Raw genomic sequence first — 56,951 nt, 5'->3', positions numbered from 1 at the left:
TACTTGACCGCTGCTAATCTCTCAAATTCTCCCGGAAGGTGTTGTACTTGTAGTCCTTCCGATAGACTCCGCGCCGCTGCAGCTCCGGCACAACGGTTTTTACGAATTGCTGGGAGGTGCCCGGGCTGAAGACGGGCACAGCATGAAGCCGTCGCAGCACTCGGTCTCGAACAGGTCCTGCAGCTTGTCGGCGATCATGGAGGGGGTTCCGACGATCTGGGGCGTCATTTGATTGACAGCCCAGGCCTTGCCCGCCTCGCCAAGAGTGAGGTTCGCCAACTTCACGCCTTGCAACATTACGTCGAGGATGCCGCGACAGCCCTGTGTAAGCTCCATATCCTCGAGGCGGCTGTCCAACGGCGTGTTCGACATGTCCATGCCAAGCGCGTTCGATATTTCCGCAACGCCCAGGGGAGCGCTAGCATAGGAGTTTATGGCCTCGGCCCGCTCCTTTGCGATGGACTCCGTCTCACCGATAACAACGTCAATTGCGGGCAGGATTGCGCATTCGTTTTCCGCGCGGCCATTGTTCACAAGGCGCGTTTTGATGTCCTTGTAAAACTCCTGCATGTGCTGCTTCGTATTCTGCAGCGTGAATATGATTTCAGCCCATTGTCCGGCAAACTGCCTTCCCCTCGGGGAAGATCCTGCCTGCATGATAACGGGCCTGTCTTGGGGAGAATGCGGCGTCGTGAGGGGGCCGGACGTACGGACATATTTGCCCTGGTAATTCACGTAATGAACTTTGTCCGGGTCGGCGTAGACATTGTTCTCGCGGTCACCAACGATCGCGTCTTTCTCCCAGCTATTCCAAAGTTCGAAACACGCCTCCATGACCTCATCGGCCTGGTCATATCTGATGGATTTGTCCGGGAGGCGGTCCAAGCCAAAGTTCTTGGCTTCTCTCTCCATTGACGACGTCACCACATTCCACCCTGCCCGGCCGCGGCTGATGTGGTCGAGCGTGGCAAAGGTCCGCGCTATATGGAATGGGTGATAGAAGGTGGTCGACATTGTTGCGGCAAGGCCGATTTTGCTCGTTACCCGCGCCATGGCCGCGAGCAGCTGCGTCGGCTCAAGCATGCACTGCTGTCCAGCCTCTCGTAAGTTCGTCCTGAAGCCACCGCCAAACGTGTCAAAGAGCATCATGTAGTCGACGAAAAACAAGCCGTCGAACTTTCCACGCTCGAGAGTCTTTGCGATCTCCTCGTATCGAGCCGGATCCAGAGCGTCCAATCCATCGCTTTCGGGGTGCCTCCAGCTGCCATAATGGTGCCAGGTCGGGCCGGCGATAACGAACCCAACAAAATGCATGTTGCGTGCGGCCATTTCCAATGCTGCTCCTCAGATCAAGTTTGGCGCTGCCGCCAGCTGAAGGCGGAACTACCGCAACTTGGATTTCATTTAACGATAATTTTATCTGCTATTCAATTCACTTTTTAGCAAGCCGTGAATTTTGCGTTCTCGCCCTTTGATGTAGCTTTGACGTCTCTTCCTCATGTCGAAATCCGCGATTCTTGGCGTATTTGACGGTATTTAGGCTGGAAGCGCAGCCATCGATCATCGTAAGCGGCCCGCCCTCGTTACACCCAAGCTCGCAAACTCATTTTGACCGCAATGTGAATTTTATCGATTTTATACGACTCAAGTTGCGTTGAGCGTTACCCGGCATGGTGCTGTTGGCACTGCCTCCCGGATGCTGAACTGGACGTCGTGCGCGAATTCGGTTGACAGCCTCTCACATAGCCGCTCACGGGAACCGGCAGGCGAACAAAGATAGAGATTGCCGTGGCAGCGCGTACCAACACGGCCAGCATCCATTTGCGTGCGATTTTCGAATTCCGGACAGTCCGCTCAGCCAGGCTGTATTGAGTGGAACGATCTCTTGAAATGGACGAGCGGTTCGCCGCCAAAATGCTTGATGTCGCTTACGTCGCCAATCATGATCTCGTGGTCGCCGCTCGGAATAATTCTGCTCACATCGCAGCTGACGCAGGAAACCGCCCCCTCAATTATGGGCAGCCCCGTATCGGAGAACCGATGACTGACGGAGGCGAACTTATCGGCGGCCTTGCTGGCGAACAGCATACAGATGTCGCGTTGATCCCTGCTGAGGAAGTTGATGCAGAAACGCTTTGTCGCCTTGAGTACCGGCAGCGTGTTGGATGTCCGGTCCAGCGAGATCAGGAACTGCATCGGATCCAGAGACAGAGCAATGACGGCACTCATGGTCAAGCCATGCAGACTGCCATCGCCGGCGGTTGAGGTGATGACGGCTACGCCGGATGGCCAATGGCTGGAAACCGTCTTGAACAGATCCGGTGTGACGAGGACGGGGGCGTTCATGCTGGGCATGTCCTGTGATCGTGCTTTCGGTCCATCAAACATGCAGTCGGCGACCGAGTGCGTAAACCGCGAAAATTCTCACGGACCCATAACAATTCCATATGTCAGCGAAGGATAGCTTCTCTGACGAGCTAGGAAAGCTGTGGCTCTGCCGTTCACGAAAGGCTTTGCAGAAAGGCGCGCCAGACGCATTCGAACGTCGGATGGCCCCGGCAACGACCAGGCGGCTTGCGAATTTTGTCCGTTGGGCATTAAAATTCGTTATGTCCCTGCTGCGCAAAAGTATGCCGTCTCTGGTGTCGCTTATTTCGTTTGAAGCGGCAGCGCGGCTGCTGAGCTTCACCAAGGCGGCCGATGAACTCAACATCACACAGGCCGCCATCAGCCGGCAGATCCGGGAACTGGAGACCTTTCTCCAGATCCCTCTTTTCGAAAGAGGGCACCGGGCTGTCGAGCTAACTCCTGCCGGCGCGATGCTGAATTCGTCACTGCCAGGTCATCTAACGGCGATCGCTTCGCTTGCGAACCGGGTGCGGGAATTGAGCGACCCGCAAGCAATTGTCGTGGGCACGACACACGCCTTCGGCACCTACTGGCTGGCGCCTCGGCTTGCCGAGTTCAGCAAGACCAATCCGGAAGTCGATCTGCGTCTTGCGGTGAATGACGATTTGGTCGACATTTCCAAACAGCGGATAGATATGACAATTCGTTTCGGCGGAGGCTCATGGCCGTCCATGTCCGCGACATTCCTGGTGGGTTGCGAGGTGGCCCCTGTCTGCCACCCGACCTACTGGGAAGGCCGCAAACGCCCCGCTCAGCCAGCCGACCTGTTGGGCGAGATGCTGCTTGGGATCGAGGGGCGTTCGGCACAAGGCAGCGGCTGGAGCGACTGGTTTCATGCCCACGGCGTCGAAGTCGCCAGAGGCAAGCACCAAATCATGGTCAATACCTTCTCGGTTCTCATGCAGGCGGCGCTTAGCGGCCAGGGAATCGCATTGGGCGGCAGCCCGTTGGTCGACGATCTTTTCACGAGCGGTGTCCTGGTACCAGCCATGGATCTCCCGCCGTACAGGGTGCGGTCGTCCGATTACTATGTCGTCGAGCCGAGTGGACAGGTGCGCAAACAAGGCTGCGAAAAGTTCCGGACATGGCTCTACGAGAGGATGCGCCGAGATGCGGCGCTGACAAACAGCGAACACCTCCTGTCGGAAATTCAAAGTCCGCAGACATGAAGGCCAACCTTGTCCGATGACACGCGTCCCGTACCTCAATGAGCATATGGACGCGATCAACGTCATGGCCCCACCAGCGTGATGGGCCTCTAGACGCGTTTTGGCTCCGCTCGAAGCCAAACCCAGCACTGCGTCGTCATCGAGCTCCGTTAGCGCGCGGCATCGAAACGGATAAATAGCGCAAAATCAGTCGACTAAAATCGGCGATCGCATGGCCACTTGCGCAGCCATGAATCAAAACCTAGTTCTAAAAATAACGAAAACTTGGCGATTTTGCATCCCTTTGAGACGAAGAAAGAAAAATCGCAGCGTCTCTGAAAAAGATTGAAACTCGATTTTATTACCATTATTGTGGCTCCCACATTCACCTGCGCCAGCACCCATCGGGGCGCTCCAGAACCAATCTGAGAGGGAACGACTTTGGCTTCACCGGCTGGAACGAGCGAGATCGACATCGCATTTCATCTGCACTCGCAGACGAATCCTCAAACCCACGTCAAAGCAGGGCCTTATATCGCGTCCCGCGGTGACGGCTGCCACATTATAGACGAGCACGGGAACCGCTATGTCGACGCAATGGGCGGGCTGTGGTGCGCATCGCTTGGCTTTAACAACAAACGGCTCGCCGATACCGCATTCCGACAGTATAATGAACTTGGATACTACCACTCGTTCTATGGTCGAACGAACGACAAGATCTCACTTTTGGCAAAGAAGCTTATTGAATTGACTAACTTCAGTGGCGGTAAGGTTTATTTTGCCACCTCCGGGTCCGAAGCAAACGAAACAATGGTAAAATTTTCATGGCTATACCATGCGGCGCGAGGCAAGCCAACAAAGAGAAAAATTATCGCTCGCGACAGGGCGTTTCACGGGTCCACTATTGTGGCCAGCTCGATGTGCGGACTGGAGTTTATGCACCGCGAGTTTGGTTTGCCGCTGCCGGGGTTTCTTCACACTCTGTGCCCAAATAGTTTCCGCGTTCGCCTCGAGAGTGAGAGCGACGACGATTTCGTGAAGCGGCTGGCCACTGAGTTGGAGCGCCTGATCCTGCGCGAGGGTCCCGACACGATTGCCGCTTTCATCGCCGAACCGGTAAATGCCGGCGGCGGCATTATCGTCCCACCGGACGGATATTTCCCTGCTGTGAAGGCTGTTCTCGACAAGTATGACATCCTGCTCCTGGACGACGAAGTCGTTTGCGGCTTCGGCCGCACGGGGAACTGGTTCGGGGCTGAGACCGTGGGGATGAAGCCCCACATGATGTCGTTCGCCAAGGGCATAACATCGTCGTATTTCCCGATGTCCGCGGTTGTGATTTCTCCCGAAATTTACGAGGCGATCGAGAGCTTCAACAAAAATGGTGGTTCGCTTGGACACGGCTTCACCAACGGTGGCCATCCCGTGGGCGCGGCAATAGCTCTGGAGACGATAGCGATCTACGAGGAAATGGACGTCGTCTCGCATGTGCGGGCGATGAGCGGCATCTTTGACGGCATGCTACGGGAAGCATGCAAGGGCTCCCCTATCGTGGGCGATATTCGCGGCAGCGGCCTTATGCGCGCGGTCGAGCTAGTCGAGAACCCGCAGACAAACGCAGCGTTCAGTCAGCAGCGCATGGTCGGCCCTTATGTCCAGCAGACGGCCTACGAACACGGCCTGATTATCAGGATGATGCGTGAGATCGTGGGATTCTGCCCGCCGCTGATCGCGAACGAGATCCGTAATCGAGGAAATCGTCGAAAAATTCGAAAAGACCCTGCGCATAGCCGAAAGCAAGTTCGGTCCCCATCGCGGATTGGCAGCATAGCGACGTTTCGAGCCACGGTCCGGTTAACCCAGTGGAGCATGCCTGATCCAACCGGGCCGGGCCACACCCCCTGTAACGCGAAGATTTTACGATGACCGGTGTGACACAGGAAATCGACTTTGATGCCAGGCAGGCGCCGCCTCCAAGGGCGATGCCTCTGGATGGTGTAAAGGTTCTCGACCTCTCGCGCGTCCTGGCCGGACCTTGGGCCACGATGACATTGTCGGATCTGGGCGCCGACATATGGAAAGTTGAAAACCTCGACGGGGGTGACGATACACGAGCTTGGTCCGTCCCTAATTACAATGGCGTGTCGACATATTTTCTGGCAGCCAATCGCGGTAAGAAGAGTATCGCTATCGACCTGAAAAAGACTGCCGGCCTGGAAACAGTACGAGACCTGGCAAGACAGGCAGATATCGTCATAGAGAATTTTCGAAGCGGCGTGGCCGATAGGCTCGGCGTTGGCTATGAATCTCTGTCCGGCATCAATCCGAGCATCATCTATTGCTCGATTTCGGGCTACGGCAAATCTGGTCCGGAATCAGACAGGCCTGGATATGACTTCGTGATGCAGGCCGAGTGCGGCTTGATGTCAATCACCGGAGAACAAGACGGAAATCCCATGAAAATGGGCGTTGCGATCACGGATATCGCCTGTGGAATGATAGCCACGCAAGCGATTCTGGCAGCGCTGTACCAAAGGAATGGCACGGGCAAGGGGCAATTTATAGACATTTCGCTGTTTGAATGCGCCCTGAACCTTTTGGCCAACCTTGGCAGCGGTTATCTGAACACCGGTGAAACCCCTGTTCGTATGGGCAACACGCATCCCACGGTGGTTCCCTATCAGGTGTTCGAAACGGCCGACGGGCAGTTTGTTCTGGCGGTCGGAAACGACAAGCAGTTCAGCGCATTGTGCAAACACGTAATCGGCAGGCCTGCCATTCCCGAAGACCTGCGTTTCAAGACGGCAGCCGCTCGCGCGAGGAACCGATCGGAACTCATTCCGCTGTTGGCCCCGTGCTTTCAAGGCAGCACCAGCAGCCATTGGATCTCCGCGTGCAATGCCGCGGGGATTCCTGCCGGCATGGTTCGTAGCGTCGCAGAGGCAATGACGAGTCCAAGCGTGGCGGCAAGGAATCTGGTCCAGACCGTGCACAGCTCAAAAATGGGCCCTGTTTCTCTCGTCGGCCCCGCGCATGGAATGGAGGCCCAAAGAGGCAGATCCTATGTCGCGCCACCCATGCTGGGTCAGGATACTGACGAGGTGCTGTCGAAGGTCCTCGGCTACGAGGCGGAGCGCATTCGCCAGTTACGCCAGGACGGCGTCATAGGCATCTTTCCGTAGGGGTTGAAATGGAGCCCAAAGGCGCTGCCTTGGGGCTAACTCCAAATAGGGACGACAGGTTCGCTAACTCTGTGGCCGCGGTTATGCTCGATGGACGGACAATGATAGCAAGTCAGGAGATGCTCGACCTTGCATTTCGAAACGCGAGAACCGCAACCCAGTGGGACGGAAGACGTGTCGACCACGAGCTCTTGCTGGAACTTTATGACCTGCTTCGCCTAGGCCCCACGTCGGCGAACTGCTCTCCGGGGCGGTTCGTGTTCATATCCACGCAAGAAGGCAAGGAGCGGCTGCGGCTGGCGCTGCGCCGCGGCAATGTCGACCAGACGATGTCTGCTCCCGTCACGGTCGTAGTCGCGTATGATGAGAGGTTCTACGAATACCTGCCAAAGCTTTATCCGCACACGGACGCCAGGTCATGGTTCACGTCCAGCCCCCAGGTAGCTTGGGAAACCGCCTTCCGAAACAGCAGCCTTCAGGGCGCTTACCTGATCATGGCCGCACGCATGCTTGGCCTGGCGGCTGGTCCGATGTCAGGGTTCGACAACAAGCTTGTCGACAGTACTTTCTTCGCGGGATCGTCGTGGAAGAGCAACTTCCTGATCAACCTGGGCTACGAAGCGCAGGTCAGTCGCTCATCGAGGTTGCCACGCCTTGATCCTGAGGAAGCTTGCCGTTTCGAATGAGTGTTGAAGGCTCATTTGCGGACAAAGGCATGCTCCACTAGATCACCTCCGTTGTGGACTATCCCTTACGCCCCACCTGCATCGCTTCGCCGCTAGTGTCCGCTTCCGAACACTTCAAGACGTGTTTCAAAGGCTAGGATGTGGCGTAAAGCGGTCAACGCCTGAGCCCTTCATTGGGCAGCTTCGGGTCACGACGAGAAGTCCGCGGTGACGGCGCCGGCATTCTCCTCAGGTCTCGATCCGATGGGGTCGCGGGTGCAACAAGCTGTTGCACAACTCTGCTATCGATAACGCCCATGCCGGACCCGAACTACCTCACCCCTGAAGAAGTCATCGCTCGCTATCGCGGACAGGTAACCGAAGGGACTCTTCGCAACTGGCGTTGCATGCGGATCGGGCCATCGTTCCTCAAGATCGGCAAAGCAATCCTCTATCCGAGCGGCGAGTTGGATCGCTGGGACAAATCGATCCTCGTCGTCTGCAGACCCACACGCGAACTGCCGCGGGAAAAGGCGGCACCGCCAGAGTAGCAGAGAGGCAGTTCAGTCGTTCCGAGGTCGCTGGCTAGATAGATAAGCGTTCGGAATCCGTGGTTGATCGGGACGTCAGAGTACTGAGCAAATGCGACCATGTCCAAGCGTGAAAAATCACCAGTTGTCACTCGACACATGCCCCAGCTACCGGCACCACCTTTCCAGAAGCAGATCACAAGTAATTGATAAATATCATGAATCTGTTCATAGTGGTTTGATGCACAATCATCCTTCCGGGGATCCCACACCATCGCGCGCGGACATCGAGATGACCAAGCAGATCATCGATACGGCCAAGCCGCTCGGTATCGCCGTCCACGACCACATCATCATCGGCCGCAAGGGCAACGCCTCGATGAAGGGCCTGCTGCTGATCTAACAGGAAGAAGCCGACATGCCGCAGCACGGCAATGAGCCATGGCCGCTCGACCGAGCGCGCGCCGCCCTCCTGGTCATCGACATGCAAAACGACTTCGTCGATGAAGGCGCGGTGATGGAGGTGGCGATGGCGCGCCATCGCATCCCGGCCATGCGGCAGGTGATCGAACTGTGCCGTGGCGCCGGCGTCCCGGTGATCTACACGCAGCATGTGCTGAACGACCATTTCAACATCTCGCCGCTCGAAACCGCCTATCAACCGAGACTGAAGGCGACAGGGATGCGGGAAGGCAGCGCCGGCACCGAGATCGTCGCCGGGCTCGCGCCGCTGCCCGGCGATGTCGTCATCAAGAAGCATCGCTACGATGCGTTCCACAACACCCAGCTTGAAACGGTGCTGCGCAACATCCGCGGCGCCGGCCAGGTCGACACCGTCATCATCATCGGCACCGTCACCAGCATCTGCTGCGAATCCACGGCACGCAGCGCCTTCATGCGCGACTACAAGGTCGCCTTCATCAGCGACGCCAATGGCGGATTGGATGAGGCCTCGCACGACGCGACGCTTCGTATTATCGGCAAGGTGTTCGGACGCGTGATGACGGCTGATGAGCTGGAAGGATCGTTCTAACCCGCGCTCAAGGCGGATCGGTCTTGCAGCTTGCGGCGATCTGGCCGATTGCCTCGGAGAGGCCGGCAAGCTCGAAATCGGCCTCGCCTCGTCCAGACAGCAAGCCGAAGCGCCATGACAGCGTCAGTCGGTTGGCCGAAACCAGCCGCTTGATGCCGTCATCTCCGTCCCTGACGAACTGCCTGCCGCGTCGGCCAACCGCCCAGCTCTCGTCGAACTTGCTGCCGCCATCGACCGCGACCGATATCGTGATCTTGTGGGTGGCCGAAACCGAATCGTTGAGTTGCAGCCATTCGCTCCAGCGCGGGTCGCCGTCCGGCCGGCAAGCCAATGTCAGCACCGGACTGTAGCCCAGCGCGCCACCCCCGGTGATGAGCTTGTTGCTGGCGTGGAGCGATGCCGTGACCTGGCCGTCGGCGCCGGTGTCGACACGCCAGCTGCCAAGGTCCGGTTCGGCCGTTGCGGCGCCGTTGGTCGCGGCAAACAAGAGCGCCGCGGCAACGACCACGTCTCTCATCATGAACCCCAGTCTCACCAGTGCCTCCAAACGCCCTGCGAATGCGATGAAGCGCAGATAATATTCAACGGTTCGTATCGCCAGCGGCAGACCGTCAAGACAGTCTCAATGTGTTGCCGCGCGGCCACAATCAACGGCCCCACAATGAAAAAGGCCGCCCGAGAGGCGGCCTTTCGAAATCACGGTACTGCGCCGTGTTTACTCGGCTTCCTCGGCGGCCTTCCTTTTCGGCGCGGCCTTCTTCTTCGGCTCCTCGGCGGGCTCGCCCGCCTTGGCTTCACTTGCCTTGGCCTCTGCCTTCTTCGAGGCAGCCTTCTTGGCCGGCTTCGCCTTGGTCGGTCTCGGCCTCCTCGTCGTCGGCCATCAGCTCTTCCTTGCCGACCTTGACATCGGTGACCGAAATCTGGCCGAGCAGGTGGTCGACCACCTTTTCCTCGAACATCGGCGCGCGCAACGCGTTGATGGCTTCCGGATTGCTGCGGTAGAATTCAAAGGCTTCCTGCTGCTGGTTGGCCGGGAAGCGGCGCACCTGCTCCAGCAGGCCGCGCTGCAGCTCTTCGTCCGAGACAGTGACGCCGGCCTTCTCGCCGATCTCGGCCAGCACCAGGCCGAGACGCACGCGGCGCTCGGCAAGGCGCATGTATTCGGCGCGCGCCTCTTCTTCCGTGGTCTCTTCGTCGGCGAAGGTGCGGCCGGCGGCCTCCAGGTCGCGGTTGACCTGCGCCCAGATGCTGTTGAACTCGGCCTCGACGAGCTTCGAGGGTGCCTCGAACGAATAAGCAGCGTCGAGCTGATCGAGCAGTTGGCGCTTCACCTTCTGGCGCGTCATCGCGCCGAACTGGTTCTCGATCTGGCCACGCACGATCTCGCGCAGACGCTCCAGCGACTCCAGGCCGAGATTCTTCGCCGTCTCGTCATTGATCTCAAGTTCGCCGGGCGCCGACACTTCCTTGACGGTGACGTCGAAGGTGGCTTCCTTGCCGGCCAGATGCGCCGCCTGGTAGTTTTCCGGGAACGTGACGGTGACCTGCGTCTCGTCGCCGGCCTTGGCGCCGATCAGTTGGTCCTCGAAGCCCGGGATGAACTCCTTGGAGCCGAGCACCAGCGGCTGGTCGGTGCCGGCGCCGCCGGCGAAGGCCTCGCCGCCGATCTTGCCGACATAGTCGATCGAGACACGGTCGCCTTCGGCGGCATTGCCGGTCTTCGGCTCGTAGCTGCGCGCCGATTCGGCAACGCGCTTGACCTGATCCTCGACTTCCGTATCCGGCACGTCATAGACCTGACGCGTCACCTTGATGTCGGAGAAGTCCTTGATCTCGATCGCCGGGATGACCTCGTAGTTGAGGCTGAATTCGAAGTCGCTGCCGCCGGCCAGGATCTTCTCGGCCTCTTTTTCATCCTCGGTCATGATCACTTCGGGCTGCATGGCGGCCTTTTCGCCGCGGCCCGTGATGATCGAACGGGTCGAATCGTTGAGGATCTCGTTGACGACCTCGGCCATGAACGACTTGCCGTACATCTTGCGAAGATGCTGCACCGGCACCTTGCCGGGGCGGAAGCCGTTGATCTTTACCTTGTCACGGGCGTCCGTCAGCCGAGCCATCAGCTTGGCTTCCATGTCACCGGCCGGCACGGTGACCTTGATCTCGCGCTTGAGACCGGAATTGAGCGTTTCGGTGACCTGCATCCTAAAACCTTTGTCTTCGTCAATGAGGCAGCCGAACGGTCTTAACCGTTCATAGCCGCCGGTATGATGTTGCCGGAAATGGCTTTTGGTACGGAACCTGACGATTTGACCGCAGATGCGGTTCAAACTCTTCTGAACTACGCTTCTCAAACTGTGAATAAGTCTTTGTTTTTTATAAAACTTTTCACATGCTGCAGAAGCGGGAATTCACGTTCCGTCACATTCGACACGCCTTTTGTCACAGCCTAGGCTAATTTTCAACTATCTTCGCGTTTAGCCGGATAGACACGACTTTAGCCCCGACATTGACAGAATGATGGCTACATGGGATGGCCGAGGAAAGCGGATGTGGCGGAATTGGTAGACGCCCTGGATTTAGGTTCCAGTGCCGAAAGGCGTGGGGGTTCGAGTCCCTTCATCCGCACCACCCTTCGCTCTGACGAGCTTCGGGTGGCAGGCCACCCCTGAGATCGTCAGAGCGAAGGGTGTCCTCCGAAGCCTTGGCGAAGGAGGACGGCGCGTCCCCCAAGAGTCAACGCCAAAGCCTTAATAGAGCGGTTCCTGAAAAAGCGTCTTGTCGCCATCCATCAGCGCCTTGATCTGCGCGGTGCCGTCGGCCGCAAGCGCGAGCTTGATGCTGAACGGTCGCACCCGCATATCGTTCTGGATTGCCATCCCCTCGCCCTCCGGCAGGTAGAACCGCCCGATGCCATAGTCCGGCGAAATCGTCGCGTCCGGTTCTCGCAGATCCCAACCTGCCGCGACATGTCCAGCGACATCCGCCTCGTCCACGCCGGCCGGCGCCGGCGCTTTTGCAAACCAGGCTGCTGTCGGTTGCCAATAACCGTCGGCGCCCTTCTTCAGCCGCACCACGATCGAGCTGTCATCGCTGGAAACCGCGCCTTGCGGGATATTGGCGATCAGCTTCACCGGAATCCGGGAAATGCTGTTGTTCAGCGAGATGTAGTCGCCACGCAGCAGGTCGCGAGGGTCGACCGGTTCGACTTTCAGGAGCACTTCCTTGCCATTGCGCAGGATCGCCGCGCGCCCGGCGATGATCCAGCTGAGGAAGCCGATCTGGACAAGCGCCAGCACCAGCGCGGAGATGATCAGTTTCTTGCCGGTCATGCCACCGCTCCTTTCTCCACGGGCGCCTTCATGCGTTTTTCAACACGGATGATGACCAGCGCCAGGATGCCGAGCAGCACCGCCGCGGCCAGGAAGAAGCCTGCGGTGTCGAGCATCGACTGCAAGGTGACGATGTAGATGATGGCAAGCTCGAAGGCGAAGCCGGCATAGGCCAGCCAGCGCAGGCCCCGGCTTTCGCGGCCTGCCAGCATGATTGCCGCGACGATACCGACCAGCGCGATGATCGAGGCGATGGCGAAACCACCGTTGTACCTGCTGTCATCCGTCAGCTCGAACTGGATCATCGCCAGCCCGGTGAGAAAGCCGATCAAGGCATGCAACGGCAGCCGGCCGCCTAGCTGAAGGATCTTGTCAATCGGACCGCCCGTGAGGACCGCCGCAGCAAAGAGCAGCGCCGAGCCGATGACCAGCGGCACAGCGATCCGCAGCGTGTCGTGATCGTGATCGATAGCGCGCATGAAGAGATAGAAGATGATCGACAGGATGATCAAGTGGCGCGCGGCCTGGCTGCGCGTCCAGAACGAAATGGCGAACAAAACGATCGCCGCGACAATGAAGAAATCCGGAAATCTCCCATGCCAGTAGATTTCACCCTCATTGAGGAACAGCCAGGCATCGGCAATGCCGACCGCCGCCACCGTCAGCGGGTTCGAGCGCAGAGCGACCGCCGCCAGCGCCGTCCCCGCGCACCAGGTCACCAGGGCTGACGCCTCGTCGCCGGAAAGATGATACATCTGGCCGATCAGCGCGATCGATCCGCCGAAGGCCGCGGCGGCGATGATCCACAGCGCCTCGCCGATCGCGGCATGGTCGCGGGTCTTCAAAAAAGCACCGCCGACATAGCCGGCAAGGATGACGGCAAACAGCGCGACCACGCGCGTCAGGCGTGGAATGGCGTCCCAGTTGGCGGCAACGAAGATGAGGATCGCCGCGCCGAACAGAAGGGCTGCCATCATCGCGAGGATCGAGCCGAAACTCAAAGATGCGCGCTCATTAGCGGCGACGTCGCTTGTCAAAGCGTCGGCCGTGGCCGGATCGATCAGCCCCGCCTCGCGCCAGCGCGCGATATCCGCCCTCACCCGTGTCGCGTAGCCCGCCATGCCTATCCCCCGAGCCCGGTCATTTCTTCAATTGAAACAGCCAAACCGTTGCCGCAGCGGCATTTTCCGATTCGGCCTTTATTGTGGCGCAGGCGTGAATGGCCGTTAATGTTGCATTGCACAATTTGCATTGCTGCCATGCGCCAACGGCACTTTTAAATCGATATGACCCCGCCTATTTTATGTTCGTACACAAACGGAATGATCCGAACCAAAGACGAAACGAGAACTACCATGAACCTGATCCGCAACTACCGCAACTGGCGCCGCTACCGGGACACCGTCTCCGAGCTGAGCCGCCTGTCGAACCGTGAACTGACCGACCTCGGCATCAGCCGCAGCGACATCCACTTCGTCGCCCGCAAGGCGGTCTAATCCTCTTCGGGTCGCAAATGATCCGAACCAGTTTTGAAAAAGAGAACGACAATGAACCTGATCCGCAACTATCGTAACTGGCGCGTTTACCGCGACACCGTTACCGAGCTGGGTCGCCTTTCGAACCGCCAGCTCCATGATCTCGGCATCGTCCGCGACGAGATCAAGATGATCGCCCGCAAGGCGACCGTCTAACGAGAATTTCGCCAGGGTCGACCTCCTCCCCGACCCTGACGAATTAGGTCAGCCTTCACCTCCTCCCGAGGGTTGACCACCAAAACGGCGCCCGCCGCACCTCCTCCCGCGGCGGGCGTTGTTTCCCAAAGGGTTTCGCCCCTTTTACGAAGCGAACGAAGTTCGTCTTCCGAGCGACAAGAGATTTTGTCAAAGCCGACCTCCTCCCCGGCAATGACGAATACGGTCGATCCCCACCTCCTCCCGAGGATCGACCCCAAAAACGACACCCGCCGGACCTCCTCCCCCGGCGGGTGTTGTTGTTTTGGGCTCGGGCTTCCCGCCATTGCCCGGCAATTGCAATCGCAACAACAAGCGATTATTCCGGCGCTCATGAGCAAAAACCCTGTACACGTCATTGGCGGCGGCCTCGCCGGCTCCGAGGCAGCATGGCAGATCGCGCAAGCCGGCGTTCCGGTCGTGTTGCATGAAATGCGTCCGGTGCGCGGCACCGATGCGCACAAGACCGATGGCCTGGCCGAGCTCGTCTGCTCGAATTCCTTCCGTTCCGACGATGCCGAAAACAACGCCGTCGGCCTGCTGCATGCCGAAATGCGGCTTGCCGGTTCGCTGATCATGAGCGCCGGCGACGCCAACCAGGTGCCGGCCGGCGGCGCGCTGGCCGTCGATCGCGACGGTTTCTCCGATGCGGTGACGAAGAAGATCGAGGCGCACCCGCTGATCACCATTGAGCGCCAGGAAGTGGCCGGACTGCCGCCCGCGGACTGGGACCAGGCGATCATCGCCACTGGACCGCTGACCGCGCCTTCGCTTGCCCAGTCGATTGCCGAGGCCACCGGCGCCGATGCTCTGGCCTTCTTCGACGCGATCGCCCCGATCATCCATTTCGACACCATCGACATGGACACCTGCTGGTTCCAGTCGCGCTACGACAAGGTCGGCCCCGGCGGCACCGGCAAGGACTACATCAACTGCCCGATGGACAAGGACCAGTATCTCGCCTTCGTCCAGGCACTGATCGACGGCCAGAAAACCGAGTTCAAAGAGTGGGAGGGCACGCCCTATTTCGATGGCTGCCTGCCGATCGAGGTGATGGCCGAGCGTGGCGTCGAGACGCTGCGTTATGGGCCGATGAAGCCGATGGGACTGACCAATGCCCACAATCCGACGGTCAAGGCCTATGCCGTGGTGCAGCTGCGCCAGGACAATGCGCTGGGCACGCTCTACAACATGGTCGGTTTCCAGACCAAGCTGAAGCATGCCGAGCAAGTGCGCGTCTTCCGCACCATTCCGGGGCTCGAAAACGCCGATTTCGCACGGCTGGGCGGCCTGCACCGCAACACCTACATCAACTCGCCGACCTTGCTCGATCAATCGCTGCAGCTGAAATCGCGGCCCGGCCTGCGCTTTGCCGGCCAGATCACCGGCTGCGAAGGCTATGTCGAGAGCGCGGCGATCGGCCTGCTCGCCGGCCGCTTCGCCGCCGCCGAACGGCTCGGCCAGGCGCCATCACTGCCTCCGGTTACCACCGCCTTCGGCGCGCTGCTCAACCACATCACCGGCGGCCACATCGTCTCCGACGATGAGCCAGGCAAACGCTCCTTCCAGCCGATGAACGTCAATTTCGGCCTGTTCCCGCCTGTGGAAGCGCCCAAGACAGAAGGCAAACGCCTGCGCGGCAAGGACAAGACGGTCGCCAAGCGCCATGCGATCACGTCGCGTGCGCAAGCCGATTGCCGGGAGTGGTTGGGGCTGCCAGCACAAGCGCAAGCTGCCGAGTAGCGAGCCTTCCGGGTGGACCCGCTGCAAGAGTAGGATACTATCCTACTTGCCTGAAAGGAGCCGCTCCATGGAATCCGCCGAGAAACTGTCCGTCACCGTTACCCCCGCAATGGCGCGCATGATCCGCGAAAAAGGTAGAGGATGGGTCTTTCGGTTCGGCTAGTGAAGTCATTCGCGCAGCCCTTCGCGCTTTCCAACGCGAGGAAGATGAACATGCCGAGCGCATGGCCTCGATCAGGGCTCGGGTGAAGGCGTCGATCGAGGACCCGAGGCCTGGCGTTCCACTCGAAGAGGCAATCGACAGGGTAAAGGGCCGGATTTCGCACCTCGCGCGAGACGGTGATGATAAAGCGTCTCGCCGTCGTTCTTAGCGAAGGCGCGATTTCCGATCTCGAAGCGATTGGCGCCTACGTTCTCAAGAGCAGTGGCAGCGAAAATATCGCCAACGGTTTCGTCGATCGGATCAAGCAGCGTTGCCAGAGCATCGGCAATTACCCCTCGTGGCGGCCGCTCCGCGACGATATCGCGTCCGGGTTGCGAATAGTCCCTTTCGAGCACTCGGCCGTCATTGCCTATGTCATCGCCGACGATCTCGTCGACATCGTCAGCGTCTTTTATGGCGGCCGGGATTACGAAGCGCTGATACGAGGTAGCGGCGAGCCATCTTGATAGATGATTTACTCCGCCGGTTCGGCACCCGCCATCGGCAGCCCCGGCTTCCCCGCCTCTCCCGGATTTCTCCGCACATAAGCCGCCTTCAGCGTCTCGGACGTGTCGCGCGATCCGTCGTGGCTCCAGCCTGGCGGCTTGATCAGGTAGTTGAGCCGGTCGCGCATCGTCAGCCCCGGCGTCAGCGCGTCCTTGAACATGCCGATCCACTCGTGAAAAGCCACCTTCAGCGGGTTGAAGGTGCCGATGTTCTTGACGATGCCGTAGCGCGGCCGGTCTTCTTCAACTCCTCGACGAAGGTGCCGAACATGCGATCCCAGATGATCAGCGTGCCGGCATAGTTGGCGTCGAGATAGCGCGGATTGGTGGCGTGGTGGACGCGGTGATGCGAGGGCGTGTTGAAGATCAACTCGAACCAGCCCCACATCTTGCCGATCGTCTCCGTATGGATCCAGAACTGCCAGACGAGGTTGAAGCCGAAGACGAAGGCGATCACCGCCGGATGGAAGCCGAGCAGCACCAGCGGCGCCTGCAGCACGAACATAAAGGTGAACAGCCCGGTCCAGCTCTGCCTGAGCGCCGTCGAGAGATTGTAGTGCTGGCTCGAATGGTGGTTGACGTGCTCGGCCCAGACCCAGCGCACCCGATGCGCGATGCGGTGGTAGACGTAGTAGCGCAAGTCATCGAACAGGAAGGCGACGACGAACACCCAAACCGACAGGCCGAGATTGAAGACGCGGAACTGCCACAGCCACAACAACGCCCAATAGGACACCACGCCGAGCAGGATACCGGCAACGACATTGCCGGTGCCCATCATCAGGCTGGCCAGCGTGTCGCGCGTCTCGAACGATCCCTTGGCGCGTCCGGTGCGCACCAGCCAGAGTTCGATCAGGATCGCCACGACGAAGAAAGGAATGGCAAGCTGGGTGACCTGCGGGAAATTATACTGGTCCATCACGCCGCCTTTCGCATCTGATCATGTTTCTGCAGCGCTGCCGCCACGGCGAGCGCGCCGGCCTCGTCGGCAAAGGCAAAGCGGCCGCCTTTCCAAGTGAAGTCGTTGAGCTTGAAGGACACGACATTCCCTTCGCGTGCCAGCGCCTGAATGTCGTGTGGCGTGACGATGCGCGTCAGGAAACAGTCGCCGATGCTCTGCACGATGGCGCAGCGTTGCGGGGCGAGCTCGAGGAACGCGCTATGCCCGTCCGCCGTCAGCCATATGGCGCTTGGCTTCTCGTCCGGAAAATCCTCGGCAAAACGCACCAGTGCCTGGTCGGCATTGGCAAGCGTCGCGGTCGTCGTGCCGCCGGTGAAGTGCACGGCTGCAACCGACAGCGCAATGCCGACCACGACAAGAATGACGAGCACGGGCAAGCTCATGAAAGGCGTCTCCTCGGCTGGCTCGCATTTCTTCACGGCGAGTCCAGTCGGCGGAATCCCTAGCACGGTTGACGTTTACGTCAAAGGGGCGTCCAACCCCGCATCGCGTGACGCAGGAGCAGCCAGTGCCGGCGGACGGTCGACAACTGCACCGTCGAGTCGAGCACAGACCGCTGCGCCTTCTCCATCTTGCCGAGATAGGCGCGCGTCAGCGCCAGTGGCAGAAAGGCCGGCCGCAGCGATACGGGAAGCGTCGGCGCGCCTTGCTCGAACGCATTGAGGTGCTCGCGCGCCAAGGCGGTCATCGCCGCCACGGCGCGCTTCGCCGCGGCCTCATCCTCGCCTTTGACGAGCGCTTCCGGCGAGGTGCCAGCCGCCGCCAGTATATCGGACGGAATAAAACACTGGCCGCGCCGACGATGCAGCGGCAACAGAAGCAACAGCCCGGTCATGGCCTGCGCGCAACCGGCCCTGCCCGCGAGGTCGGCAAAGCGCGGCGCCGTTACCGGATCGAGCACCATTGCCGCGAGCTGGATGAGTGCTGCGGCCGTCTCGCCGCAATAGCCTTCGAGATCGGTCCGAGACGGCATCGGATCGTCATAGAGGTCGAAGATGCGCGCCTCGAGCATGTTGTCGAAAGCGGCCTTCGGTAAACCGCTGGCGGCAATCGTCGCCCTCAGCGCATCGGCGATCGGATTGCCTGTGTCCGCGTCCCCTTCAGCGGCGATGACGTCGCGCCACCATTGCAGCCTGATCTCGCCCGGCAGGGGCTCATGGATGCGGTCCCGCACGCCGGCGAGCTCGGCATTGAAGGCATAGAGCGAAAACAACCTGTCGCGCTTGTCGGCGGGTGCGTAGAGCGCTGAGAGATACCGGTCATGGTCGGCGGCGCGCGCCGCATCCATGACGATGGTTGGAGCGCCGGCCATTCAATCGACGGCGATCAGCGCCGCGGCCACGGCGCGGTCTTCGGCCAGAAGCACGTTGTAGGTCCGCACCGCCGCGCCGGTGGACATCGGATCGGCCGAGATGCCGGCCTCCCTCAGCGCGGCGCGCAAGGCGGCGGGCAGTGGCCGCAGATCCTTGCCCATGCCGACCAGCAGGATCTCGATCTTGCCGGCCTCGCCGAACAGCCTGTCGAAGTCGGAGACCTTCAACGCCAGCGGATCGGCCGGCTCCCAGCCATGGATGCCGGACGGCAGGCAAAGCAGCGATCCGCGGTGCGACATGTCGGCAAACCGGAACCCGCCATTGCCATAGGCTTCGATCGGCGCCCTGCCTGGGAAATGCGCCTCGCGGATGATGATGCCTTTGGCCATGGGTCTAGAGCATGATGCCGAAAAGTGTGAGCGGTTAAGTTCGGCGACTTCGCCGTAACCCTCCGTCCGGAATTGCTTCAAAAACAAGGAGCCAGGGCGCTTCGCCGTTTCCGTGAAACGGTGAAACGCGCTAGCCGGATTCAGGTCGCCACGGCCTTGCCGCTCGCCGGCTTTTCATCCTCGTTCGTCGCCGCCTGCGGCCGCAACTTGAACAGGATCAGCAGCGGCGCGGCGATGAAGATCGACGAATAGGTGCCGAACACCACGCCGAACAGCATCGCCATCGTGAAGGAGCGGATCACCTCGCCGCCGAACAGCACCAGGGCCAGCAGCGCAAGGGTCGTGGTCACCGACGTCAGCGTCGTTCTCGACAGCGTCTCGTTGATGGCGTTGTTCAAGAGCTGCGGCAACGGCATTCGCTTGTACTTTCGCAGATCCTCGCGGACGCGGTCATAGACGACGATGGTGTCGTTCAGCGAATAGCCGATGATGGTCAGGATCGCCGCCAGCGACGATTGGTTGAATTCGAGCCCGCTGATGACGAAGAAGCCGATGGTCATCACCACATCGTGCACGGTGGCGATGATGGCGCCGACCGCGAACTGCCATTCGAAGCGGAACCAGACATAGAGCATGATGCCGACCAGCGCGATCAGCATGGCGATCGTACCTTGCTTGGCAAGCTCGCCGGAGACCGTCGGTCCCACCACTTCGACGCGGCGGAAATCATACTGGTCCTGCAGTTCGCCGCGCACCTTGTCGATGACGGTCTGCTCGGCATTCTCGCCGGCGTCCTGCGTGCCGACGCGGATCAAGACGTCGTTCGGCGCGCCGAACTGCTGCACCTGGATCTCGCCGATGTTGAGTTCGGACAGCCGGTTGCGGATGTCGCCGAGGTTGGCATCGCCCTGTTTGGACTGCACCTCGATTATCGAGCCGCCCTTGAAGTCGATGCCGTAATTGATGCCGAGGGTGAGGAAGCCGGCGACCGACAGGATCGACAACAGGCTGGAGAGCGCGAAGGTCCAGCGGCGGATGCCCATGAACGGGATCTTGGTGCCCGGCGGGATGAAGGTGACGGGTGCCCGCGGCAATTCCTTCGGACGCGCGCGGCGCAGCCAGATCGACACCAGCATGCGGGTGAAGGTGAAGGCGGTGAAGACCGTGGTCAGAATGCCGATGGCGTAGGTGATGGCAAAGCCCTTGACCGGGCCGGTGCCCAGCCAGAACAGCACCACGGTGGCGATCAGCGAGGTAACGTTGGAGTCCACAATCGTCGCCAGCGCCTTGGAGAAGCCGGTGTCGATCGCCTGGATCACCGAGCGGCCGTTTCGCCGCTCCTCGCGGATGCGCTCATAGATCAGAACGTTGGAGTCCACCGCCATGCCGATGGTGAGCACGATACCGGCGATGCCCGGCAGGGTCAGCGTGGCGCCGAGCAGCGACAGCAGCCCAACGATCATCGCCACGTGCACCGCCAAAGCGATATTGGCGAGGAAGCCGAGGAAACCGTAGGCGACGAACATGAAGGCGACGACCAGGATCGAGCCGATTATGCCCGCGATCTTGCCGGCATGGATGGAGTCCTGCCCGAGGCCTGGACCCACTGTGCGCTCTTCGATGATGGTCAGCTTTGCCGGCAGGGCGCCCGCCCGCAACAGCACGGAAAGGTCGTTGGCGCTGTCGGCGGTGAAATTGCCGGAGATCTGACCGCTGCCGCCAAGGATCGGCTCGCGGATAACCGGGGCCGATATCACTTGATTGTCGAGCACGATGGCGAACGGCTTGCCGACATTCTGCTGGGTCGCCTGGCCGAACCGCGTCGCGCCCCTGGAATTGAACGTGAAGGAAACCACCGGCTCGTTTGTCTGCGAGTTGTAGGTCGGCGTCGCATTCGACAGGTCTTCGCCAGACACGATCACGCGGTTCTCGACCAGATAAGGAACCGGAGGATCATCCTGCGAGTACAGGATCGAATCTCCGGGCGGCGGACGGTTCTTCATTGCATCCTGGACGGGCACCGACGTATCGACCATCTGGAAGGTCAGCTTGGCGGTCTGGCCGAGCATGTCTTTGAGTTTCTGAGGATTCTGAAGTCCTGGCACCTGCACCAGAATGCGGTCGTCACCCTGCCGCTGCACGATCGGCTCGGTCGTGCCGAGCGCGTTGACGCGCCGGTCCACCACTTCGATCGCCTGCGACAGCGCCGTCGATGTACGGTACTTGATGCCGGCATCCGTGACCGTGAACTTCAACAGCCCAGCCTCGGAATCGTCCATCGTCATCGATTGGACCGAACCGCCGCTAAAGAGCCCGGCTGTAACCGGGTTGGTTATCGGCTTCAGCGCCGTCTTGGCGGCTTCGACCTGGCTCGGATCGTTGATGCGCACTTGCACCGTCCGGCCCGTTCCACCGAGGCCGGTATATTGGATCTTGGCATCGCGCAGCAGTGACCTGATCTCGTCGCGCGTCGTCTCCAACTGATCCTTGATCAGATCGTTCTGATCCATCTGCAGCAGGATGTGCGAGCCGCCCTGAAGGTCGAGGCCGAGCGTCATCTGCCGCTTCGGCACCCAGCTCGGCAGTTCCGCCAGCACGCTTGCCGGGAAGAGATTGGGCGCGGCAAGGATCACTGTGACGGCTACCGCGAGCCAAATCAGGATCATCTTCAGGCGCGAGAAATAGAGCATTCGTTCTTATCCGTTCAGGCGTACCAGCGGCAGCGTTCCGCCATCGGCTCGATTATTGTCTATCGTCGTCATTTCAACCACGGCCGGCCCTATCGTGCTTCCTCGACGATTGTCAATCGCGCCGGCAGCGCGCCGGTGCGCATCAGCAGCGCAATCGTCCGGGCCTCCAGGTCGGTAAAGTTCCCTGATATCTGGCCGGTGCCGCCCTTGACTGTTTCGCGAATGATGGGGGCAGAAATCACCTGATCGTCCAAAATCACCGCAAACGGCTTGCCGACATACTGTCTCGTCGCCCACTCGAAACGCTCAGCACCCCTGGAATCGAACCGGAATGAGACCACGGGCTCATCGTTCACTGCATTATGCGTTGCGTTGGCGTCCAGCACATGGTTACCGGAAACGAGTACCCGGTTTTCGACAAGATAGGGCGTCGGCGGATCGTCCAGCGTATAAAGCACGGACGACCCTGCAGGCGGCCGACCGTTGATTGCATCATTCACCGGCATCGATGTGTCGACCAATTGAAAACTCAACCGTCCAGGCCGGTTGAGGGTTTTTCCCAGGCCCTGCAGATCCGTGGCGCCCGGCGCCTCGACCAGGATGCCGTCCTCGCCCGCTTGCCGGGTCACGGCATCGGCTACACTGAGGTCGCGCAGGCGATTTTTGATGACTTCGATCGACTGTTTCAGCGCCGCGGAAGTCCGATACTTCACACCGGCGTCCGTCATCGTGAATTTCAGGAGACCCGGCTCGCTGTCATCCAGCGCCATTTCCTGGATACCGCTGTCGGCGCGGGGGCCGGTCACCGTCTTGAGCGCCGACTTGGCGGCCTCAAGCTGATTGGCGTCGGTGATGCGCATCTGAACCGCCCGGTCGGACGCGGCAAGGCCGGTGTAGTCGATCTTCGATTGGGCGCCGCGCAGCAGCGTCCCGATCTCGTCGCGCGTCGCTTCCAGCCGGCTCTTGATCAGGTCCGACGGGTTCAGGCGAAACAGGATATGCTGGTCAGCGGCAAAAGCAGTCGACGCGCCCAAGATCATCGAGACCAGGGCAAGCCCGATCAAAATGACCTTCAGTCGCAAAAAATGGACCATATGCCGCCGTTCGTCGGAACCCTGCCCGCGGCCATCGCCGTCGGGATTTCGCTTACTTCTTGGCGTTCTGGTTCGCCACCGGCTCGCCCTTGACCCGCACTTCCGAGATCGTCGAGCGCAAAGCCGTCACCTTGGTGCCGCCAAGGTCGACCTCCAGCTCGTTGTCGTCGATCACCTTGGTCACTTTGCCGATGAAACCGCCGCCGGTCACCACCGTGTCGCCGCGGCGCACCGCCGACAGCATTTCCTGGCGCTTCTTCAGCTGCGCGCGCTGCGGCCGGATGATCAGAAAATACATGATCACGAAGATCAGGACAAACGGCACGATCTGGATGAACGTAGCAGATGAGTCCCCGCCGCCGAAGCCTTGAGCGTATGCCGGTGTGACGAACATCGAGAAACTCCTGAATGGGGAAAAACCGCCAAACGCGGTCCCGCGAAATTTGGCCGGAATATAGTCGCTAAACTTGCCAATGCAACTGCGCGTCCGGCCCAATCCATTGCTTTTCCAGCCGTTTGGCGCGTGCTAGAGCGTCGCAGCCGGAGGTGGCATCGGCCTCAGCGAAAAGATCATGCTCCAACAAAAGCTTGGGGCTGGTTCTTGCAGCGCGGCCAAGGAGCTGTTTCCGCATTGCGAAATGCCAAGACAAAGACCTGATATGACCGACACCAGCCTTGACGCCCTGAACAAGAAACTCGAGCGCCTGATCGAGGCGGTCTCCCGCCTCGCCCCGCCGCCTGTACCGGAGACCGACATTTCGGAAGCCGACTGCTTCGTCTGGCAGGCCGATCCCGGCTATCTGGAGCCGGTGCGCAAGGTCAACCGCGTCGACATCGGCCTGATCCGCGGTGTCGACCGCGTCCGCGACATCCTTGTCGACAACACTGAGCGCTTCGCCGCCGGCTTTGCCGCCAACAACGTGCTGTTGTGGGGCGCGCGCGGCATGGGCAAGTCATCGCTGGTCAAGGCGGTGCATGCCGACATCAATGCCAGGGCCAAGTCCGAGCTGCCGCTCAAGCTCATCGAGATCCACCGCGAGGACATCGACACGCTGCCCAAGCTGATGGGCCTGCTGAAGGCGGCGCCGTACCGCTTCATCCTGTTTTGCGACGACCTTTCCTTCGACCATGACGACACCTCCTACAAGTCGCTCAAGGCAGCACTTGAAGGCGGCGTCGAGGGTCGGCCGGGCAACGTCATTTTCTACGCCACGTCCAACCGCCGGCATCTGTTGCCGCGCGACATGATCGACAATGAGCGCTCGACCGCCATCAACCCGTCGGAAGCGGTCGAGGAAAAGGTCTCGCTGTCCGATCGTTTCGGCCTTTGGCTCGGCTTCCACAAATGTTCGCAGGACGAATATCTCGACATGGTCGACGGCTATGTCCGCCATCATGGCCTCGACATCGACCCCGAGCAGCTGCGCGCCGAAGCGCTGGAATGGGCAACGACGCGCGGCAGCCGTTCCGGCCGCGTCGCCTGGCAGTTCACGCAAGACCTGGCCGGCAGGCTCGGCAAGCCGCTCAAGGATTGATCGCGTCGCTGACGCTAATTGCGGGATGTCATCTGGGAGGCTGCGCCCGTCGCACGTCGCGTGGCGTTTGGCCGGTCTCGCGCCGCATCCAATGCGCCAGATGTGACTGGTGCGCGAAGCCCGTCAATTCCGCCACCTCGCTTGTGCTGAGGTCGCCTCGCTGCAACAGGATGCGGGCGCGTTCGACGCGACGTCGCAACACGTAGCGATGCAGGGTGACGCCGGTCGCCACCTTGAACCATGTCCGCAAATGCGAGCTGCTCGCGCCGGCAACCCGGCTTAGCCGATGGATCGAAAGCGGCTCATGGAGAGCAGCCTCGATATACTCCAGGACGCGCTTGAGCTGGGTATCCGACAGCCGGTTCGTTCGATCGGTGTCTGGTTCATCGAGGCCAAGCAGCCTGACCGCGAGCGCGGCGCCAATGCTGTCGGCAAACAGAGAGCCGCTCGGCGCGCCTGCATCGAGATCGCTCTGCAGTGCCCGAGCAAGATGCTCGATGCGCTGGTCACGAAGCAAATGGCGTGTGTCCAGCCGCGATGCCAGCGCCCTGCCGCCAAGTTCCGCGGCAACCCTTTCCATCAAGGCTGGCTGCAAGACAATCTCGGTCGTGTCGAACGGGGTTTCAGCCTCGAAACCGCCCTCCTCGCCAGCCGGCACCAGGTCGATATCGCCGGCGCGCCTGACAAAATACCGCCCGACCTGATTGCAGTAGGAGCGTGTCGCCGCACTTGCATGCACCATGATGCGATGGTGCGGCGCCCGCGACAGGCGATGGACACCTGCCTCGATATGCCGGGAAACCATCGTTACGCCGGACGGCGATAGGTCCGAAGCGAATTGCGGACGCATGGCCCCTCGATTGATTGGCAAAACCTGCTCAAGATTTGGCAATTCCCGCGCGATTTTCAATGCCGCGACCCTGTACTCACGCCTCTCATCAAGCTTGGAAGAGGTTGCCATGAGTTTCTGTGTTGTCGTCGGCGCGGGCCCGGTTGGACGCGAGACCGCCCGGCTTCTTGGCGAAGAAGGACATGATGTCGTTCTCACTAGCCGAAGCGTCGGTTCGAATGCGTTGCAGAACGTGCGGGCCATACCGGCCGATGCCACCGATGCCGCGGAACTGTCGCGCATCTGCCGAGGCGCCGATGCCATTTTCATGTGCGCCATGGCCACATATCATCGCTGGCCGACCGACTTTTTCCCAATCATCGACGGCACCGTGCGCGCGGCCGAAGCAGTCGGCGCGAAGCTCATCGTGCTCGGTAATCTCTATGGTTATGGGAAAAATGCCGACAGCCCATTGCGCTCCGACCTGTCTCTGGACCCGACGTCGAAGAAGGGAACCGCCAGGACGATCATGTGGCAGCGTGCGGTCCGCGCCGATATACCGGCAATCGAAGTCCGCTCCAGCGACTATCTCGGACATGGCGCGATCAGCTACTTCTCGCTGGTCGCGCTGCCCTCCATCATCGAGGGCAAGCCCACCGCCTTCATTGGAGACCTCGACGCAACGCATGCCTGGAGCTTCACCAAGGATGTCGCCAGCACATTGGTAGCGGCCGCCCGCTACACGGGCGAATGGAGACGAGCGTTTCACGTTCCCTCGCAGCACGCCTCACCCCGGGAGCTCATCCGGAAAACCGCGGCGATGCTTGGACGGGAGGTGCCGGGGACACGTTCCTATTCCGTCGCCGAGATGGAAGCACTGGGCATGCATGAACTCATCGAGATGAGCTACCTCTTCGAGAGCCCGATGCTGGTCGATTCCTCGGACACCGAGGCACTTCTAGGCGTGAAGGCGAGCAGCCTCGAGGAGATGATCGCCGACACGCTCCGTGATCACCTCTAGAGCAATTCCAGGAAAAGTGTGAGCGGTTAAGTTCGGCGACTTCGCCGTAACCCTCCGTCCGGAATTGCGTAAAAACAAAGAGTTAGAGCGCTTCGCCGTTTCCGGGAAACGGTGAAACGCTCTAAGCCTTGCCGGCGGGCTTTTTTGCGCAAAACTGAAAAAGCCCGCCCCTTTCGGAGCGGGCTGAGCCGGCGGGCCGGACTGGAGGTCAGACGGACCGCAAATCGCGTTTTTTGTTCTATTCGAGATAGCCGGTCGGATCGACCGGGGCCGAATTCTTGCGCACTTCGAAATGCAGCTTGGGCGAGTCCGTCGTGCCGCTCATGCCCGACAGCGCGATTTCCTGGCCGCGCTTAACCTTCTGGCCGCGCTGCACCTCGATCGAGCTGGCGTGGCCGTAGACCGTGACCAGGCCGTTCTCGTGGCGCACCAGCACCGTGTTGCCGAATTCCTTGAGCCCGTCGCCGGCATAGATGACGACGCCGTTCTCGGCCGCCTTGATCGGCGTACCGGTCGGCACCGCGATGTCGACGCCGTCCTTGCCGGAACCGAAGCCTGAGATGACGCGACCGCGCACCGGCCAGCGCATCTTGCCGATGCCCGTGCCATCGGGCGCCACCGCATCGTCGTCCTCGGCCTGCTGGATGACCTTGGCGTCCTTCTTAGGCGGCGTGTAGGAGGCAAGCGTCTCGGTCGTCTTGGCCGCCGGCGGCGTCGTTGCCGTCGTCACCGGATCGATCGCCGGCTTGGCGGCCGCAGTCTTGGCGGCTGCCACCTGGACAGTGCCGCCAGCCGGAACCTTGAGCGTCTGGCCGATCTTGAGCAGACCGTCCTTCATGCCGTTGGCCTGCTTCAGCGCCGTGGTGCCGACGCCGGTTTTCCTGGCGATCGACGACAGCGTGTCGCCCTGCTGTACCGTGTAGGTGCCGCCGGCGCCGGCAGGCTTGGCCGCTGCCATCTGCGGCGCGGGCTTCGGGTTCTTCGAACCGCTCGCCGCGGCCGAAGCGTCGAGCTGGGCGGCCGATTTGCCATCCTTCAGCTTCGGCTGCTGCGGCAACACCGCGACCTTCTCAGGTCCCTTGGCCGGCTCCTTCGGAGCATTCACCGGCTTGGCGTCGGCGACCTTCGGCTCGGCCTTGCTCGAATAGGCGTAGGCCGGAATGACGATCTTCTGCCCAGACCGGATGCCCTTCTTCGGGTCGATCCCGTTGACCTTGGCGATGGCATCGGCCGGCACATGATAATGCTGCGCCAGGCCCGAAAGCGTCTCGCCGTCACGGACCACGATCTCGGTAGCGTGCGGCGCGGCACTTGCGTTGCGCGTTGCATCGGGCTCAGCCGTCTTGAATGGCTTTGCCGCGGGCGCAACCGTGCCTGTCGTCATCGTCCTGTCGACATGCGGCGCGGGAGCGAGCGCCGGCGCCGAGGCGCTGCGCATCGGCCTGACGGACGCCGGCTGCGAGGGCGGCGGCAGTTGCTGGGCCGTGACCGGCTCCAGGCTGGAGCGGCTGACCGACTGGGTATGGGTGCCGTCAACCGGCGCAGCGGCGACCGTATCGCCCGGATAGGGCTGATCGGCACCCTGCTTGTTGATGATGGCGCGCTGGTTGTTGGTGGACGATGTGAAGACATCGTCGACACCGTTGAAGCGCATCGCCTGGGAGCTGCAGCCGGCGGCCGCGCCGGCGATCATCAAGACAGCGCAGCCACGCGCCAGATTGCGTCTGTTTGCTTTCAAGGAATTGAATTGCATCGCACTAACCCGCACAGACCCGGTACAAACTGACCGTGATTAAAGCGCGTTAATGTTACTGGCCGGTTAACCCATTAGAATCCGACGAAAATTTTCTTAAAACATTGGGAGAAATTCTGGCGCCGGCAAAAGCCAGCTATCACGCCGGTTTGGCGCCCCATCGGCCAAGACCAGCGACAGGGGCGCACCGCGTGCACGCAGGCTTTCTACTCAAATAATCCGGATTGTTGCCTCAAGGTAACACGCTGTTCATGCCCGACAAGACCACCGCCTTCGCTGAGCAAGCCGCGACGCCAGACGGAAAGCCGCTTCGCACCGGAACGATATCAGATCACCGCGGCGATGCTGGGCAGGATCGGCTGCAGCCTGACCATGCCGATATCCTCGCGCTCGAAGCGGCTGCCGACCTTGGTGAGCTTGGCCAGCACCTGCTCGCCCTCCTCGGGGCCGATCGGCGCGATGACGATGCCGCCGCTCGACAGCTGGTCGAGCAAAAAGCGTGGCAGGCTGTCGAAGGCCGCCCAGACGACGATGCGGTCGAATGGCCCTTCATTGGCCAGACCGTTGGAACCGTCGGCCTGGCGCGCAATCACGTTGCCGATGGCGAGCGCTTCGAAACGCTGCTTTGCCTGTTCGATCAGGGTCTTGTAGCGGTCGACGGTGATGACGCGCGCCGCGAGCCGCGACATCACGGCGGCCGTATAGCCCGAGCCGGTGCCGACCTCTAGCACGCGGTTGCCCGGCTCGATGTGAAGTGCTGCAATCACCGCCGCCTGCAGGTCGGCGCCCTCGATCGCCTCGCCGCACTCGATCGGCAGCATGCCGTCCGACCAGGCGATCTGGTGGAACTGCGCCGACAGGAAGCCGCGCCGCGGCGTCGCCTCGAAGGCGGCGATGAGCGCTTTCGGCGCCGTTCCCCTGCCCCGCAGGCGCAGCAGGAAAGCGGCAAACCCTTCGCGTTCGTCGACAATCGTGTTCATGCCAAAACCTTATTCTGACAACGCCTTGCTCAACTGGTCGCGGAGTTCATGGGCGGTAAGGTCGAGTTGCAGCGGCGTCACCGACACCAGCCTGTTGCGCAGCGCGTAGAGGTCGGTGCCTTGCTTGCCTTCGACCGGCTCGCGGCCAAAGCGCAGCCAGTAGTAAGGCAGGCCGCGTCCGTCGCGGCGCTCGTCGACCCACAGGCTGTGCACCAGCTTGCCCTGCGAGGTGACGACCGTGCCCTCGACCTCGTCGGGCGCGCAATTGGGGAAATTGACGTTGAGCAGCACGCCGTCCGGCAGCGGCGTTTCAACCAGCTTTTTCAAGAGCGCCGGGGCCAGCGCCTCGGTCGTCTCGTAAGGGACGACGCGGTCCTCGCCGACATAGGAATAGGCCTGGCTGACCGCGATCGAGCGCACGCCGAGCAACGCGCCTTCCATGGCGCCGGCGACGGTGCCGGAATAGGTGACGTCATCGGCGATGTTGGCGCCGGAATTGACACCGGACAGGATGAGGTCCGGCGGTCCGGGCAGGATTTTCTTCGTGCCCATGATGACGCAATCGGTCGGCGTGCCGCGCACGGCATAGTGCTTCTCGCCGATCTTGCGCAGCCTCAGCGGCTCCGAGATCGACAGCGAATGCGCATAGCCCGACTGGTCCTGCTCCGGCGCCACCACCCACATCATCCGACAGCGTGCGGGCGATGCGTTCGAGCGACGCCAGCCCCTCGGCATGGATGCCGTCGTCGTTGGTCAATAGAATGCGCATTATTTCGCTTCGATCTTTGCCAGACCGCCCATGTAAGGCCGCAGCACTTCAGGAATGGTTACGCTGCCATCCTCATTCTGGTAGTTTTCGATGACAGCTATGAGAGCGCGACCGACCGCGGTGCCCGAACCGTTCAGCGTATGAACGAGATCGGTTGCCCTTGCCGTCCTTGTCCTTGTAGCGGGCATCCATGCGCCGCGCCTGGAAGTCGCCGCAGACCGAGCAGGACGAGATCTCGCGATAGGCGTTCTGGCCCGGCAGCCAGACCTCGATGTCATAGGTTTTGCGCGCGCCGAAACCCATGTCGCCGGTGCACAGCGTCATGGTTCGGAACGGCAGGCCGAGCCGCTTCAGCACTTCCTCGGCGCATTGCGTCATCCGCTCGTGCTCGGCCAGAGAGCTTTCCTGGTCGGTGACCGAGACCAGCTCGACCTTGTAGAACTGATGCTGGCGCAGCATGCCGCGCGTGTCGCGACCGGCCGAGCCCGCCTCCGAGCGGAAGCACGGCGTCAGCGCCGTGTAGCGCAGCGGCAGTTTTTCATGCGCGGTGATTTCCTCGCGCACGAGGTTGGTGAGCGGCACCTCCGCCGTCGGGATCAGGCCGAGACGCCCGTCGCCATGCGGCGTGAAGAACAGGTCTTCCTCAAATTTCGGCAGCTGGTTGGTGCCGAACAGCACCTCGTCGCGCACCATCAGCGGCGGCTGCACTTCAGTATAGCCATGCTCTGTCGTGTGCAGGTCGAGCATGAACTGGCCGAGCGCGCGCTCCATGCGCGCCAATTGGCTCTTTAGCACCGTGAAGCGCGCGCCGGACAGCTTTGCCGCCCGCTCGAAATCCATCATGCCGAGCGCTTCGCCGATCTCGAAATGCTCCTTCACCCAGTTCGGGCGCGTCGGCACGTCGCCGACGATGCGCTTGACGACATTGTCGTGCTCGTCCTTGCCGACCGGCACGTCGTCCAGCGGCACATTGGGCAGCACGGCCAACGCGTCGTTCAATGCCTTGTCGAGCTCACGTTCGCGCGCCTCGCCGTTCTGGATGAACGACTTGATCTCGCCGACTTCACCCTTGAGCTTCTCGGCAAGTGCGGCGTCGCCCGAACGCATGGCGTTGCCGATCTCCTTGGAGGCGGCATTGCGGCGCTCCTGCTTGACCTGCAACTCGGTCAGATGCTCTCGCCGCGCCTCGTCCCTGGCGACCAGATCGTCGACCGTGGACTGCGCTTCGCCTGCCGACCAGGAACGCTTCACCAGCGCCTCTACAAGGGCCGTTGGGTTTTCGCGAATCCATTTGATGTCGAGCATGGTTGTCCGTCCTCAGGTTTGGTTCGAGGGCGTAAACCGCATCTTTTGTCGATGCAAGACAGCCGGGCGCGCCGGCCGTGTTTTTCAGGCGATTGCCGGCCTTACGTTGGCGTATCCGTAGGCTTTTCGGCCGCGCTGCTTCCATTCTCGCGCGCCTCGCGCGCCAGGCGTTCGCGTTCCTGGCTGCGCTCGATCATGCGCGCCGACCAGATCGCCACCTCGTAGAGAATGATGGTCGGGATAGCGAGGCCGCACTGGCTCATCGGGTCGGGCGGCGTCAGCACCGCGGCAACGACGAAGGAGAGCACGATCGCCCATTTGCGCTTTTCGGCCAGCGCCTTGGACGACAGCATGCCGACGCGCGTCAAGAGGCTGGTCACCACCGGCAGTTGGAACACCAGGCCGAAGGAGAAGATCAGCGTCATGATGAGGCTGAGATATTCCGACACCTTCGGCAGCAGCGATATCTGCACCTGGTCGTTGGTGCCGGCCTGCTGCATGGCCAGGAAGAACCACATCACCATCGGGGTGAAGAAGAAATAGACCAGCGAGGCGCCCATCAGGAACAGGAGCGGCGACGCGATCAGGAACGGCAGGAAGGCGTTGCGCTCGTTCTTGTAGAGGCCCGGCGCGATGAATTTGTAGATCTGCGTGGCGATCAGCGGGAACGCGATGACCATGCCGCCGAACATGGCGAGCTTCACCTGGGTGAAGAAGAACTCCTGCGGCGCGGTATAGATCAGCTCGACCTTGTGCGGATCGAGCCCGGCCCACTGCGTCGCCCATTTGAACGGCACGACAAGCAGGTTGAACAACCGCTTGGCGAAGAAGAAGCAGACCAGGAAAGCGACGAAGAAGCCGCCCAGCGACCAGATCAGACGGCGGCGCAGTTCGATCAGATGCTCTATCAGCGGCGCCGAGGATTTCTCGATCTCTTCCTTGTCGACGTCCGATGCGCTCACTTGGCGGCTCCCGCCGTCTTCTTGGTGGCCGCTTTGGTCACGGCAGGCTTCTTGGCCTCAGCCGGTTTCGCCGCAGTCTTGGGCGCCGCAGTCTTGGGCGCTGCCGTCTTGGGCGCCGCCTTCTTGGCGATCGGCGCAGCCTTGGCCGCAGCCGGCGAAGACTTGGCCGGCGAAGGCTTGGTCGACGCCTTGGCAGCCGGGGTCTTGGATGCCGCCGCGGTTTTCGCACCGGCAGGCTTTGCCTTGGAGGTCGCCGCCTTCTTCACCGGCTGGGCCGGCACGGCGGTTGCCGCGACCGGCGCGGTCACGGATGCGTCGGTCATGGCTGGGAAGGCCGGCGCGGCTGGGGCGGTCTCCGCTCCGCTGACGCCCGGCATGTCGGTCGCGCCGTTCTTGAGCGGCTCGGCGGGTTGCGGGGTCGATGCCGGCGGCGTTGCGGGGTCGACGGCGGGCTTGGGCTTCATCATCGTATCGACGCCGGACCGCACATCGGCCGCGGCCTGCTCGAACGGATTGAGCTGCTTGCGGACCTCGTTCAACGGGTTGAGGCCGCGAAGGCTGTCGATCGAATTCTTGACGTCGTCGAGCTCGGCTTCCTTCAAGGCGTCATTGAACTGCTTCTGGAAGTCGCCTGCCATGGCGCGCAGTTTCGCCGCCGTGCGGCCGAATGTGCGCAGCATGTTGGGCAAATCCTTCGGCCCGACGACCACGATCATGACGACCGCGATCACCAGCAGTTCGCTCCAACCGACTTCGAACATGGCAATCTATTCCAACCAGAGCATGCCGCCCAAAAATGTGACGCGGCTTTGGGACAACGGCACGCTCAAAGCAACAACCGAGCTCAGCTCTTGCTGGCCTTTTCCTTGACCGACGAAACGGTCTCGTCGGCACGGTGCTCGACGGTCCGCTTGTCGTCGGCGGTGTCGTCGTCGGCCATGCCCTTCTTGAAGCTCTTGATGCCCTTGGCCATGTCGCCCATCAGTTCGGGGATCTTGCCGCGCCCGAACACCAGAAGCACGATGACCAGCACGATCATCCAGTGCCAAATCGAAAATGAACCCATAACGATCTCTCTCGAATGTTTTCCCTCGGCGATGATCTATGCGTTTTCGCTCGGGGATTCAAACACAACCGCAAAGAAGTTGATAAAATGGCAGGCCGATGTCACGCACTTTCGGCGTCAACGGCTTGCTACCAATCCGCGCAGGGCTTGCTAATAGACCATCCAAGCCGAATTCGCGGCTCAATCTTCCGTGACGCGCGGCGTGAGCAATCCGAGCTCTTCGAGGTCGATATCGGTCAGCGCATCCTCGTCCTCGGTCAGCGCATCCGGATCGGCCGGCGGCACCGGCATCGAGAAATTCGACGGCATGCGCGTCGAGAGAAGCCCCGCACCCTTCAGCTCTTCCATGCCGGGCAGATCGCGGATTTCCTCCAGCGCGAAATGGTCGAGGAAAGCGTCCGTCGTGCCATAGGTGACGGGGCGTCCGGGTGTGCGGCGGCGGCCGCGCATGCGCACCCATTCCGTCTCGAGCAGCGTATCCAGCGTGCCCTTCGAGGTCTCGACGCCCCTGATGTCCTCGATCTCGGCGCGCGTCACCGGCTGGTGGTAGGCGATAATCGCCAGCACTTCGAGCGCCGCGCGGGAGAGTTTTCGCTGCTGGACGGAGTCCCGGCTCATCAGGAAAGCCAGGTCGCCGGCGGTGCGGAACGCCCAGGCATCGCCGACGCGGACCAGATTGACGCCGCGCTTGGCGTAGATTTCCTGCAGGTCGGCCATCGCCGCGGCAATGTTGACGCCGTCCGGCAGGCGCGCGGTCAGCTGCTTCTCGGTCACCGGCTCGGCGCTGGCAAAAATGATCGCCTCGGCCATGCGCACGGCTTCCGACAATTGCAGCCGCTCGGCCGGGTTCTGGACGGTCCCCTGCTCGGCCTCTTCCGGCTCGTCCTCGACCTTGAACGGAATGACCGAAGCGTTGGCGCGTTCGCTCATGATGCCACCTCGACTGCTCGTGCCCCTTGCGCGCGGCCGCGCAGATAAAGCGGCGCGAACACCTGGTCCTGCCGCATTTCCAGTCTGCCCTCGCGCACCATTTCGAGCGTCGCGGCAAACGAGCTGGCCATTGCCGTGCGCTTTTCTTCCGGCGCCGCCAGATATTCGATGAGGAAGCTGTCGAGCGCGGTCCAGTCGCTCAACGTTCCGACCAGCCGCGCCAGCACGTCGCGCGCGTCCTTCAGCGACCAGACGGCGCGCCGGGCGATCGTCACATTGTTGATCGCCTGCTTCTGGCGCTGCTGCGCGTAGGCCGTCAAAAGATCGTAGAGCGAGGCCGAGAAGCTGTTGCGCTTCTCGACGATGACCATCTCCGGCATGCCGCGCGCAAACACATCGCGGCCGAGCCGGTTGCGGTTGACCAGCCTTGCCGACGCATCGCGCATGGCTTCCAGCCGCTTGAGCCGGAACTGCAGCACCGCTGCCAGTTCCTCGCCGCTCTCGCCCTCTTCACCCGGTTGTTTCGGGATCAGCAGCTTGGATTTCAGGAAAGCAAGCCAGGCCGCCATCACCAGATAGTCGGCGGCAAGCTCCAGCCGCAGCGTCCTTGCCGTCTCGACGAAGGCCAGATACTGCTCCGCGAGCGCCAGGATGGAGATACGCGCCAGATCGACCTTCTGGTTGCGGGCAAGATGCAAGAGAAGGTCGAGCGGCCCTTCGAAGCCGGCGACATCGACCACCAGCGACGGGTCACCCGTCAGGCGTGAGTCGTCGTTCTCGGCCCACAGACGGTCCATCGGCGCGGCCTTGGCGGCCTTCACTTCCAATGTCTCCGCCACTTGCCTTTCGTCCCTTCGGTTCAGGCCACCGCTTCGAAATAGGTGGCAAATTCAGCGCGTATCGCGGTTTCGTCGGCGACGTCGCGGTTTCTTATATAGGTCAGCGCCAGCTCCGCGCGCTGCAAAGATTTGCCCGAAAGCGCCGTCGTGCGCGACGCGATGCCCGACATTTCCTCGAAAACACCGTTGCAGTGAAGGACGAGATCGCAGCCCGCCGCAAGGATCGAAGCCGCCTTTGTCGGGAAATCCCCAGAAAGTGCCTTCATCGAGGTGTCGTCGCTCATCAACAGCCCGTCAAAGCCGATCTCGCCGCGGATGACGTCGTTGACGACCTTGGCCGAGGCCGTCGCCGGATTGTTGGGATCGACGGCGCTGTAGACGACATGCGCCGTCATCGCCATCGGCAGCTGGTTGAGCGCCTTGAACGGAGCGAAATCATGCTGCCGCAGCTCTGCAAGCGGCGTATCGACCGTCGGCAGCGCAAAATGCGTGTCGGCCAAGGCGCGGCCATGACCGGGAATATGCTTCATGACCGGCAGCACGCCACCCGACATCAATCCTTCGGCAGAGGCGCGGCCAAGCTCGATCGCGGCTGCCGGCTCCTTGCCATAGGCCCGCGCGCCGATAACGTCGCTGGCGCCCTCGACCGGGACGTCGAGCACCGGCAGGCAGTCGGCCGTGATGCCGAGGCGGGAAAGATCGAAGGCGTGCAGCCGCGCCATCAGCCAGGCAGCGCGGCGGCCGGCTTCGCGGTCATCGCGCCACAAAGCGCCGAGCGCGCCGCCCGCGGGATAGTTCGGCGCCAGCGGTGGCCGCAGGCGCTGCACTCGGCCGCCTTCCTGATCGATGAAGACCGGGGCGTCGGGCCGCCCGACACTATCGCGCATCGAAGCGACCAGGTCACGGATCTGCCCGGCCTCGCCGATATTGCGGGCAAACAGGATGAAGCCCCACGGGCGCTCATCGCGATAGAAGCGGATTTCCTCGTCAGTGAGGGATTTCCCGGCGCAGCCGAGGATCATGGATTTTGATTCGCTCATGGAGGAATCTTAGGGCTTTGGGCGGGCAAAGGGAATCACCCTGCCTTCCGGTATCCGAAAGCTGACAACCGTCCACAACGAAAAGCCGGCGCGGCCTTGCGGCGGCGCCGGCTTGAGAGGGTCAGATCGATCAGCGCGACACGAAGCAGTTGCCGCCGGCCGCCTTGTAGCTGGTGCAGAGCGCGATCGCGTCGTTGCGCGACTTCGCCGGAACGCGAACCCGGTAGAACGTGCCCTTGCCCGCGACTTCGGCCTTGACGATGCTGGCCGTGCGGCCGGTAAGCACGCTGCCGTAACGACGCTGCAGATCCTGGTAGGACGACTGCGCGCTTTCAACCGTCGGCTGCGAAGCGATCTGCATCGACCACGCGCCGCCGCCGGCAGCCGCCGGATCGATGGAGGCGACCTGGTCGGGCTTTACCTCGCCGACGATGTCGACCGGTTGGTCGGACGGGCGCGCCGGCGCCACCGGCACCATGGCCGGCGTGTTGCTCGACTGAGCCTTGGCCTCAATCTTCTTTGCGGGCTTCACCGGCTTGACAGCCGTATCAGCCTGGTCCCCGTCGGAAGCCACGGTTCCTGTCTGCTGGCCGTCGGATGCCGGTGCGACATGCTGCGGCGCCGGATCGGTCGGCTCGGCCGCGGCGATCTTCGGCGCAGCAGCCGGAACCGGGTCCTCGCGCGGAACCAGCGAGCCGTCAGGCTTCACCATCATCGTCTTGACCTTGCGCGGCGCAACGGCAACGACATCGGTATTGGCGCCGTTGCCGCTGTCCTGCTGCAGCACCTGGGCGATGCGGTCTTCCGATTTCGGCGCCGGCGCGGCCGGCTGGGCATTTGCCGGAGCCGCTTGCGCGACGCCAGGCAAGGCCGCGTCCGGCTTGTTAGCAGCATCCGTGGCGCCTGCCGAGGCGTCTCCATCGTTGGGCGAAAGATCGACGACGCGGCTCTGCTGCGGCTCCTTGGATGCCACGTCGACCGGCTGCTCGGTGGTGTTCACCAGCTTCTGCTGCACCGGCTCGGCGGGCTTGGCCGTGCCGCCCTTGACCACGGCGTCATAGACCTTGTTGTCCTGGTTGGGCACCACCGCGCCGCCCGGGTTTTCCGGCTTGATCTTGATCGGCGAATTGTCGGCCTTGACGATCACCGGCGCTTCGCCGCCACCCTTGCCACCGAAGGAGAAGGCAAGCGCGCCGAGACCGCCGGCGATCACCACCGCGCCGACAAGCGCCGCGATCATCATTCCACGCCGGCGTGGCTGTGCCGCTTCACGTTCGGCAAGTCCAGGGATCGCCATCGCCTCTTCGAGCTCGGGATCGTAGTCGAGCTCGTCGGTGGCGAAATCGTCGGCCTGCGAAACCGGCCGGCTGCCGGGCAAATCGTCGGCGTCGTAGTCGTTGGCGACGGCGTATGAAGCGGGCGCCGCCGGAGCGGCCGGCGCCTCGGCGCGCAGATCGCGACGCTCATAGCCATTGAAGCCGGCGTTGTAGGAATCGTCCTCATAACCACGCTTCGGCGCGGTCGTGGGTGCGATCTCCGTCGCGTTCATGTCGGTGAGCAGACTGGCGAATTCCGCGTCGAGATCGTCGTAGGCGGGCGCCGCCGGCTGGTCCTCCTCGAAGCTGAGCTCCGGAATGTCGAGGTCGTCCGCAAGAGCGACAACACGCTCCGGCACATCGACCGTTTCCACGTCAGGCGCGTCATCATGCTGGCGGGACTGCGGCGCGGCAGGCCTGGCATAGGCGGAGTAATCCATAGCCGGTTCGCTGCGATAGGCAGGCGCCGCGGCCTGCGGCGGCGCAACGGGCGCTGCCATCTGCGGCGCAACGGGCGCCGGCTGTGCGGCAAATGCAGGCTGCGTCGAAAAAGCGGCGGTCGGGGTTGAACGGCTCCACGACGACCTGGCCGGCTCGGCGGATGCCGGCCAGTCGAGCGAATTGGCCGGGCTCCCGGCCGGAGCGGTCATGCTCGGCGCGGCTGCGTGCTCGGCCTCGATACCCTTGGTGACAGCGGCATCGAAAGCGTCGTCATCGAAATCGACGCTGGGCTCCGTGCTGGAAGCCGAAGGTGCGAAATCCTGGCGGTCGAGCTCGCTAGCGAGCAGATCGTCCAGATCGTCTTCGACGGGCTGTGCGTGCTGCGACGCCTGGCGCTTGTCGAGACCCCAATCGAGGTTCTCGACCGCCTTCGGGGCGGCGTAGCTGGCTGGCTGCACGACAGGTTGCGGCGCCGGAGCGGCTTCCTTGACCGTCGGCATCGGCCGCGCGGTCATGGCGCCGAGCAGCGCGTTGAGCTCGTCCTCGAGGCTGCGCTCGCTTGCAGCAGGCTTTGCCGGCTCGACCGCGGCGACGGGCGGAACCGGCGCGGCGGCGACAGGAGCCGGTTGGATCAGGTAAGGCCGGGCCGCGGCGACGGGCTCGACGGCCGGAGCCTGCGGCTCCTCGTTCAAGGCATCGCGGAAGTTCAGCTCGAAATCATCGTCGAGGGACTGCGCGGCGACGGGTTCGGCCGGAGCCTGCGGCTCCTCGTTCAAGGTATCGCGGAAGCTCAGCTCGAAATCATCGTCGAGGGACTGCGTGGCGACGGGTTCGGCATCGTGGGGCTCGGATTCAACCGCGAAGTGCTGAACCTCGGCAGGCATTTCGACAGCCGGCGCCGGCTCGTCGGCAACCGGCAGCTCCGGCTCCTGGAAATCCTCGCGTTCACCGAGGTCCAAATCTTCACTGAGACGCAAATCTTCACCGAGACCCAAATCGACATCGGTCATCGCCTGGTCGAAATGGCCGGTAAAGTCATCCTCGGAAATCAGCGGAGCGGCGGCATGAGCCTCGGTCGGCTCGGCGGCTACGGGATGCTGCTCCGGCTCTTGAGTGTCGAACGCCATCTCGTCTTCGAGCGACATCTGCACCGCATTGTCGAAATCGGCGTCGAACGCCGTTTCGCTGGCGGACTGCACAGCCTCGACGGCCTGCTGATGGACGTCGGCGGCTTCGTGATGGTCGAACTGGAAATCCTGATCCAGCGAAGCGGCCATCTCCTGGTCGATTGCGGGTTCGTCCTCGAACCTCGATGCATCGAAAGAACCCGCGACTGCCTTGTCGAAATCATCGTCAAAAGCGACTTCAGGCTCGGGGGCGATTTCGGGTTCGGCCGCAAACTTTGGTTCGAATACTTTTGGTTCGGAAAATCGGGCCGTGGCGAAGTCGGCGTGGTCGGCCGCGTCATCGAAGACGAAATCCTGTTCGAAGGACGCGGTGAGTTCGTCGTCATTCGCCGGCGTGCTGGCGGCTTCGTAAGCCGGCTCCTGCGCGATCCGGTAGAGATGCGGCTGCTGCGCGACCGGCGCACTGTCCTCGACAGCGTCGAGTTCGCCCATCAGCTCCTTTTCGAGGTCGATGTCGAAATCGGCCTCATCCGCAACCTGGTTTGCCGGCGCGGCTCTTTCGCCGGCAGGCTGCCTGACCGGCTGGCGCGGGTCGAAGCCCATGATCCGGGTCAGTTCCGCGAACGGATCGTCGGCGGCGATGTCGTTGTGGTCGGCTATTTTCAGCGGGGTTCTGTCTGCCATTATTGTTCCCGAACTCGCACACAGTCGGACGCCATGGACGTCGCGCAGGGTTGGCCATTACCAGCGCAATGTGGGCAAAAGGTGACAGGTTTTTTAGTTAAACCTAACGCATTTCGGTGGGCGCGTCTGCCCCGATCAGCGTCAGGCCGGACGTCAAGACATCCGAAACAGCCTGCACCAGCCCTAGTCTGGCATAGGTTGATTCTCGGTCGTTAACCTTAACAAAACGTAAGTCCGGATTGTCGTTGCCGCGATTCCACTGTGCATGGAAGCCGGAAGCGAGATCATAGAGGTAGAAAGCGAGCCGGTGCGGCTCCTGCGCAAGTGCGGCGGATTCGATCAGCCGCGGGTATTCTGCCAGCTTGCGGATGAGCGCGATTTCACCCTCGTCGGCCAGCGTCGCCACCGATGCCGACAGCCGGTCGCGGTCGAAATTCGGCTCGCCCAACTGCTCGCTCGCCTGGCGGAACACCGAATGGCAGCGCGCCGACGCGTACTGCACATAAAACACCGGATTGTCCTTCGACTGCTCGGTGACCTTGGCAAAGTCGAAATCGAGCGGCGCATCGCTCTTGCGGTAAAGCATCATGAAGCGGATCGCGTCGCGGCCAACCTCCTCCACCACCTCGCGCAAGGTGATGAAATCACCCGAACGCTTCGACATGCGGACCGGTTCGCCGTCGCGAAACAGCTTGACCAGGTTGCAAAGCAGGACCGTCAGCTTGACCTTGTCGCCGGCAACCGCGCGCGCCAGCGCCTCCAGCCGCTTGACGTAGCCGCCATGATCGGCGCCGAGCACATAGATCAGCTCGACGAAGCCGCGCTCGACCTTGTCCTTGAGATAGGCGACGTCGGCGGCGAAATAGGTGAACGAGCCGTCCGACTTGACCAGCGCCCGGTCCATGTCGTCGCCGACCGCGGTCGAGCGGAACAGCGTCTGCTCGCGGTCTTCCCAATCCTCAGGCTTCTCGCCCTTGGGCGGCGGCAGCTTGCCCTTGTAAATATGGCCCTTCAGCGTCAGGTCGGCGATCGCCGCGCGGATCTTCTTGGCGTTGTCGGCATGCAGTGTGCGCTCGGAGAAGAACACGTCGTGATGCACGTTGAGCAGCGCCAGATCCTCGCGGATCATCACCATCATCGCATCGACGGTACGATCTTTGACGATGGCCAGCGCCTCGTCATCCGGCATCTGCAGCAGGTTACGGCCGAATTCCTTGGCCAGCGCCTGGCCGACGGGAACGAGATAATCACCTGGGTAGAGACCCGACGGGATTTCGCCGATGTCGTCGCCGAGCGCTTCGCGATAGCGCAGCATCGCCGAGCGTCCCAGCACGTCGATCTGCGACCCGGCGTCGTTGATGACATATTCCTTGGTGACGTCGAAGCCGGCGAAGGCCATCAGATTGGCGAGCGCGTCGCCGACCACGGCACCCCGGCAATGGCCGACATGCATGGGTCCGGTCGGATTGGCCGAGACATATTCGACATTCGCCTTGCGGTCGCCGCCGATCTTCGAACGCCCGTAATCGCGCCCTTCGCCAAGAAGCGACGTCAGATGCGTATGCCAGAAACCGTCCTTCAGCCTCAGATTGACGAAGCCGGGCCCGGCGACCTCGGCCGAAGCGACATCGGCATCGGCGCGCAGCACCTCGACCAGCTTTTCCGCCAGCGCGCGCGGGTTCTCGCCGGTCGGCTTAGCCAGCACCATCGCGGCGTTGGTGGCAAGATCGCCATGGCTGGCGTCGCGCGGCGGCTCGACGGCGATGCGCGACAGATCCGGCGACGCGCCATCCTTGTCCTTCAGGTCAAGGGCTTCGACAGCTTTTACGATCCGCGCGTTGAAATCGGCGAAGATATTCATGGGATATGCTCTGGGCTTTAAGGGCGACCGGCCGTTTGGCCGGCAAAATCGTGGCTCGCCCTAGCTCAAATCGGGCGTATGGTCAAACAGACGCCGGTGTTCCTTGATCGCGTAGGTGTCGGTCATGCCGGCCAGGAAGTCGGCCACGCTGCGCGCCTTGATGCGATCCTCGGCCCGGTCGAGCCCTTCGCGCCAGCCATCCGGCATGGCGCGTGGATCGGCGAAATAGACATCGAACAGGTCGCGGACGATCTGCTCCGCTTCGGCCCGCACGCGCATCACCTCCGCGTGCCGGTAGAGATGTTTGTAGAGAAAGGCCTTCAGCTCCTTCTCCGCCGCGGCCATGCCGGCCGAGAAGGTCACCAGGGTCTCGCCTGCAGCGCGCACCGCATCGGCGCTGTCCGGCTTCAGGCGTTCGATGTTGGCGGTCGTCGACGCGATGACGTCCTCGACCATCAGCGTGATCTGCCGGCGCATCAGCTCATGGCCGGTGCGCACATCGTCAAGCTGAGGATACTTCACGCGCACACCCTTCAGGATCGAGCCGGGCAAGCCGACCTCTTCCAGCATCTCCAGCGTCAGCAGGCCGGCGCGCAGACCGTCATCGATGTCGTGTGTGTTGTAGGCGATGTCGTCGGCGATCGCCGCGCATTGCGCCTCGATGCCGGCGAAGCGGTCGAGCTCGAGGTCGTGCAGCTCGGAATAATCGCGGATCGCCTGCGGCACCGGACCCTTGAGCCCCTTCCCGCTCGCATCGGTCAGCGGGCCGTTATGCTTGACCAGCCCTTCCAGCGTTTCCCAGGTGAGGTTCAGCCCGTCGAACTCGGCATAACGCCGCTCGAGCCGCGTGACGACACGCAGCGACTGCGCGTTGTGGTCGAAACCACCCCAGGTCGCCATCTTCTCGTTGAGCGCGTCCTCGCCGGTGTGACCGAATGGCGTGTGACCGAAATCGTGGACAAGGGCGACAGCTTCGGCCAGGTCCTCGTCGCCACGCAGTGCCCGCGCCAGGGCGCGAGCGATCTGCGCCACCTCGATCGAATGCGTCAGGCGCGTGCGGTAGTGGTCGCCTTCGTGGGCGACGAAGACCTGCGTCTTGTGCTTCAGCCGGCGAAAAGCGGTCGAATGGATGATGCGGTCGCGGTCGCGCTGGAACGGCGTGCGCGTCGGGCTTTCGGCCTCGGGAAACAGGCGGCCGCGCGATTGCGCCGGATCGCAGGCATAGGCTGCGCGCGGCCGATAGCCGAACCCAATGTCGCCAAGCTCATTTGACATGGCTGATGCCGCCGCAGTTGACTTGCCCCTTCCCGCTTCATACCTATCATGTGAAACCGAAAGCAAGGTGACGCCCATGGGCGCTGATGCCAAGACTGCCATGAAAGTCGAGATGACCGACTCCGCCGCCAAGCGGATCGCGAAAATCGTCTCTGGCGAAGCCGGCAAGACGGCCTTGCGCGTTTCCGTCGAAGGCGGCGGCTGCTCCGGCTTTTCCTACAAGTTCGATCTGGTCGATACGCGCAACGACGACGACGTCGCCATCGAGAAGGATGGCGCCACGGTCCTGATCGACGATCTGTCGCTTGTCTATATGGGCGGCTCGGTGATCGACTTCGTCGACGACCTGATGGGCCAGTCCTTCCAGATCAGGAACCCGAACGCCGTCGCCTCCTGCGGCTGCGGCACCAGCTTCTCCATCTAGCGTATCCCGGATGCCAGGCGTCGGCGCGGTCCGTCAGGTCGCGCTCTCGGCCGGTCGAGATCTCGATGCGACGCTTGCCTTCTGGCAGGGTGTGCTCGGCATGAATGTGCACGCCCGCTACGATCCGCCCGGCATGGCCTTCATCCTGGCCGGGGATGTGCGCCTGCTCTTCACCGACGGCGTTCCGGCAGGCACCGTCTATCTCGACATCATCGGGCTTGAAGCTTTCCACGCAGAGGCCAAAGCCGCCGGTATTCCTTTCATCGCGCCGCCGGCCCTTGTCCATCGCGACACCGAGGGCCAGTTCGGCCCGGCGGGGGAAAGCGAATGGATGGCCTTTCTAAAGGACCCCGCAGGCAATACGATCGGCCTTGTCGAACGTCTCCCGTCCGAGCAGCATTGAGGTCCGCATGAAGATCGTCACCTGGAACATCAACGGCGTTCGCGCCCGCATCGGCAATCTCACCCATTGGCTGACCGAGAGCGCGCCGGACATCGTCTGCCTGCAGGAGATCAAGAGCGTTGACGAGCTGTTCCCGCGCGCCGAGATCGAGGCGCTGGGCTACAATGTCGAGACCAACGGCCAGAAGAGCTTCAACGGCGTCGCCATCCTGTCCAAGCTGCCCTTCGACGAGGTCAATCGCGGCCTGCCGGGCGACGATGCCGATGACCATGCCCGCTTCATCGAGGGCGTTTTTTCGACTGACCAGGGCGCGCTGCGCGTCGTCTCGCTCTACCTGCCCAACGGCAACCCGATCGATGACGAACGCAAGTTCGCCTACAAGCTATCCTGGATGGCGAGGCTGGAGCGCTGGGCCGAAGAGCGGCTGCGCCTGGAGGAAGCGCTGGTGCTGGCCGGCGACTACAATGTCATTCCCGAACGCGCCGACGCCAGGTTTCCCGACAACTGGCTGGGTGACGCGCTGTTCCAGCCGCAGACAAGGCAGGCTTTCCGCCGGCTGAAGAACCTCGGCTTCACCGAAGCGGTACGAGCCGTCACCGATTCGCCCGATGTCTACACTTTCTGGGACTACCAGGCCGGCGCCTGGCAGAAGAACAACGGCATCCGCATCGACCACCTGCTGCTGTCGCCGGAAGCGGCCAACCGCTTCTCGTCGGCCTCGGTCGAAAAACACGTGCGCGCCTGGGAGAAACCCTCCGACCACGTGCCGGTGGCTATCGAACTCAGCCTGCAGCCGGCCTGAACCTCCAGGCCCTTGCCGGACCCTGATATCGCCACAAATCGCGCGTTTCATGCGCTTGTTGCGGGGTTTCATGGCGATCCGAATTCATTCCTGGCCGCTCGGGCTTGCGTTGGCGTTTTCCGCGCCGGCGCCGCTGCTGGCGGCGCCGACTTGCCTGGCCAATGGCAAGTCGTTCAATGTCGGTGAGATGGCCTGCCTGACGGTTGCCGACCAGGCTCACTTCGCCCGCTGCGACATGGTTCTCAACAACACGTCCTGGACCAAGATCAAGGACGAATGCCCCGGCGAGACGCCAAAACCGCATCCGACCTCGATGACGCCGGCGCCCAACACGGCGCCGACGGAGCCGACGGAAAACTAAGACGGAGGCCCTGCCGGGAGATCAACAGCGCCTACTGGTCGCCGTTGTTGCCCTTGGTCAGAATGTCATCGGCAAGCGAGATCGCCGTGCGGCGGTCGGCCTCGCCGGCGGCGGCGAAAGCATCCTCCTGCATGCTGCGGATCCACGTCTGGTCGGCCGGCGGAGCACGCTCCAGCGCCGCCGTCATCATCGCCAGGCCGCGCACGACCTTGCCGCTCTGGAACAGAAGGTTGCCAAGCGTCGCTTGCGCGCCGGCATGACCCTTCTCGGCTGCCAGTTGCAGCCAGCGGCCGGCCTGCTTGACGCTGGCCTTCACACCGCCCTCGCCTTTCAGGAACATCCGGCCGATCTCGAACTGGGCGTTCGGATTGCGGTAATTGGCGGCGGCGCGCATGTAATATTCCTGCGCGGCGACTTCGTTTTCCTCCACCGGACTGCCGGGGATGCCCTTGCGCAGATAATCGCCAAGCGCCACCAGCGCGTCCGACACATAACTTTCTTCCGGTGAGCCCGGTTCGACGTCCTGATCGACGATCTCGGAGAAGAACTTGAAGGCGGCATAGTCGTCGCGCGTCACGCCGTCGCCTTCGGCATACATGCGCGCAAGCTTCCAGGTGGCGCCGATCTGGCCGTTCTCGGCGGCGTATTTGTAGGCCTCGACCGCCTGGTCCTTATGGCCGTTCTTGTAGGCCGAAAAGCCGAACTGGAAGACTGCCCAAGGGGAGGATTTCGGCTTCACGCCGGTCTTGTCGTCGAACACCTTGTCGTCGAAGGCCATGGCCTGTCCGACGGCGCCCAAGATCGCGAAAGCGACCAGTGCCGAAAAGACAGTTGACCTCAACACCTCAGATGTCCGCATAGCAGTGCGTTTCTTTGGCGGCACCCGGATGGGTGACCGCGCCATCGCGCGCCGGCCCTACGGTTTGCGCATATTTCCAGATTGCGCCGGACTGGTAATCGGTCTCGCGCGCCGTCCAATTCTTTGCCCGGGCCGCCAGTTCGGCATCCGACAGCGCCACCTCGATCGTGCCTTTGACCGCATCGATCGAGATCACGTCGCCATCCCGGATCAACCCGATCGGCCCGCCGACCGCCGCCTCCGGCCCGACATGGCCGATGCAGAAGCCGCGCGTCGCGCCGGAGAAGCGTCCGTCGGTGATCAGCGCCACCTTGCCGCCCATGCCCTGGCCGTAAAGTGCCGCCGTCGTCGACAGCATCTCACGCATGCCCGGACCACCGCGCGGCCCCTCGTAGCGGATGACGAGAACCTCGCCCTCCTGGTAGTTGCGCTGCGTGACCGCTTCGAAACATTCCTCTTCCGAGATCGAAGCAGCGCGCCGGACCGGAAAATGTCAGTTCCGACATGCCGGCGACCTTCACGATCGCGCCTTCAGGGGCGAGGTTCCCCCTCAAGCCCACAACGCCGCCTGTCTTGGTGATCGGCCGATTGGCGGGACGCACAACATCCTGGCTGTCATTCCAGGCAACGTGCTCCATGTTTTCGGCCAAAGTGCGGCCAGTCACGGTGAGGCAGTCGCCATGCAGATAGCCATGGTCGAGCAACGTCTTCATCAACAACGGGATGCCGCCGGCCTCGAACATATCCTTGGCGACATATTTGCCGCCCGGCTTGAGGTCGGCGATGTAGGGCGTCTTCTCGAAGATCGCGGCCACGTCGAAAAGATCGAACTTGATACCGGCCTCATGCGCGATCGCCGGCAGGTGCAATGCGGCATTGGTCGAGCCGCCAGTGGCGGACACCACCGTTGCGGCATTCTCCAGCGCCTTCAGCGTGACGATGTCGCGCGGCCGGATGTTCCTGGCGATCAGCTCCATGACCTTCTCGCCGGAGGCGAAATTGAAACGGTCGCGCATCTCATAGGGCGCCGGCGCGCCGCAGGAATAGGGCAGCGCCAGACCGATCGCCTCGGCGACGGTCGCCATGGTGTTGGCGGTGAACTGCGCGCCGCATGAGCCGGCCGACGGACAAGCGACCTGTTCGATTTCGAGCAGTTCAGCGTCGCTGATGGTGCCGACAGAATGCTGGCCGACCGCTTCGAACACGTCCTGTACGGTGATCTGCCTGCCGCGATAGCTGCCGGGCAGGATCGAGCCGCCATAGATGAAGATCGACGGCACGTTGAGCCGCACCATCGCCATCATCATGCCGGGCAGCGACTTGTCGCAGCCGGCAAGTCCGACCAGCGCGTCGTAGCAATGGCCGCGCATGGTGAGCTCGACCGAATCGGCAATCACCTCTCGCGACACCAGCGACGACTTCATGCCCTGGTGGCCCATGGCGATGCCGTCGGTGACGGTGATGGTGCAGAACTCGCGCGGCGTGCCGTTGGCGGCCGCCACGCCCTTCTTCACCACCTGCGCCTGGCGCATCAGCGAGATGTTGCAGGGCGCGGCTTCGTTCCAGCAGCTGGCGACGCCGACTAGAGGCTGCGCGATTTCGGCCGCCGAAAGTCCCATGGCGTAGAGGTAGGAGCGATGCGGCGCGCGCGCCGGACCAACGGTCACGTAGCGGCTCGGCAGCTTGGCCTTGGAGATTACCTTGGCGTCCATCATCGTCCTTGCCGCACACCCCGCGGCCGGTCCCATCGCCGCGCCAACCTGACACGTGCCCCGGGACATATCTCGGGTGCTCCGGGTTTATGGCGGGAAATGGGCGGTTCCCTCGGCAAGTCTTTTAGCGCGGGGGTTGTTCATAAACTGTTGCCAAAACGTCACAATCACATGAGGCGCGGGTTGTGCGGTGAATCTGCAACGTCGCGGCAGGAGATCAGGTCGGGCCGCCAATCGGACAACAAAAAAGGCCGGGCGTTGCCCGGCCTTTTTCTCGAATTTTCAGAAACTTAGAACTTGATCTTGATTCCACCCGACACTGCCGTGACCAAGTCGTTGCCGAAGTCATAGCTTACATCGGTACCGGCCACATAGCCGTTCTTGTCAGTCAAGGTGCCGGAATGGCCGCTCGTCAACACGCCGATCGCGCCGGCCAGGCGAATTTCGACGTTCGGGCGCGGCGTGTAGGCGACGCCGCCGCCGAGGGTCCATGTGTCGCTCTGCGAACCGTAACCATGCGAGGTGCCACGATCCCACGTGAGCTGACCAGCAGCACTCCACTGATCGTTGAACTTGTGGCCAATACCGCCGCTGACCGTCCAGCCGTCCCGATACATCAGATCCAGGGAGGTCCACCTGACCGGTATCGGAGAGGTCGTCGTACAGGCGGCAACCCCTTTTGAAGCCTGCGAGCAGATCGGAATGCTCTGCAGAATGCTCCAGTTGACCCACTTGATCGAACCGAACGCAAGCCAGCCGGGGGCTATACCCGACTGAACCTTCAATTCGACGGAATCCGGCATCGAAGCTTCACCATAGATCGGAACAAGCGGACCGCCGACATGGGTTAGGTCAAGGGTACCCGAGATGTTGTCCAGCTTCACTTGGGAATTGTAGACAAGGCTGGCGCGCAACGCGATCTCAGGAATTTCGTAGGCCAGTCCGGCTCGCCAACCCCAACCACTGCTCGACAAATCGACGCGACCGGTGCCGGAGAAATTCGGGAAGAGCGGCGACACAAGGTCTTCCTTGAAGCCATAGACTTCCTGATAAAACACGCCGCCAATAAAGCGAACCTGGCCCTTGCCGGCATCCATCTTATAGGAGCAGGTAGTTGCGTAGTTGTCGCTGTTGATTTTAGTTTCCATGTTGGACTGCGCGCCAACCCACTGGCCAGGCGCCGTATGCGCACCCCAAGGCTGCGAGTAGTCGAACATACAGTCGACACCTGGCACGACTTGCGCCTTTACGCCGATGCGTGGCACCCAGTAGTTCTCGCTGTCCTTGGCACTGGTCGAACCTACGACGGTACCGTTGAACGGGTCGGTATCCTTCGCGTTCTTAAGTTTGCGATCTGGCATCACGTAGGTCGCTTCCGCTTCCGTGGCGAAAGGAGCCGGATCAAAAAGAAGGTCGATATCGTAACCACCGCGTTCAATGCCACCGGCATGCGCGGGGTGCATCGCAGCTCCGACCAGAGCCAGTGAAAAACACCCTGCCCCGAACAGCGCTTTGAGCCGCAGATTGTTCATGGAATTCCCTCCCCGAAATACAAGTGGCTCAAGCTAGAACCAATTCGGGTTAAGGACGCAACAACGATTTCAAAAGTTGTACATGTACACCTTGACAGCGCGCATTTTCGCCACGGTGACTAGGGTCGGCACAGCCGCATAAATCGCTCCAACCGGCATCCAACGGCCAAGAAAATGGGAAAAACCGGTCAAAACAGTGCGAAAATGGCTGTTTTTGGCGGGTATTGGCCCCATTGTTACATTATGGCAACAATGGGGCGCAAAGTTTCCCTTTACGTCAAAATTAACGCAACGACATGCCTGTTTCATAGGCGGCTGACCTACCGGAAACCGGCGCCTGGCGAGCAGCGAATCTTGCCGCTCAGCCGGCGTCGCGAACCCTGGTCAAAGCCACCGAAAGCTTCTCCTGCGCCTCGCGATATTCGTTGAGCTTTTCACGCTCCGCCTCGACGATCTCGGCCGGTGCGCTGGCGACGAACTTTTCGTTCGAAAGCTTCTTGTGCAGCCGCGCGATTTCCTCGGTCACCTTGCCCAGCTCCTTCTGCAGCCGCGCGGCCTCGGCCTGGAGATCGATCAGGCTGCCGAGCGGCAGGCAGATCGTCGCCTCGTTGACCACAATCTGTGCCGAGCCCTTGGGTGCGGCATCGGCAAGCGAGATTTCGCCGACCCGCGCCAGTCGCTTGATCGCCTGTTCCTCGCGGACCAACCGCTGACGCGTCGCCGCATTGGCGCCGACCACGACCAACGGCGCGATCGCCGCCGGCGGCACGTTCATTTCCGAACGCACCGACCTGATGCCCGAGACAAGCTCGACCAGCCAGTTGATGTCGGCGGCAGCCTCGTCATCCTCGAAGTCGGGCGACGGCCAGGCGGCATGGCAAAGCAGCGTTTCGCGCTCCCTGCCCTCGCCCGCGGTCTCGGCCCACAATTCCTCGGTCATGAACGGCATCATCGGATGCAGGAGCTTGTAGATCTCGTCGAGCACGAAGGCGACGCAAGCCCGGCTTTCCGCCTTGGCGGCCTCGTCCGTGCCCATGAACACCGGCTTCAGGAGCTCCAGATACCAGTCGCAGAACAAGTTCCAGACGAAACGATAGGCAGCGCCCGCCGCCTCGTTGAAGCGATAGCTGGTGATGCCCTCGGTGATCGCGCGCGCCGCCCGCGTCAGCTCCGTCAGGATCCAGCGGTTGACCGCGAGTTTTGCGTCGTTCAGCCAGACCTCGTCATTGCGGGCGACCTCGTTCATCTCGGCAAAGCGCGTCGCGTTCCACAGCTTGGTGCCGAAATTGCGGTAGCCGGCGATACGCGCCGGGTCGAGCTTCACGTCGCGCCCTTGCGCCGCCATGACCGTCAGCGTGAAGCGCAGCGCGTCGGCGCCATACTCATCGATCAGGTCAAGCGGGTCGATGACGTTGCCTTTCGACTTCGACATCTTCTGCCCGTTCTTGTCGCGCACCAGTGCATGCACATAGACGGTGTGGAATGGCTCCTCATGCATGAAATGCAGGCCCATCATCATCATCCGGGCAACCCAGAAGAAAATGATGTCGAAGCCGGTGACCAGCACGTCGGTCTGGTAGTAGGTCTTGAGCTCCGGCGTGTGATCGGGCCAGCCCAGCGTCGAGAACGGCCAAAGTGCCGAGGAGAACCAGGTGTCGAGTACGTCCTCGTCGCGGGTCAGGATCTCGCCCGGCTTGAAGTTCTCGAGCTTGTCCTCGACCCAGGCCTTCCATGGGCCTTCCAGGGCCAGATAATATTCGACGGCCGCGGCCAGCGCCTCTTCTTCGGTCTTCTCGACGAAGACGCGCCCGTCCGGCCCGTACCAGGCCGGGATCTGGTGGCCCCACCAGAGCTGGCGCGAAATGCACCAGGGCTGGATGTTCTCCATCCAGTCGAAATAGGTCTTTTCCCAATTCTTCGGCACGAAGTTGGTACGGCCCTCGCGTACCGAGGCGATCGCCGGCTTGGCCAGCTCGGCCGCATTGGCATACCACTGCTCGGTCAGGAACGGCTCGATCGGCACGCCGCCGCGGTCGCCATGCGGCACGGCATGGCGATGCGGCTCGACCTTGTCGAGGAAGCCGCCTCCTTCCATGAGCTCGACGATCTTCTTGCGCGCAACGAACCGGTCGAGCCCGTCGAGCTCGTCCCAGACAGCCTGACGTTCCGGCGTGGCATCGAGGCCCGCGAGGAAGTCCTCATTGTCCTTGAGCTTGATCGCAGCCTCGACCGTCAGGATGTTGATCGCCGGCAGCTTGTGGCGCTTGCCGACCTCGAAATCGTTGAAGTCATGCGCGGGCGTGATCTTGACCGCGCCGGAGCCCTTCTCCGGATCGGAATACTCATCCGCGACAACAGGTATTTTGCGGCCGACGATCGGCAGCACGACATTGCGGCCGACGAGATCGGTGAAGCGCTCGTCATCCGGATTGACGGCCACCGCCGTATCGCCGAGCATCGTCTCGGGACGGGTCGTGGCCACGACAATGAATGTCTTCGGGTTCTCCGGATCGAACACCTCGCCTTCGATCGGATAGCGGAAGTGCCAGAGATTGCCGTTGACCTCATGCTGCTCGACTTCGAGATCGGAAATGGCGGTGAGCAGTTTCGGATCCCAATTCACAAGGCGCTTGTCCTTGTAAATCAAGCCTTCCTTGTAGAGGCCGACGAAAACTTCGAGGACCGCCTTGGACAGGCCCTCGTCCATGGTGAAGCGTTCGCGTGACCAATCGGCCGAAGCGCCGAGCCGCTTCAGCTGGTTGAGGATCGATCCGCCGGATTCCGCCTTCCACTCCCAGACTTTCTCGATGAACTGTTCGCGCGTCAGATCGCGGCGATGGATCTGCTTTTCCATCAGCTGGCGCTCGACCACCATCTGCGTGGCGATGCCGGCATGGTCCATGCCGGGCTGCCACAGCACGTTCTTGCCGCGCATGCGCTCGAAGCGCACGAGGATGTCCTGCAGCGTGTTGTTGAGCGCGTGGCCCATATGCAGCGAGCCGGTGACGTTCGGCGGCGGGATGACCACGGTGAAGGCTTCGGCCCCTTCCTCCGCGCCCGCGCCGGCGCGGAAGGCATCCGCCTCTTCCCAGACTTTGGCGATCTTCGGCTCGACGGTCTTGGCGTCGTAGGTCTTTTCAAGCATGGGAAAACGGTCCGCGCTGTCGGGATTTTTATCGGTTCGGTGTAAATCGGAAGGTCTTGGCCAAGTCAACCGCAAGGGCAGCGGCCAGCTCACAGATAGGCCTGTCGCAGCCAACGGCAATGCCTGAGCGGCGCCCGCGAGCACCCCGAAACGAAAACGCCGCCCGGGCGGCGTCTTGCAACCCGAAAATTGCGATGCGCTACTGCGCGCCGCGCGCGACGCGCTCGATCTCTTCGCGCACCAGCCTCTCGACCAGCGTCGGCAGATTGTTGTCCAGCCAGTCCTGCAGCATCGGCCGCAGCATCTCCTCGGCCATCTCGTCGAAGCTTTTCTTGCCACGGCTGGCAAAGGCATCCGACAGCTCGCCAAAGGCAGCCGCCACCTGACGTCCGGTATGTTCCGAAACGATAGCTGGCCGGGCCGTCGGCGTCTCCGGCGCGGGCGCGGGGTCTGGGTGCACGGCGGCAACGTCAACCGCTGGCCTTGCGTCCTCTTTTGGCGTCTCTGCTTTCGGCGCCGGCTCCGGCGCGCGAACCGTCGGCTTGGCGGTAACCGTGCCGCCACCCGCGGCCGCGATTTCGCGCCGCCAATCGGAGACAATGGTCTCGGCGGTTTGCGGCGCGCTTGCCGGGGCGGGCTTGCTCACTGCAACCGGCGCGCTGGGCTCAATCGCGCTCCTGGCACTGACATCGGCCAGGGTCGTCGGCGGCGATGCCGCCTTCACTGACTCCGGGCGGATCTCGGCACGCGCCACAGCCGGATCGGCGGCTGCAAGCTGGGCCTGAACTTCCGCCAACGTTACCGGCTTGCGCGGCTCGGCGTCGGCATGAAGTTCCGAGCGGAAAGCGTCAACCTCGACCACGGGGGCTGCAACCGCGCTCGGCTCCAGATCCTGGCGCAATTCAGCGGCATCGGGCTGCTTGCGGCCGGTGTCGCTGTCTTCGATGATCCTTCGGATCGAAGCCAGGATTTCTTCCATGGAAGGTTCGCGCTGCGCGCTGCTTGCCGTCGCCATCGTCACATCCGCCGCCCTTGTGACCCGTTGCGGAATTCCGCTCCCGCCCGGACCGGAATTCGAATCAGTGCGACTAGCGTAACCGACCGATCGCCATCCGAGAATCCCCAATATGGAGACGCGTTGGATTTCAACAGATTAGAGCAAATCCGGGAAAGGCGTGTGACGGTCGGGCTCGGCGGCTCGGCGCTTCCACGAACCGCTCCGAATGCCGCCGGGCCACGCCGCTCAAAAAGACAAACGCCGCGCATCCCTCGGATACGCGGCGCCTGCGAAAGGTTCAGGCTCTGGAATCAGCGGCCGTCTGGCGTGCGCAGTCCGATCCACTTGTCCTTGACGGCGTTGTAATGCTCTTCCGGTCTGTATTTCGTCACCGCCAGGCCGAGCCGGTCGACCGAGAGATGACCCATTGCAGACAGGATTGCATAGCTCGCCACCACAACGTCATGCTCGGAACTCGCCTGATTGATCTTGGCTGTGATGACGGCGTTCTGCGCGTTGAGCACGTCGAGCGTGGTGCGCTGACCGACATTACGTTCCTCGATGACGCCGTTGAGCGCTAGCTGCGCGGCGGCGATCACCTGGGTGTTGGCATCCACGCTTTCGCGCGCGGAGGTGTACTGCGTCCACGCCGTGACCAAAGCCTGGCGCACCTGATCGCGGCTGACGTCGACCTGGATGCGGGCTTCGCTCAAGGATTCCTTGTTCTGCCGCACGAGTGCCGACGTCCGCCCGCCCGAATAGATCGGGATGGTCAGCGTGGCGCCGATATCGGCTGATGTCGAGTTGCCGTTGGAGGTCGCGAACGAATTAGGAACGGTCTTGCTGTAATTGTCCGAGAGGCCGGCGGAAGCCGAAATCTGCGGCAGCAGCGCGCCCTCCGCGGACTTCACGGTAAATGCCGCGGCGTCGACGAGGTGCTGCGTGGCCAGAATGGCCGGATGTTCGGCCGAGGCGACGGATAGAGCCGAATCGAGGCTTCCTGGCAAAAGCTTGCCCAACGGCGAAGCAGCTTTCAGTTTACCCGGCTCGTCGCCGACGATCTGGTGATAGGTGGCGGCACTTGCCAAAGCGGTTGCACGAGCAGCGCTGAGCTGGGCCACGGCCGTCGCACGCGAGGCGTCGGCCTGCGCGACGTCGGTTCGGGTGCCTTCGCCGACCTCGAAGCGCGACCGCGCGGCGCGCGCCTGCTCGGTCAGGAACTGCAGGTTCTGCTCGGTCAACATCGCGACCTGGCGGTCGCGAATCACGTCCATATAGGCGCTTGCCGCATTGAACAGGATGTTCTCTTCGGTGTTGCGCAGGCTTTCGACCGAAGCCTTCACCTGCGATTCGGCGGCCGCGACATTGTTCCTGGTCTGAAAGCCGTCGAACAGCGTCTGGTTGATCTGCACGCCGAAGCTGCCCGTCGTTATTCTGCGGGTGGTGCCCACGGCATGCGTGTTCGTGTAGTCGACGCTTCCCGAACCGGTGATGGTCGGGCGCCAGCCCGACTTGGCGATGGCGACGCCTTCATCAGTGACCCGCACGCCGGCACGCGCCGCATTGAGCTGTGAATTGTATTGATAGGCCTTGGCGAGCGCGCCCAGGATGGTTTCGGCGGAGGCGGCCAGCGGCGAAAGCGCCGTGGCGGAAAAAAGGATAGCGAATAAAAATTTCTTTCGAACGGACGGCACGTTATTTCCCTCATTCGTTTGCATGGGAACCACGCCGCGCAAGCCCACCCCAAGGGGTCGACCGGCGCCGCGTTGTCTTATCGTTCCCCCGCTGACGGCCTCCCGAAAACTTCCCGGTTAACCAATCAGCAACGATTGCTGAACGCAAGCCATCATGACAGCGCCTTCGCTGCAAGGCAAAATCACTCAGAATTCGAATGCGTGGATGCGTTCAAATCCCGGTAGTGGCTTAATTGCCGCATTAAAGGCGCGTCTTCCGGTTACAACCCCCCTGCCTTAAAAAACAGCCGGGCGACACCTGAGTTGCCCTGCCCTTCCACGGCAACGAGGCGGCCCTCTTCGGCAAGCTGGTCGAGCAATGCCGCCGGCACTTCCTCGACGCTGCCGCCGATGAAGATGACGTTGTAAGGGCCCTTGGCGGCCTGCCCTTGCGGCAGCGCCCCGGTGACCACCGTGACGTTCTGGCAGCCAAGGCCCGAAAGCGTGGATTTCGCGGCTTCCGCCAGCGCCGGATCGCTCTCCAGCGCAACGACGGAACGCGCAAGTCGCGACAAGATCGCGGCCGAATAGCCGGTGCCGCAGCCGACATCGAGCACCGAATCGCTCGCATCGATCTCGGCCAGTTGCAGCAGCTTGGCGAACGGTGAGGGCTCCATCAAATAGCGCGCGCCGCCGCCATTGACGCCGTCCGAGATGCGGATGTCCTCGTCGATATAGGCAAGATCGCGCTGTCCGGCGTCGACGAAGATCTCGCGCGGCACCGATAGCATGGCGTCGATAAGCGGCGCGCTGGTGACGTCGGTGGTTCGGACCTGGCCATCGACCATTTTCAGGCGGCGTTCGGAGAAATCAGCGCTCATGTCCCAACCAATCCGCTCTCCGCGCGTCAAAGCGCGGCTCTGTTCGACTGGAACCTCCGCTCCGGCGCTATAGCGCTGGAGCCCGGGCATCTGGAGGCCTCGCCCGGAATCGAACCGGGGTGCAAGGATTTGCAGTCCTCTGCGTAACCACTCCGCCACGAGGCCTCGTAATGCTCCCGGCGTTCCGAGCGAACTCATTATGTTGGTGCTGAAAGGTCGTCAAGCGCCCCTGCGCCATTCCCCGCGCTTTCCGGCGCAAGCGAATAAATTGGTGATTACCAATCCGTTTTGGCCGATCAAGACAGAAATCCCATGGCGCCGCGCTGTCGCGACCGCCGGCCCCTTAGTTCGGCCGGCGCCGGCGTTCCCACCAGATGACGAAGCGGCGCCGGTGGCGGCGCACCAGCGCGAACTCGTAGGACAACACCAGGAGACCGATCGGAATCATCCAGAAGCCGAGTATAGGCAGAAAGCCGAGGATGCCGCCGATGGTCAGCAGCACGCCGATCGCGACCCTCAAGCCGCGCGAACGGGGCATGGTGAACTCGCGGCCGAAGATCGAAATCTTGCGCGCCGGTGCGCTGTTGTCGTCGGTTGCCGTCATTCCTTGAACCTGTTCCTGTTCCCGCGATCGAACCCTTCAAAGGCAAAAGCGGCGTGGCGCCTCTTGTTCCCGATAGGATCGCGGATGGCTGATATGAGAACGCCTGCCGCAAATTGCTACAAATTGCCGCCCGAAAAAACTCCGGAGAAATGTGAAATGCTTCTTTGCAAAGCGGAAACGGGTTTGCTATAGGCTCCCCCACTCACATGAGAGCCAACGTTCCCCGGTAGCTCAGTGGTAGAGCAACCGGCTGTTAACCGGTTGGTCGCTGGTTCGAATCCGGCCCGGGGAGCCAACAATTCCAAGGTCTTGAGCGTTTTCAGGAACGGCCGAAAAACGGCTGATCTACAGCATATCTACACAACTCGACTTCGCTAGGCCCGACTGCGCGGGAATCGCCCGAGGGAGAGAAAATCACCATGGAACGCGTTTTTGACGATTTAATCGCCCTGCAGCAGTAACAGCCGATCCTGGATCTCCGCATCCTTCGTGGAGCAGCCTTTCGCCTCGCCGGCAGTCTGATGACCGGCATTGCTATTGGAGTAAGAATCGCGGTCGGCTTCGCTGTGGTTGGCTAGCAGCTCACGGCTTTCAGGCGGGGCCCGCCCAGGTCGATCGCATCGAAATTTGGTGTCCGTCCCAAATCAATTTCGATTCGTAAAATTTGCTCTGCGATTTTTTGGACGCGTTCGATCGTCTCAAAATGCTTTTGCACCGGAGCAACCACAACTCCATGAACCACCTTACTCCGCACTGAATAGAAGTCTTTGATCAGCTTGGCGATCTCGGATCGCTCCTCATGGCTTGACGCAACCAACATCGCGGCCCTGATCTTCAATCGATGTGCGATCTCGGATGCGCTCTCGGGTGGCAACAGAAGCGCTTCAAGCGCAACTGC

Annotated in this window: 47 protein-coding genes, 3 tRNA genes and 7 pseudogenes (1 of these 57 running past the window's edge); 20 read left to right on the top strand and 37 right to left on the bottom strand. The window is 62.0% G+C overall.

What is annotated here, in order from left to right; all coding sequences use genetic code 11:
• Positions 1–99: 99 nt before the first annotated feature.
• Together ACVDG8_RS33760 and ACVDG8_RS33755 are read right to left on the bottom strand one after the other, a co-directional pair.
• Positions 100–1,329: an NtaA/DmoA family FMN-dependent monooxygenase gene (locus tag ACVDG8_RS33760; RefSeq protein ID WP_455707401.1), complete on the bottom strand. Its 1,230-nt coding sequence runs from the start codon at positions 1,327–1,329 to the stop codon at positions 100–102.
• Positions 1,330–1,854: 525 nt separating this feature from the next.
• Positions 1,855–2,346, bottom strand: coding sequence for a flavin reductase family protein (locus ACVDG8_RS33755; protein ID WP_447252336.1), 492 nt, complete (start codon positions 2,344–2,346; stop codon positions 1,855–1,857).
• Positions 2,347–2,609: 263 nt separating this feature from the next.
• Here ACVDG8_RS33755 and ACVDG8_RS33750 point away from each other — a divergent pair, with 263 nt between their 5' ends.
• From ACVDG8_RS33750 to ACVDG8_RS33720, 7 genes and pseudogenes are all read left to right on the top strand, one after another.
• On the top strand, positions 2,610–3,578 hold the full coding sequence (locus ACVDG8_RS33750) for a LysR substrate-binding domain-containing protein (protein WP_447252335.1): 969 nt from the start codon (positions 2,610–2,612) through the stop codon (positions 3,576–3,578).
• A 420-nt stretch (positions 3,579–3,998) separates the two neighbouring features.
• Entirely contained in the window at positions 3,999–5,483 is a 1,485-nt protein-coding gene (locus ACVDG8_RS33745; protein WP_455707400.1) for an aminotransferase, read from the top strand.
• Positions 5,480–6,739, top strand: coding sequence for a CaiB/BaiF CoA transferase family protein (locus ACVDG8_RS33740; RefSeq protein WP_447252333.1), 1,260 nt, complete (start codon positions 5,480–5,482; stop codon positions 6,737–6,739). Before ACVDG8_RS33745 ends, ACVDG8_RS33740 begins: the two co-directional genes overlap by 4 nt.
• Positions 6,740–6,858: 119 nt before the next feature.
• Complete coding sequence (locus ACVDG8_RS33735) at positions 6,859–7,425, top strand: malonic semialdehyde reductase (RefSeq protein ID WP_447252332.1); 567 nt, start codon at positions 6,859–6,861, stop codon at positions 7,423–7,425.
• A gap of 296 nt (positions 7,426–7,721) precedes the next feature.
• Positions 7,722–7,955: a DNA-binding protein gene (locus tag ACVDG8_RS33730; RefSeq protein ID WP_447252331.1), complete on the top strand. Its 234-nt coding sequence runs from the start codon at positions 7,722–7,724 to the stop codon at positions 7,953–7,955.
• Positions 7,956–8,172: 217 nt separating this feature from the next.
• Positions 8,173–8,337, top strand: a pseudogene (locus ACVDG8_RS33725) (JAB domain-containing protein); the annotation flags it as partial.
• 15 nt (positions 8,338–8,352) lie between these two features.
• The gene (locus ACVDG8_RS33720; RefSeq protein WP_447252330.1) at positions 8,353–8,967 is read left to right on the top strand and encodes an isochorismatase family protein; all 615 of its coding nucleotides are present in this window, start codon (positions 8,353–8,355) and stop codon (positions 8,965–8,967) included.
• Between the two features lie 7 nt (positions 8,968–8,974).
• Here ACVDG8_RS33720 and ACVDG8_RS33715 read toward each other — a convergent pair whose 3' ends face one another.
• A complete protein-coding gene (locus tag ACVDG8_RS33715) occupies positions 8,975–9,502 on the bottom strand; it encodes a hypothetical protein (RefSeq protein WP_447252329.1) in 528 nt (175 codons plus the stop codon).
• A 180-nt stretch (positions 9,503–9,682) separates the two neighbouring features.
• Positions 9,683–11,171, bottom strand: a pseudogene (tig, locus tag ACVDG8_RS33710) (trigger factor).
• A gap of 342 nt (positions 11,172–11,513) precedes the next feature.
• Between tig and ACVDG8_RS33705 the strand changes: the two are divergent.
• Positions 11,514–11,598: transfer RNA gene (locus tag ACVDG8_RS33705), tRNA-Leu, on the top strand.
• Positions 11,599–11,717: 119 nt separating this feature from the next.
• Here ACVDG8_RS33705 and ACVDG8_RS33700 read toward each other — a convergent pair.
• Together ACVDG8_RS33700 and ACVDG8_RS33695 are read right to left on the bottom strand one after the other, a co-directional pair.
• Positions 11,718–12,299 carry a GDYXXLXY domain-containing protein gene (locus ACVDG8_RS33700; protein WP_447252327.1) on the bottom strand — a complete coding sequence of 194 codons (582 nt, stop codon included), beginning with the start codon at positions 12,297–12,299 and terminating at the stop codon, positions 11,718–11,720.
• Positions 12,296–13,420 carry a DUF2157 domain-containing protein gene (locus ACVDG8_RS33695; RefSeq protein WP_455707399.1) on the bottom strand — a complete coding sequence of 375 codons (1,125 nt, stop codon included), beginning with the start codon at positions 13,418–13,420 and terminating at the stop codon, positions 12,296–12,298. Before ACVDG8_RS33695 ends, ACVDG8_RS33700 begins: the two co-directional genes overlap by 4 nt.
• Before the next feature lie 234 nt (positions 13,421–13,654).
• Here ACVDG8_RS33695 and ACVDG8_RS33690 point away from each other — a divergent pair, with 234 nt between their 5' ends.
• The 5 genes from ACVDG8_RS33690 to ACVDG8_RS33670 all read left to right on the top strand — a co-directional run bounded on the left by ACVDG8_RS33690 (position 13,655) and on the right by ACVDG8_RS33670 (position 16,441).
• Positions 13,655–13,795 (top strand): DUF1127 domain-containing protein, encoded by a 141-nt coding sequence (locus ACVDG8_RS33690; RefSeq protein WP_371012837.1) that lies wholly within the window; start codon positions 13,655–13,657, stop codon positions 13,793–13,795.
• Between the two features lie 51 nt (positions 13,796–13,846).
• Positions 13,847–13,990, top strand: coding sequence for a DUF1127 domain-containing protein (locus ACVDG8_RS33685; protein ID WP_447252326.1), 144 nt, complete (start codon positions 13,847–13,849; stop codon positions 13,988–13,990).
• Between the two features lie 372 nt (positions 13,991–14,362).
• The gene (gene trmFO, locus ACVDG8_RS33680; protein WP_447252325.1) at positions 14,363–15,772 is read left to right on the top strand and encodes a methylenetetrahydrofolate--tRNA-(uracil(54)-C(5))-methyltransferase (FADH(2)-oxidizing) TrmFO; all 1,410 of its coding nucleotides are present in this window, start codon (positions 14,363–14,365) and stop codon (positions 15,770–15,772) included.
• A gap of 170 nt (positions 15,773–15,942) precedes the next feature.
• Entirely contained in the window at positions 15,943–16,143 is a 201-nt protein-coding gene (locus tag ACVDG8_RS33675; protein ID WP_447257165.1) for a hypothetical protein, read from the top strand.
• Positions 16,115–16,441, top strand: a complete 327-nt coding sequence (locus ACVDG8_RS33670) for a type II toxin-antitoxin system RelE/ParE family toxin (RefSeq protein WP_455707398.1) — start codon at positions 16,115–16,117, stop codon at positions 16,439–16,441. Before ACVDG8_RS33675 ends, ACVDG8_RS33670 begins: the two co-directional genes overlap by 29 nt.
• 8 nt (positions 16,442–16,449) lie before the next feature.
• Here ACVDG8_RS33670 and ACVDG8_RS33665 read toward each other — a convergent pair.
• The 7 genes and pseudogenes from ACVDG8_RS33665 to yajC all read right to left on the bottom strand — a co-directional run bounded on the left by ACVDG8_RS33665 (position 16,450) and on the right by yajC (position 23,321).
• A pseudogene (locus ACVDG8_RS33665) lies at positions 16,450–17,399 on the bottom strand (sterol desaturase family protein).
• A complete protein-coding gene (locus ACVDG8_RS33660; protein ID WP_447252323.1) occupies positions 17,399–17,824 on the bottom strand; it encodes a hypothetical protein in 426 nt (141 codons plus the stop codon). The pseudogene ACVDG8_RS33665 and the gene ACVDG8_RS33660 overlap by 1 nt, the downstream one beginning before the upstream one ends.
• A gap of 80 nt (positions 17,825–17,904) precedes the next feature.
• Positions 17,905–18,753: a phytoene/squalene synthase family protein gene (locus tag ACVDG8_RS33655; protein ID WP_447252322.1), complete on the bottom strand. Its 849-nt coding sequence runs from the start codon at positions 18,751–18,753 to the stop codon at positions 17,905–17,907.
• A complete protein-coding gene (locus ACVDG8_RS33650; protein WP_447252321.1) occupies positions 18,754–19,143 on the bottom strand; it encodes an Mth938-like domain-containing protein in 390 nt (129 codons plus the stop codon).
• A gap of 140 nt (positions 19,144–19,283) precedes the next feature.
• Positions 19,284–21,833 carry a protein translocase subunit SecDF gene (secDF, locus tag ACVDG8_RS33645; RefSeq protein ID WP_447252320.1) on the bottom strand — a complete coding sequence of 850 codons (2,550 nt, stop codon included), beginning with the start codon at positions 21,831–21,833 and terminating at the stop codon, positions 19,284–19,286.
• An 89-nt stretch (positions 21,834–21,922) separates the two neighbouring features.
• Complete coding sequence (locus tag ACVDG8_RS33640; RefSeq protein WP_447252319.1) at positions 21,923–22,897, bottom strand: SecDF P1 head subdomain-containing protein; 975 nt, start codon at positions 22,895–22,897, stop codon at positions 21,923–21,925.
• Positions 22,898–22,979: 82 nt separating this feature from the next.
• The gene (gene yajC, locus ACVDG8_RS33635) at positions 22,980–23,321 is read right to left on the bottom strand and encodes a preprotein translocase subunit YajC (protein ID WP_447252318.1); all 342 of its coding nucleotides are present in this window, start codon (positions 23,319–23,321) and stop codon (positions 22,980–22,982) included.
• 265 nt (positions 23,322–23,586) lie between these two features.
• Here yajC and ACVDG8_RS33630 point away from each other — a divergent pair, with 265 nt between their 5' ends.
• Positions 23,587–24,462: an ATP-binding protein gene (locus ACVDG8_RS33630; protein WP_447252317.1), complete on the top strand. Its 876-nt coding sequence runs from the start codon at positions 23,587–23,589 to the stop codon at positions 24,460–24,462.
• Between the two features lie 28 nt (positions 24,463–24,490).
• Here the strand turns inward: ACVDG8_RS33630 and ACVDG8_RS33625 are convergent, their stop codons facing one another.
• Positions 24,491–25,312 carry a helix-turn-helix domain-containing protein gene (locus tag ACVDG8_RS33625; protein WP_447252316.1) on the bottom strand — a complete coding sequence of 274 codons (822 nt, stop codon included), beginning with the start codon at positions 25,310–25,312 and terminating at the stop codon, positions 24,491–24,493.
• A 109-nt stretch (positions 25,313–25,421) separates the two neighbouring features.
• Between ACVDG8_RS33625 and ACVDG8_RS33620 the strand changes: the two genes are divergently transcribed.
• On the top strand, positions 25,422–26,312 hold the full coding sequence (locus tag ACVDG8_RS33620; protein ID WP_447252315.1) for an NAD-dependent epimerase/dehydratase family protein: 891 nt from the start codon (positions 25,422–25,424) through the stop codon (positions 26,310–26,312).
• A 238-nt stretch (positions 26,313–26,550) separates the two neighbouring features.
• Here ACVDG8_RS33620 and ACVDG8_RS33615 read toward each other — a convergent pair whose 3' ends face one another.
• From ACVDG8_RS33615 to ACVDG8_RS33555, 13 genes and pseudogenes are all read right to left on the bottom strand, one after another.
• Entirely contained in the window at positions 26,551–28,065 is a 1,515-nt protein-coding gene (locus ACVDG8_RS33615; protein ID WP_447252314.1) for a peptidoglycan DD-metalloendopeptidase family protein, read from the bottom strand.
• A 326-nt stretch (positions 28,066–28,391) separates the two neighbouring features.
• A complete protein-coding gene (locus tag ACVDG8_RS33610; protein WP_447252313.1) occupies positions 28,392–29,045 on the bottom strand; it encodes a protein-L-isoaspartate(D-aspartate) O-methyltransferase in 654 nt (217 codons plus the stop codon).
• A gap of 9 nt (positions 29,046–29,054) precedes the next feature.
• Positions 29,055–29,814 (bottom strand): annotated as a pseudogene (surE, locus tag ACVDG8_RS33605) (5'/3'-nucleotidase SurE).
• Positions 29,814–31,119: pseudogene (gene serS / locus ACVDG8_RS33600) on the bottom strand (serine--tRNA ligase). The pseudogenes surE and serS overlap by 1 nt, the downstream one beginning before the upstream one ends.
• A gap of 101 nt (positions 31,120–31,220) precedes the next feature.
• Positions 31,221–32,081 carry a twin-arginine translocase subunit TatC gene (gene tatC / locus ACVDG8_RS33595; RefSeq protein ID WP_447252311.1) on the bottom strand — a complete coding sequence of 287 codons (861 nt, stop codon included), beginning with the start codon at positions 32,079–32,081 and terminating at the stop codon, positions 31,221–31,223.
• The gene (tatB, locus tag ACVDG8_RS33590; RefSeq protein WP_447252310.1) at positions 32,078–32,842 is read right to left on the bottom strand and encodes a Sec-independent protein translocase protein TatB; all 765 of its coding nucleotides are present in this window, start codon (positions 32,840–32,842) and stop codon (positions 32,078–32,080) included. The genes tatC and tatB overlap by 4 nt, the downstream gene beginning before the upstream one ends.
• An 83-nt stretch (positions 32,843–32,925) precedes the next feature.
• Positions 32,926–33,147 (bottom strand): twin-arginine translocase TatA/TatE family subunit, encoded by a 222-nt coding sequence (locus ACVDG8_RS33585; protein ID WP_140815787.1) that lies wholly within the window; start codon positions 33,145–33,147, stop codon positions 32,926–32,928.
• A gap of 180 nt (positions 33,148–33,327) precedes the next feature.
• Complete coding sequence (scpB, locus tag ACVDG8_RS33580; protein ID WP_447252309.1) at positions 33,328–34,077, bottom strand: SMC-Scp complex subunit ScpB; 750 nt, start codon at positions 34,075–34,077, stop codon at positions 33,328–33,330.
• Entirely contained in the window at positions 34,074–34,874 is an 801-nt protein-coding gene (locus ACVDG8_RS33575; RefSeq protein ID WP_447257164.1) for a segregation and condensation protein A, read from the bottom strand. The genes scpB and ACVDG8_RS33575 overlap by 4 nt, the downstream gene beginning before the upstream one ends.
• 62 nt (positions 34,875–34,936) lie before the next feature.
• Entirely contained in the window at positions 34,937–35,956 is a 1,020-nt protein-coding gene (nagZ, locus tag ACVDG8_RS33570) for a beta-N-acetylhexosaminidase (RefSeq protein WP_447252308.1), read from the bottom strand.
• Positions 35,957–36,086: 130 nt separating this feature from the next.
• On the bottom strand, positions 36,087–39,524 hold the full coding sequence (locus ACVDG8_RS33565; protein WP_455707397.1) for an SPOR domain-containing protein: 3,438 nt from the start codon (positions 39,522–39,524) through the stop codon (positions 36,087–36,089).
• Positions 39,525–39,627: 103 nt separating this feature from the next.
• Positions 39,628–41,385, bottom strand: a complete 1,758-nt coding sequence (argS, locus tag ACVDG8_RS33560; protein WP_447252305.1) for an arginine--tRNA ligase — start codon at positions 41,383–41,385, stop codon at positions 39,628–39,630.
• A 60-nt stretch (positions 41,386–41,445) separates the two neighbouring features.
• Positions 41,446–42,660 (bottom strand): deoxyguanosinetriphosphate triphosphohydrolase, encoded by a 1,215-nt coding sequence (locus tag ACVDG8_RS33555; protein WP_447252304.1) that lies wholly within the window; start codon positions 42,658–42,660, stop codon positions 41,446–41,448.
• 76 nt (positions 42,661–42,736) lie between these two features.
• On the opposite strand from ACVDG8_RS33555, the gene erpA reads away from it, so the two are divergent.
• The 4 genes from erpA to ACVDG8_RS33535 all read left to right on the top strand — a co-directional run bounded on the left by erpA (position 42,737) and on the right by ACVDG8_RS33535 (position 44,650).
• Complete coding sequence (erpA, locus tag ACVDG8_RS33550; protein WP_447252303.1) at positions 42,737–43,084, top strand: iron-sulfur cluster insertion protein ErpA; 348 nt, start codon at positions 42,737–42,739, stop codon at positions 43,082–43,084.
• Between the two features lie 10 nt (positions 43,085–43,094).
• Positions 43,095–43,487 (top strand): VOC family protein, encoded by a 393-nt coding sequence (locus ACVDG8_RS33545; RefSeq protein ID WP_447252302.1) that lies wholly within the window; start codon positions 43,095–43,097, stop codon positions 43,485–43,487.
• Between the two features lie 7 nt (positions 43,488–43,494).
• Entirely contained in the window at positions 43,495–44,289 is a 795-nt protein-coding gene (gene xth / locus ACVDG8_RS33540; RefSeq protein ID WP_447252301.1) for an exodeoxyribonuclease III, read from the top strand.
• Between the two features lie 70 nt (positions 44,290–44,359).
• Positions 44,360–44,650, top strand: a complete 291-nt coding sequence (locus tag ACVDG8_RS33535; RefSeq protein WP_447252300.1) for a hypothetical protein — start codon at positions 44,360–44,362, stop codon at positions 44,648–44,650.
• Positions 44,651–44,681: 31 nt separating this feature from the next.
• On the opposite strand, the gene ACVDG8_RS33530 is transcribed toward ACVDG8_RS33535, so the two are convergent.
• From ACVDG8_RS33530 to ACVDG8_RS33490, 9 genes and pseudogenes are all read right to left on the bottom strand, one after another.
• On the bottom strand, positions 44,682–45,509 hold the full coding sequence (locus tag ACVDG8_RS33530; RefSeq protein WP_447252299.1) for a tetratricopeptide repeat protein: 828 nt from the start codon (positions 45,507–45,509) through the stop codon (positions 44,682–44,684).
• A pseudogene (gene ilvD, locus ACVDG8_RS33525) lies at positions 45,496–47,221 on the bottom strand (dihydroxy-acid dehydratase). The gene ACVDG8_RS33530 and the pseudogene ilvD overlap by 14 nt, the downstream one beginning before the upstream one ends.
• Before the next feature lie 290 nt (positions 47,222–47,511).
• Positions 47,512–48,753, bottom strand: coding sequence for an outer membrane protein transport protein (locus tag ACVDG8_RS33520; RefSeq protein ID WP_447252298.1), 1,242 nt, complete (start codon positions 48,751–48,753; stop codon positions 47,512–47,514).
• Positions 48,754–49,114: 361 nt separating this feature from the next.
• Positions 49,115–51,898, bottom strand: coding sequence for a valine--tRNA ligase (locus ACVDG8_RS33515; protein ID WP_447252297.1), 2,784 nt, complete (start codon positions 51,896–51,898; stop codon positions 49,115–49,117).
• 199 nt (positions 51,899–52,097) lie between these two features.
• Positions 52,098–52,913, bottom strand: a complete 816-nt coding sequence (locus ACVDG8_RS33510) for a DUF2497 domain-containing protein (protein ID WP_447252296.1) — start codon at positions 52,911–52,913, stop codon at positions 52,098–52,100.
• A gap of 293 nt (positions 52,914–53,206) precedes the next feature.
• Complete coding sequence (locus ACVDG8_RS33505; RefSeq protein WP_447252295.1) at positions 53,207–54,589, bottom strand: TolC family outer membrane protein; 1,383 nt, start codon at positions 54,587–54,589, stop codon at positions 53,207–53,209.
• A 186-nt stretch (positions 54,590–54,775) separates the two neighbouring features.
• Positions 54,776–55,449, bottom strand: a pseudogene (locus ACVDG8_RS33500) (protein-L-isoaspartate O-methyltransferase family protein).
• A 91-nt stretch (positions 55,450–55,540) separates the two neighbouring features.
• Positions 55,541–55,614 (bottom strand) — tRNA-Cys (locus tag ACVDG8_RS33495).
• 178 nt (positions 55,615–55,792) lie between these two features.
• The gene (locus tag ACVDG8_RS33490) at positions 55,793–56,053 is read right to left on the bottom strand and encodes a hypothetical protein (RefSeq protein ID WP_447252294.1); all 261 of its coding nucleotides are present in this window, start codon (positions 56,051–56,053) and stop codon (positions 55,793–55,795) included.
• A gap of 220 nt (positions 56,054–56,273) precedes the next feature.
• On the opposite strand from ACVDG8_RS33490, the gene ACVDG8_RS33485 reads away from it, so the two are divergent.
• Positions 56,274–56,348, top strand: a tRNA-Asn gene (locus ACVDG8_RS33485).
• Between the two features lie 279 nt (positions 56,349–56,627).
• Here ACVDG8_RS33485 and ACVDG8_RS33480 read toward each other — a convergent pair.
• A protein-coding gene (locus tag ACVDG8_RS33480; protein ID WP_455707396.1) for a hypothetical protein crosses the window boundary here: on the bottom strand, positions 56,628–56,951 show its 3' end. Its footprint extends 618 nt past the window's final position; only the last 324 of its 942 coding nucleotides appear in the window; its start codon lies off the right edge, out of view; its stop codon occupies positions 56,628–56,630.

The organism is Mesorhizobium sp. ORM8.1, assembly GCF_053005525.2.
This window is presented reverse-complemented; position numbering and strand designations above follow the sequence as displayed.

What these genes read in the sequence shown, in the direction of transcription:
- ACVDG8_RS33655 (WP_447252322.1), bottom strand. Translation starts at nt 18,753, where the DNA reads ATGGCCGGCGCTCCAACCATCGTCATGGATGCGGCGCGCGCCGCCGAC.
- yajC (WP_447252318.1), bottom strand. Translation starts at nt 23,321, where the DNA reads ATGTTCGTCACACCGGCATACGCTCAAGGCTTCGGCGGCGGGGACTCA.
- ACVDG8_RS33555 (WP_447252304.1), bottom strand. Translation starts at nt 42,660, where the DNA reads ATGTCAAATGAGCTTGGCGACATTGGGTTCGGCTATCGGCCGCGCGCA.
- ACVDG8_RS33490 (WP_447252294.1), bottom strand. Translation starts at nt 56,053, where the DNA reads ATGACGGCAACCGACGACAACAGCGCACCGGCGCGCAAGATTTCGATC.
- ACVDG8_RS33730 (WP_447252331.1), top strand. Translation starts at nt 7,722, where the DNA reads ATGCCGGACCCGAACTACCTCACCCCTGAAGAAGTCATCGCTCGCTAT.
- argS (WP_447252305.1), bottom strand. Translation starts at nt 41,385, where the DNA reads ATGAATATCTTCGCCGATTTCAACGCGCGGATCGTAAAAGCTGTCGAA.
- ACVDG8_RS33610 (WP_447252313.1), bottom strand. Translation starts at nt 29,045, where the DNA reads ATGAACACGATTGTCGACGAACGCGAAGGGTTTGCCGCTTTCCTGCTG.
- ACVDG8_RS33615 (WP_447252314.1), bottom strand. Translation starts at nt 28,065, where the DNA reads ATGCAATTCAATTCCTTGAAAGCAAACAGACGCAATCTGGCGCGTGGC.
- ACVDG8_RS33735 (WP_447252332.1), top strand. Translation starts at nt 6,859, where the DNA reads ATGCTCGACCTTGCATTTCGAAACGCGAGAACCGCAACCCAGTGGGAC.
- ACVDG8_RS33545 (WP_447252302.1), top strand. Translation starts at nt 43,095, where the DNA reads ATGCCAGGCGTCGGCGCGGTCCGTCAGGTCGCGCTCTCGGCCGGTCGA.
- ACVDG8_RS33670 (WP_455707398.1), top strand. Translation starts at nt 16,115, where the DNA reads ATGATAAAGCGTCTCGCCGTCGTTCTTAGCGAAGGCGCGATTTCCGAT.
- erpA (WP_447252303.1), top strand. Translation starts at nt 42,737, where the DNA reads ATGGGCGCTGATGCCAAGACTGCCATGAAAGTCGAGATGACCGACTCC.
- ACVDG8_RS33585 (WP_140815787.1), bottom strand. Translation starts at nt 33,147, where the DNA reads ATGGGTTCATTTTCGATTTGGCACTGGATGATCGTGCTGGTCATCGTG.
- ACVDG8_RS33530 (WP_447252299.1), bottom strand. Translation starts at nt 45,509, where the DNA reads ATGCGGACATCTGAGGTGTTGAGGTCAACTGTCTTTTCGGCACTGGTC.
- ACVDG8_RS33625 (WP_447252316.1), bottom strand. Translation starts at nt 25,312, where the DNA reads ATGCGTCCGCAATTCGCTTCGGACCTATCGCCGTCCGGCGTAACGATG.
- ACVDG8_RS33520 (WP_447252298.1), bottom strand. Translation starts at nt 48,753, where the DNA reads ATGAACAATCTGCGGCTCAAAGCGCTGTTCGGGGCAGGGTGTTTTTCA.
- ACVDG8_RS33515 (WP_447252297.1), bottom strand. Translation starts at nt 51,898, where the DNA reads ATGCTTGAAAAGACCTACGACGCCAAGACCGTCGAGCCGAAGATCGCC.
- ACVDG8_RS33740 (WP_447252333.1), top strand. Translation starts at nt 5,480, where the DNA reads ATGACCGGTGTGACACAGGAAATCGACTTTGATGCCAGGCAGGCGCCG.
- ACVDG8_RS33685 (WP_447252326.1), top strand. Translation starts at nt 13,847, where the DNA reads ATGAACCTGATCCGCAACTATCGTAACTGGCGCGTTTACCGCGACACC.
- ACVDG8_RS33720 (WP_447252330.1), top strand. Translation starts at nt 8,353, where the DNA reads ATGCCGCAGCACGGCAATGAGCCATGGCCGCTCGACCGAGCGCGCGCC.
- ACVDG8_RS33575 (WP_447257164.1), bottom strand. Translation starts at nt 34,874, where the DNA reads ATGGACCGTCTGTGGGCCGAGAACGACGACTCACGCCTGACGGGTGAC.
- scpB (WP_447252309.1), bottom strand. Translation starts at nt 34,077, where the DNA reads ATGAGCGAACGCGCCAACGCTTCGGTCATTCCGTTCAAGGTCGAGGAC.
- ACVDG8_RS33695 (WP_455707399.1), bottom strand. Translation starts at nt 13,420, where the DNA reads ATGGCGGGCTACGCGACACGGGTGAGGGCGGATATCGCGCGCTGGCGC.
- ACVDG8_RS33565 (WP_455707397.1), bottom strand. Translation starts at nt 39,524, where the DNA reads ATGGCAGACAGAACCCCGCTGAAAATAGCCGACCACAACGACATCGCC.
- ACVDG8_RS33760 (WP_455707401.1), bottom strand. Translation starts at nt 1,329, where the DNA reads ATGGCCGCACGCAACATGCATTTTGTTGGGTTCGTTATCGCCGGCCCG.
- ACVDG8_RS33510 (WP_447252296.1), bottom strand. Translation starts at nt 52,913, where the DNA reads ATGGCGACGGCAAGCAGCGCGCAGCGCGAACCTTCCATGGAAGAAATC.
- ACVDG8_RS33690 (WP_371012837.1), top strand. Translation starts at nt 13,655, where the DNA reads ATGAACCTGATCCGCAACTACCGCAACTGGCGCCGCTACCGGGACACC.
- trmFO (WP_447252325.1), top strand. Translation starts at nt 14,363, where the DNA reads ATGAGCAAAAACCCTGTACACGTCATTGGCGGCGGCCTCGCCGGCTCC.
- ACVDG8_RS33535 (WP_447252300.1), top strand. Translation starts at nt 44,360, where the DNA reads ATGGCGATCCGAATTCATTCCTGGCCGCTCGGGCTTGCGTTGGCGTTT.
- ACVDG8_RS33750 (WP_447252335.1), top strand. Translation starts at nt 2,610, where the DNA reads ATGTCCCTGCTGCGCAAAAGTATGCCGTCTCTGGTGTCGCTTATTTCG.
- secDF (WP_447252320.1), bottom strand. Translation starts at nt 21,833, where the DNA reads ATGCTCTATTTCTCGCGCCTGAAGATGATCCTGATTTGGCTCGCGGTA.
- nagZ (WP_447252308.1), bottom strand. Translation starts at nt 35,956, where the DNA reads ATGAGCGAATCAAAATCCATGATCCTCGGCTGCGCCGGGAAATCCCTC.
- ACVDG8_RS33650 (WP_447252321.1), bottom strand. Translation starts at nt 19,143, where the DNA reads ATGGCCAAAGGCATCATCATCCGCGAGGCGCATTTCCCAGGCAGGGCG.
- ACVDG8_RS33620 (WP_447252315.1), top strand. Translation starts at nt 25,422, where the DNA reads ATGAGTTTCTGTGTTGTCGTCGGCGCGGGCCCGGTTGGACGCGAGACC.
- tatB (WP_447252310.1), bottom strand. Translation starts at nt 32,842, where the DNA reads ATGTTCGAAGTCGGTTGGAGCGAACTGCTGGTGATCGCGGTCGTCATG.
- ACVDG8_RS33630 (WP_447252317.1), top strand. Translation starts at nt 23,587, where the DNA reads ATGACCGACACCAGCCTTGACGCCCTGAACAAGAAACTCGAGCGCCTG.
- ACVDG8_RS33660 (WP_447252323.1), bottom strand. Translation starts at nt 17,824, where the DNA reads ATGAGCTTGCCCGTGCTCGTCATTCTTGTCGTGGTCGGCATTGCGCTG.
- ACVDG8_RS33755 (WP_447252336.1), bottom strand. Translation starts at nt 2,346, where the DNA reads ATGAACGCCCCCGTCCTCGTCACACCGGATCTGTTCAAGACGGTTTCC.
- xth (WP_447252301.1), top strand. Translation starts at nt 43,495, where the DNA reads ATGAAGATCGTCACCTGGAACATCAACGGCGTTCGCGCCCGCATCGGC.
- ACVDG8_RS33700 (WP_447252327.1), bottom strand. Translation starts at nt 12,299, where the DNA reads ATGACCGGCAAGAAACTGATCATCTCCGCGCTGGTGCTGGCGCTTGTC.